Raw genomic sequence first — 56,812 nt, forward strand, 5'->3', positions numbered from 1 at the left:
ACACCGGAGATCGTGGTGGCACCCTCGTCCAGGGTCAGCGGCATCAGCACTTCCATGGCGCGGGGACGTTTGGGGTCACGCCGCAGGTAGCCGAGCTTTTCCAGCTGCGAGAGCTGGTGGGTGACGCTGGACAGGCTGGCCAGCCCGACGGTGTCGCCGATCTCGCGCATGGAGGGCGGGTAGCCGTTGTCTGTCACGGAACGCTGGATGGTCTCCAGGATCTTCTTCTGACGGACGGTAAGGCTCTTCGGCGCCCGGCCGGTCTGGGGGCTCCGCTGAGCGGCCCTCCCGCCGGCGGCTTGTGCTGCCATGTTCGCCATGCCTTTCCATTCCGCCCGGCTGCCGTGGCTGCCGGGACCGTTCGGTCCGAACAATGTCAGACCCCGCTGATCAACTGTTGCTGACCAACCCAAGTGGTTGTCCTGTGATTCAAAAGTAGGGCAGCCGCCAGGGTTTTTCAAACATTTGTTCTAGCGAGTCTCGACAATGTTCGTTCATAAGTGCTAAAACAGAAGCAGCGAAGTTCGAATATGTGTTCGAAGTTTCGAAGCCTTGCTGGCTCTTAGGGTTCGGCGGTGTGTTCGAAGTTTGGTGTTCGAGGGTTCGCGATCGAAGGTAATGCGTTCGATGGTTCGGCCGGTTGGCGGCAGGTACGTGGAGTACGCCGGGCGGCACAGATAAGTCCAGGAGGGCTCAGCTCATGTCAGCAGTAAGCGCTATTTCCGGTTCGTCCGTTTCCGCTCCCGCTCAGGAGGCGGCGCCCGCTGCTGCCTCCCGGCAGGCTCCGCTGAGGCTGACTCGCCGCGGACGCTTCGTCTTCTTCGGCCTGCCGCTGATCCTGCTGGCCGCCCTGGTCCTCTCCCTGGCCGGGTTCCTGAACGCCCCGGCCAAGGCCGCCGACTCGGCCGCGGAGCTCTCGCTCACACCGACCGTCACGGTGACGGTCCAGCCGGGGGAGTCGCTCTGGGCCATCGCCGGTGAGGTCGCCCCGGAGCGGGACCCCCGCGACGTTGTTGCCGACATCGTGCAGCTGAACAACCTCGAAGCCGCGCGGGTCATCCCCGGCCAGCAGCTCTACGTACCCGCCAAATAGACCACCCCGCCAAGGCCGCCGTCGGCCGCCCCGGCGGGCCCCGGGCGGTCACAGTTTCGGGGCCGGGGCCGGTCTCACTTAAACTGGGCAGGTGACTGACCAGCTAGAGCGCCTCAACCGACTGCCCCTCCGGACCAATCTGCGCGGACTGCGCCCCTACGGTGCGCCCCAGTTGGATGTCCCCATCCTGCTGAACGTCAACGAGAACACCCATGGCGTCCCGGCCGACGTCCGCGCGGCCATCGCCGAGGCCGTGACGGAGGCCGCCGCCGGACTGAACCGATACCCGGACCGCGAGTTCACCGAACTGCGCGAAGCCCTCGCCGAATACCTCGGCCACGGCCTGGACGCCGGCAACATCTGGGCAGCCAACGGCTCGAACGAAGTCCTGCAGCAAATCCTCCAGGCCTTCGGCGGCCCGGGCCGCACCGCGCTCGGCTTCCCTCCCACGTACTCGATGTACCCCCTGCTCGCCGCCGGTACGGACACCGAATACATCGTCGGGGTCCGCGCCGAGGACTACGGGCTCAGCGCCGAATCGGCAGCCCGCCAGGTCCGGGAGCTGAAGCCCAACGTCGTTTTCCTCTGCTCACCGAACAACCCCACCGGCACCGGCCTGGGTCTCGACGTCGTCGAGGCCGTCTACGAAGCCGGCGAAGCCAGCCAGACAATCGTGATCGTCGACGAGGCGTACCACGAGTTCGCCCACGATGGCACGCCCAGCGCCCTGACCCTGCTGCCGGGCCGCGAGCGGCTCATCGTCTCGCGCACCATGAGCAAGGCCTTCGCCTTGGCCGGGGCCCGGCTCGGCTACATGGCGGCGGCCCCGGAGGTCACCGACGCGCTGCGCCTGGTCCGGCTGCCGTACCACCTCTCCGCAATCACCCAGGCGACGGCGCTGGCCGCCCTGCGCCACCGGGTGGCGCTGATGGCCGACGTCGAGGACATCAAGCGCCAGCGCGACCGGATCGTGACGGAGCTGACCCGGATGGGCCTCAAGCCCGCCGCCTCCGATTCGAACTACGTCTTCTTTGGCGGCCTCGAGAACCCGCACGAGACCTGGCAAGGGCTGTTGGACGCCGGCGTGCTCATCCGCGACGTCGGCATCCCCGGCCACCTGCGCGTGACCGCCGGAACTGAGACGGAAACCACAGCGTTTCTGGAAGCCCTCGAACGGATCCTGGCCGGCCACGAAGTGCAGTCCGCCTAGACTTAAGCCAGGACCCACGCACACCGTCCCGTTCGCCGGGCGCCCGCCTCATCCAAAGGACATCCCACATGAGCAACACCGGATCAGCCGCTGCCCGGACCGCACGCCTGGAGCGGACCACCAGTGAATCCTCCGTCCTGGTCGAGATCAACCTGGACGGCACCGGCGTCTCGGACATCAGCACCTCCGTGCCGTTCTACGACCACATGCTGACCGCGCTGAGCAAGCACTCCCTGATCGACATGACGGTCAAGGCCACCGGCGACATCCACATCGACGTCCACCACACCGTGGAAGACGTCGCGATTACCTTCGGCGAGGTCCTTCGCACGGCGTTGGGCAACAAGGCCGGCATCCGCCGCTTCGGCGAGGCCACGGTGCCGCTCGACGAGGCGCTGGCCCAGGCCGTCGTCGACGTTTCCGGCCGTCCCTACCTGGTGCACACCGGCGAACCGGCCGGTCAGGAGTACCACCTCATCGGCGGTCACTTCACCGGCTCCCTGACCCGGCATGTCTTCGAGGCGATCACCCTGCACGCCGGGATCTGCCTCCACATGAACGTCACTGCCGGCCGGGACCCGCACCACATCGTCGAGGCTCAGTTCAAGGCCTTCGCCCGCGCACTGCGCGCCGCCGTGGAGCCGGACCCGCGGGTCGAGGGCATCCCCTCCACCAAGGGCGCGCTGTGACCGGCAAGGTGCTCCGGGACGGGGCCATCATCAACCCGGACGCCGCCAGGAAGCCGGTCTCGCCCGAGGGCAAGCCCACCGTCACCGTGCTCGACTACGGTTCCGGCAACGTCCGCTCCGCCGTCCGCGCCCTCGAACGCGCCGGGGCCGAGGTCATCCTCAGCTCCAAGCCCGAGGATGTGCTCAACGCGGACGGGCTTGTCGTTCCCGGCGTCGGTGCCTTCGAAACCGTCATGAACGAGCTCAAGGCCGTCGACGCCGTCCGCATGATCGGCCGCCGCGTTGCCGGCGGCCGGCCCGTGCTCGCAATCTGCGTCGGATTGCAGGTCCTGTTCGAAGCCGGCGTGGAACACGGCACCGTGGCCGAGGGTATGGGGGAGTGGCCGGGCAAGGTCGAGCTCCTGCCGGCCGAGGTCGTGCCGCACATGGGCTGGAACACGGTCACCGTGCCGGAGGGCTCCCGGCTCTTCGCCGGCGTCGAAAACGAACGCTTCTACTTCGTGCACTCCTACGGCGTCCAGCACTGGGACTTCGACGTGGTCCAGCCGCGGATGGCCGCCCCGCTCGTAACCTGGTCCGAGCACGGCGCCCCGTTCATCGCCGCGGTCGAAAACGGCCCGCTGTGCGCCACCCAGTTCCACCCGGAAAAGTCCGGCGACGCCGGTGCGCGCCTGCTCCGCAACTGGGTGGACAGCCTCCGCGGCGGCGGCAAAGCCGGTACCGACCAGGCCGCCCTACCGGAACAGACCGACTAGATGTGGTCCATAGTGCTGATGGGCCTCGCCGGCCTGCTGGTTGGCGGCGCCCTGTCGTTCCGGCAGCAAAAAAGCCCGCTGTGGGTGCAGGTCGTGTTCTACGTCCTGGCCGGCATGGCCCTGCTGGCCGCCTACCTCTTGACCCTGCCGGGGAACTGACCCTGCCGTGCAACTGACCGCCCGCAAAACGCGCACCCTTTCCCCGACCCGCCGCCCCAACACCGTGAGGACCTTCCGATGACCACCGAAACCCCGCTGCCGGTACTCGAGCTGCTCCCCGCCGTCGACGTCGTCAACGGCCAGGCCGTGCGCCTGGTCCAGGGCGAGGCAGGCAGCGAAACCAGCTACGGCACGCCGCTGGAAGCCGCGCTGAACTGGCAGGAACAGGGTGCCGAATGGGTCCACCTCGTCGACCTCGACGCCGCCTTCGGCCGCGGGTCCAACGCCGAACTGCTGCGCGAGGTCGTCGGCCGGCTGGACATCAAGGTCGAACTCTCCGGCGGGCTGCGCGACGACGATTCCCTGGAAAAGGCCCTGGACCTTGGCGTCGCCCGGGTGAACCTGGGCACCGCGGCGCTGGAGAACCCCGAGTGGACGCACCGGGTGATCGAGCGCTTCGGTGACAAGATCGCCGTCGGCCTCGACGTCCGCGGCACCACCCTCGCCGGCCGCGGCTGGACCAAGGAAGGCGGCGACCTCTGGGACGTCCTGGGCCGCCTCGAGGAAGCCGGCTGCGCCCGCTACGTCGTCACCGACGTCACCAAGGACGGCACGCTGCAGGGCCCGAACGTCGAGCTGCTGCGCCAGATGGTGGAAAAGACCGGCAAGCCCGTCGTGGCCTCCGGCGGCATCTCCAGCCTCGAAGACCTCAAAGTCCTGCGCTCCCTCGTGCCGCTAGGCGTCGAGGGCGCCATCGTCGGCAAGGCCCTCTACAACGGCAACTTCACGCTGCCCGAAGCCCTCGACGTCGCCGGCCGCCGCTAAGCACGTCCCGGCCATGGAACACACCACCGAGCCCGGCGGGCGCCCCCTGCCCGGCCACATCGCTGCCGCCCTCGCCGGCGCCGGCGGCGCGACGGACTCCGCGGGGCAGCCCTGGGCCGGGCGCAGCCTCAGCGGTGAGGACGCCAGAATCCACAACTTCGAGGACGACGACGGCGCGGCCGACGCCGGCTACCTCGCCGCGCTGGCGGGCCTCGCGTCCGGTGAAGCCGACGAGGCAGCCGTGGTCGCGTCGCTGGCGGCCGCACGCGTCTTTGTCCCGATCCTCGCCAGCCTCGCCGAAGAAGGTGACGCGGTGGGAGGCCAGGAAGGCAAGGAACAGCACGGCGGCGAAGTGCACGGCGACAAGCAAGCGGACATGGCCCTGGTGACGCTCAAGGCGCCGGACGGCCGGACGGCGCTGCCGGTCTTCACCTCGGCCGAAGCCCTCGCCGCCTGGCACCCCGGGGCCCGGCCCGTGGCGGTGTACGCCGCCCGGGCGGCCCTGTCTGCCGTCGCCGAGGGCGCCGAGCTGCTGGTGCTGGATCCCGGCTCGGCAACCACCTTCGTGGTGCGCCGTCCCGGCGTCTGGGCGCTGGCCCGGCAGCACGGCTGGATACCCAGCTACAGCGACCCGGCGGTGGCGGAGGCAGTGGGCGCAGCCGCGGCCGGCGTTCCGGCGCTGCGCCGGGTGGAAATCCATCCCGGCGGCGGCGTTGCCTCGGCGCAGGCCGGCGGTCGACAGCTTCCCGGCGGTGGCGCGGGCCCGGAGCTGCGCGTGGTGCTGTACCTTGAAGACGGCCTCGACCCCGCTGCGGTACAGTCCATCGTGGCCGGACTCAACGACGCCTGGGCCCGGGATGTCACGTTTGCCGAACGGGTCGACTCGATCGAAATCAAGTTGCAGCGCGCAGCACAGTAGCCGGGAACCGGCGCGGAGACATTCCGGTGCTGCCGAGGGCAGTACACAAAGGAATGCAGTTTCGTGAACTTCGCGCTTTACCGGGACCTGCTGGCCGTGAGGCCCATTAGGAACCTCCTGCTCGTGGGCATGGTTGCCCGCATCCCGCACTCCGCCGCCGGGGTGCTGCTGACCCTGCACATCGTCCTGACCCTGGGGCAGGGCTACGCCGCCGCAGGGGCGGCCGCCGCGGTCATGACGATCGGCATCGCCGTGGGCGCCCCGTGGCGCGGCCGCCGGGTGGACACGGTCGGCCTGCGCCGGGCGCTGATCCCGTCCGTCGTCTCCGAGACGGTCATCTGGTCGATCGTGCCGCACGTCAGCTACCAGTTGCTCCTGCCGCTGGTCTTCGTTGGCGGCCTGCTCACGCTGCCGATCTTCAGCGTGGTGCGCCAGTCGCTGGGCATCCTCGCCACCGGTGAGCAGCGCCGGACGGCCTTCGCCCTGGACGCGATCAGCACCGAACTGGTCTTTATGATCGGCCCCGCCGCCGGCGCCCTGGTCGCCACCGCAGGCTATTCCGTGCTGGGCCTGACCGTGGTTGGCGTCGCCACCTCGCTCTCCGGCCTGTTCCTGATGTGGATCAACCCGCCCACCCGCAGCGCCGTGTCCGGCCTGGCCCCGGATCCGGCGTTCGAGGCATGCCAGCAGGAGGGCGCGGAGACCGCCCTGGTCGCCGCGGCGCCCGCCCACCTGCAGGAGGCCGCGGCCGAGCTGGCACCGCTGGCGGCCGCGGAGCAGCGGCGGCAGGGCCGCCCCGGCCTGCGGCACAAGGTCCGCCACAACTTCGCCTGGTTCACGGCCGCCGTGGCGGCGGTCTTCGCCGTCGCCGCCGGTGCCGGCATGGTGCTCAGCGGCACCGACGTCGGAATCGTAGCCGCCCTGCAGACGGGTGGCCACCAGGCCGAAATCGGCATCGTCTTCCTGTTCTGGTGCGCGGCGTCGGTGCTGGGCGGCCTGGTCTACGGCGCCATGCACCGGCCCGTATCACCCGTCCTGCTGCTGCTGGGGATGTCCGCGCTGACCCTTCCCATGGCGTTCGCGCAGGACACCTGGACGCTGGCGCTGCTGTCGCTGCTGCCGGGCCTGCTCTGTGCCCCGGTGCTCTCCGCCGCGTCGGAGAAGGTAGCGGAACTGGTGGAGGAGGGCCGCCGCGGCGAGGCCATGGGCTGGTACGGTTCGGCGCTCACCGGCGGCGTCGCCCTCGGCGCCCCGCTGGCCGGGCTCTTCATCGACGGCGTAGGTCCGGGCGCGGGGTTCATTTCCGTGGGGGTGGCCGGCGTTGCGCTGTGCCTTGTCGGCCTGGTCCTGCAGCGCCGCCGCCGGCGCCGGCTCGCCGCAGCCTAGGGGGCGTGGCTTCGCCGGCAGCGCCCCCGCCGGGGATAGGCCTTAACGACGACGGCGGCGGGCGGACCGCTGTGGTCCGGCCGCCGCCGTCGTCATTTGTTGCTGGCGCGCTACCCTGCCGGGCAGGCGGCGGATGGCTAGTTAACCGCCCCGGTGTACTTCTCGCCCGGGCCCTTGCCCGGTGCGTCCGGGATAACGGATTCCTCGCGGAAGGCCAGCTGCAGGGAACGCAGTCCGTCGCGCAACGGCCCGGCGTGCTGGGAGCCGATCTCCGGAGCCGCGGCGGTGACCAGCCCGGCCAGGGCCGTGATCAGTTTGCGCGCCTCGTCCAGGTCCTTGAGTTCTTCGGCGTTGTCCTCGGCGGCCAGGCCGAGCTTCACTGCGGCGGCACTCATCAGGTGCACGGCGGCGGTGGTAATGACTTCGATCGCGGGGACCTCGGAGATGTCGCGGATCTGCTGGGAGACATCGGCCTGGGCGTCGGCCGGCTGGTAAACGTGTGAATTACGCTCTGGAGTGCTCATGCTGGTAAGCTTGTCACAGACCAACTGAATGTCGTTATTTCTGCAGAAGTCCACAAACGGAACAGGGATCCGGCGGCGCCACGTGCGTTGAGCCGGTATCTTTCTGTAGAATCGGTTTTCAGTTTGCAAGCGGAGTTCTCTCCCACCCGCGTCAGCCGCGAGTATTCCCTAGGAATCAAGGTTGCCGGGTACCTGGTCGGGCATTTTCACCGGGCATTACGCCTGGCGGGTATGCATGCAGCCTCCTCGCGAGGACGGCAGTACCGATCTTTGAGGCCTTCGATTGCTCCGGCAATTGGAGGCCTTCTTCATTTGCCGGCGGAGTACCCGTCACGAACACAGGAGCTTTAACATTAGCGAGCCAAGAATCAATGAGCGTATCCGCGTCCCCGAGGTGCGGCTGGTCGGCCCTGCAGGCGAACAGGTAGGAGTCGTCCGTATTGAGGATGCCCTGCGTTTGGCTGCCGAGTCCGACCTTGATCTCGTTGAAGTTGCACCGCAGGCCAAGCCTCCGGTGTGCAAGCTGATGGACTTCGGCAAGTACAAGTACGAAGCCGCCGTCAAGGCGCGCGAGGCCCGGAAGAACCAGACCAACACGGTCCTGAAGGAAATCCGCTTCCGCCTGAAGATCGACACCCACGACTACGAGACGAAGCGCGGCCACGCGCTCCGCTTCCTCGGCGCCGGTGACAAGGTCAAGGCCATGATCCAGTTCCGCGGCCGTGAGCAGCAGCGCCCCGAGATGGGCATCCGCCTGCTCCAGCGCTTCGCGGACGACGTCGCCGAAGTGGGCGTTGTCGAGTCCAGCCCGCGCATCGACGGCCGCAACATGGTCATGGTGGTCGGACCGCTGAAGAACAAGGCAGAAGCCAAGGCAGAGGCCCGCCGCGCAACGCAGCGCGCCGAAGCCAAGGCCGAGAACGAAGCCAAGGCAACAGGCGGTGGCCGCGTTGACACGTCCGGCCCCGAGGCGCCCCTGACGCAGTCGCTTGCCGATCTTCTTCCGGAGGGCTACCAGGTCCGGACCGAGGCCCCCGCGACGGAGGCTCCGGCAACGGAGACTCCCGCAACGGAAGCTCCGGCCGAGGCAACGGTAGCTGCCGAGGCCCCGGCTGAGGAGGCCCCGGCTGCGAAGGCTCCCGTCCAGGAAGCGCCGAAGCAGGAGGCTCCCAAGGCTCCCAAGGCCGCTCCGAAGCGTGAAGCCCCCAAGGCTGAGGCTCCCAAGGCCCCGGCCAGGCCGGCCGCAGCCAAGGCGCCCGCAGCGCCCAAGGCCGCTGAGAAGGCCCCGGTTGCCGCCAAGGCGCCCGAGGCTGACAAGGCCGCACCTGCCACGGCACCGAAGCCCGTTGCTGCTCCGAAGCCGGTTCCACGTCCAGCGGCGCCGAAGCCTGCCGCACGGCCGGCGGCTCCCAAGGCCGCCGCCAAGCCGGGCGGCAAGAAGACCAACTAGTTCACGGCTGCCGGACCGCAATGTCCGGCAGCAGGCAACCAGCACGCCGCCCGCAGGGGTGGCTGCACGAAAGACTGCAGACCCGTCTGCGGATACGTAAGGAGATCGGTTCCCATGCCGAAGATGAAGACCCACAGCGGTGCTAAGAAGCGCTTCAAGCTGACCGGCAGCGGCAAGCTGCGCCGCCAGCAGGCCAACCGCCGCCACTACCTCGAGCACAAGTCCTCCAGGCTGACCCGCCGCCTCGCCGGCGACAAGATCGTCTTCAAGGGCGACGCCAAGGTCATCCGGAAGATGCTCGGCATCTAAGTTCCAAGTTCACGGACCGGTAGCCACCTGGCGGCGGTCCACTACCAAAAAGGCTTCTCAGGCCAGCCGGTTTCCCGGCAGTAGACGCTTGGGATCAGAATTTTCGAAGGAGTACGCACGTGGCACGTGTGAAGAGGGCGGTCAACGCCCACAAGAAGCGCAGGGTTATCCTCGAACGCGCAAAGGGCTACCGTGGACAGCGTTCACGCCTGTACCGCAAGGCGAAAGAGCAGCTGCTGCACTCGTTTGTGTACAGCTACGGCGACCGCAAGAAGAAGAAGGGCGACTTCCGCCGCCTCTGGATCCAGCGCATCAACGCTGCATCCCGCGCCAACGGCCTCACCTACAACCGTCTGATCCAGGGCCTCAAGGCCGCTGAGGTCGAGGTTGACCGCCGTATGCTGGCCGAACTGGCCGTCTCCGACGCCAACGCGTTCGCCGCGCTGGTCAAGGTCGCCAAGGACTCGCTGCCCGCCGACACGTCCGCTCCGGCCGTCCAGGTCGAGGCTGCTGCGGCCCCGAAGGCTGCGAAGAAGCCTGCCGCCAAGAAGCCTGCTGCCAAGAAGGCTGACGCCGAGGCCGCAAAGTAGTTCCTCCCGCCGTCGAAAGACAGCGTCGTTCAAGAACTGCTCGCGAGAGCAACTAAGGTTCTTATATGAACGAAACCGGGCGCCCGCAAGACTTTCCACTTTCCAATCCTCGAGCCGATCGAGTGAGGAAGGTGGCACAGCTTGCCGGGCGCCCGGCCCGTTTAAAGCGCAGCGAGTTCCTGGCGGAGGGCCCCCAGGCTGTCCGCGAAGCCCTGGTCCTGCACCAGAAAAGGATTGCAGCGGGGGAGCCCGGCATCGTCTACGAGGTCTACGCCAGCGAGGCTTGCCTCGACCGGCACCCGGACCTGGAGGCACTTGCCGAGGGCACCGCCGCCTACCTCGCTACTGACGAAGTGCTGGCCGCGATGGCGGACACCGTCACCCCGCAGGGCATCCTCGCGGTCTGCGGCTTCCTGGACGTCGGCCTCGACCGGGTCCTCGACGCGGGTCCGCGGCTGATCGCGGTCCTGTGCCAGGTCCGCGACCCCGGCAACGCCGGAACCGTGCTCCGGGCAGCCGACGCAGCCGGCGCGGACGCCGTCGTCCTGACCGCGTCGAGCGTTGATATCTACAACCCCAAGGCCGTGCGGTCCACGGCCGGGTCGCTCTTCCACCTGCCGGTGGTGCTGGGCGCCGACGTCGAGGACCTGGTGGCCCGCTGCAAGGAACGCGGCATTGGAATCCTCGCGGCGGACGGCCAGGGCCAGCTGAACCTGGACCGGCTGCAGGACGAGAATGCGGCCCGCCGGCTGGGGGCGTCCGCCGCCGAATCGGTTTATGCGCTGGAGGGCCCCACGGCCTGGTTGTTCGGCAACGAGGCCCAGGGGCTGTCGGAGGATGAACTCGCCCTGGCGGACCACCGTGTTGCCGTCCCGGTCTACGGAGCGGCCGAGAGCCTTAACCTCGGCACAGCGGCGACGGTCTGCCTGTACGCCAGCGCGCGGTCGCAACAGCGCGGCGCGTAGGCTGCAGCACCTCCCGGACAACCAACGACGGCGGGGGCCCACCATTCGGTGAGCCCCCGCCGTCGTTCTTTCAGCGCTGCGGCACGGCGGCCGGGACGCTGACTTGAGCGAATTAAGTGGTCCGGTTGCGTCCGGTGACGGCACCGTAAATGCCGGCAACGACGAGGCCGCCGACAATGGCCAAAATCCAGGAACCCAGGTTCCAGAATTCCATCTTGCCGCCGCCGAACAGCAGGTCGCCGATCCAGCCGCCGACAATGGCCCCGACGACGCCGAGCACGAGGCTGGTGACCCAGCCGCCGCCGACCTTGCCAGGCATGATTGCCTTAACGATTGCACCTACAATGAGTCCGAGAATGATCCAGCCTAGAAAGCCCATGTCTCCTCCTACATATTCGTCGGCATTCACCTTAGGAATCCCGATTATGGCTTCAAGCTAACACAGGCGTGTTCCCGTGTCAGCAACATCACACTCAATCGTTACGTACCTCCTGCGGCCCTGCCGCGGTGCGGGAGCGGGCCCGAAAAAGGTACGGTGTTCCTTGCGGACACGGGCACCCGGCGGTTTCCGCGTCCACCGAAGAAAAACCTCCAAAGGAGAAGCTCTCTTGGCTGCAAACGGCGGTACCAAGGCGATCGTCGCGGCGTTGGCCGCCAACCTGACGATCGCAGTCCTCAAGTTCATCGCGTTCATATTGACGCTCTCCTCGTCGATGCTCGCGGAGGCCATCCACTCGCTCGCGGATTCAGGGAACCAGCTGCTCCTGCTGGTCGGCGGCAAGCGGGCCAAGAAGGAGGCGAGCCCGGAACACCCCTTCGGCTACGGCCGGGAACGCTACATCTACGCCTTCATCGTCTCGATCGTGCTCTTCTCCGTCGGCGGCCTGTTCGCCCTCTACGAGGCCTGGGGCAAAATCCAGCACCCGCACGGCATTGAAGGGGATTTCTGGTGGGTTCCGCTGGCGGTGCTGGCCGGCGCCATCATCGCGGAGTCCTTCTCCTTCCGGACCGCCATCCGCGAGTCCAACCCGCTGCGCGGCAAGCAGAGCTGGGTCCACTTCATCCGCAACGCCAAGCAGCCCGAGCTGCCCGTCATCCTGCTGGAGGACTTCGGCGCCCTGCTGGGCCTGCTCTTCGCGCTCTTCGGCGTCAGCCTGACGCTGGTCACCGGCAACGGCATCTGGGACGCCCTCGGAACCGCCATGATCGGCCTGCTGCTGGTGGCAATCGCTGCCATCCTGGCGGTGGAAACCAAGTCCCTGCTGCTGGGTGAGTCCGCGACCAAGGCCGACGCCGCGAAAATCCGCGGCGCCATTGAGGCCGACGGCACCAGCATCATCCACATCAAGACCATGCACCTGGGTCCGGAGGAACTGCTGGTGGCAGCCAAGATCAGCGTCGGCGCGGCCGATTCGGGCCGGGACATCGCGGTGGCCATTGACTCCGCCGAGGTCCGTATCCGGGAGGCGGTACCGACCGCGCGCGTCATCTACCTGGAACCGGACGTGCAGCGCGTTAGCGCCCGCTAAAGCGGACGATCCGCCGGAGGCCGCCGGGCCGGTACCGCATGGCGCGGTTACCGGACCAGCGGCCTCCGGCGTTCCACCGCACCGCTCAGGGCCGTGACGCCAAGGCCCAGGAGGGCCAGCACCGCCCCCACCAGGGCAGGTGCCACGTAGCCCCAGCCCCAGGCGATGACAAGGCCGCCGAGGAACGCGCCGAGGGCGTTCGCCACGTTGAGGGCCGCATGGTTCAGCGAGGACGCGAGCGACGGCGCGTCGGGGGAGGCGTCGAGGAGCCGGGTCTGCAGCGCCGGGACCAGCATGGAGCCGGCCGCTCCCACTACAAAGACCATCACGTAGGCCGACCACGGCCAGTGCACGGCCACCGCGTAGACCACCAGCGCCACGGCGACGCCGGGCAGCACCCAGTAAATGGTGCCCATCACGGACCTGTCCGCGATCCGTCCGCCGACGATGTTGCCGACCACCATGCCCACGCCGTACAGGGCGACGACGAGCGGCAGCCACTCCGCGGCGATGCCGGCCACCGAGGTCATGGTGTGCGCAATGTAGGTGTACGTGGCGAAGAACCCGCCGAAGCCGACCACGCCGATCAGTACGGCCAGCCAGACCTGCAGCCGCTTCAGCGCGCCCAGTTCACGGCGGATGCTGGCGTCCGCATGGGGTTTCTGGAACGGCACGAACTTCCAGAGCATCACCATGGTGGCTATCCCGATCAGGCCGACCAGCAGGAAGAGTAGCCGCCACCCGAAGGCCTGGCCCAGCCAGGTCCCGAACGGCACCCCGATGACGTTGGCTACCGTGAGCCCGGCCATCACCATCGAGATGGCCCAGCCGCGTTTGGTCGGCGCGACCAGGGAGGAGGCAATGACCGCGGCAACGCCGAAGAAGGCGCCGTGCGGCAGCCCCGCGGCAAAGCGGGAGACCAGCATGGTGCCGTAGTCGGGGGCGATGAAGGAGCTGAGGTTGGCGAGGCTGAAGAACAGCATGAGTCCGAGTGCGAGGTACTTGCGTGGCAGTTTGGCCCCGACGGCGGCCAGCGCCGGCGCGCCCACCACCACCCCCAGGGCGTAGGCGGAGATCAGGTGCCCGGCCTCCGGGGTGCTGACGCCCAGGCCCCGCTCCACCTCCTTGAGCAGACCCATCATGGTGAATTCCGTGGTGCCGATGCCGAATCCGCCCATGGCCAGGGACACGATGGCGAGGGCAAGGTGGCGGGAGCCGGTTTTCGGCGTCGCGGGGGCGTCTTTGGTGGTTGTCATCTGCTCTGCTTTTCGGAATTGATCCCGGCCGAGCCGGGGGAATGCTGCGTGCTGATTAGGCGGTTGGCCGTTATAGGTCTCCGGGCAGGGAACGCGGGGCGCCTGCCCCGGTATTCCGGCGCCTATCCCAGCGCCGGACGCCGGGTCTATCATCATTGTCCCCCGGCAGCGCGGCACCGGGCGCCCCTAGACTGGTGGACGTGACTGAACTCATCAACGTCGTCGGCGGCGCGGTAGTGGATTCCCTGGCCGCCCCCCGGTCCCTCCTGGTGGCGAGGCGGACGGCGCCGCCGCAGTTTGCCGGCATGTGGGAATTCCCCGGCGGCAAGGTGGATCCCGGCGAGACACCGGAACGCGCCCTGCACCGTGAACTGCTGGAGGAACTCGGGGTGGAGGTCCGGCTGGGGCCCGAACTGCCCGCGGCGGCAGCCTCCGGCTGGACACTCAACGACCGGGCCGCAATGCGGGTCTGGTTCGCCGAGTTGGCAGCCGGCACGCCGCAGCCGCTGGAGGACCATGACGAACTGCGCTGGGTGGCGCTGGCGGACCCGGCGGAAGTCCTGGGGCTGCCGTGGATCCCGGCGGACCTGCCGATCGTTGAAGCGCTCCTGGCGGCTGTCGCGGCGGAACCCTCGCCAAACTGAGCCCGGTGTGGCTACGCTGGGGCCAACCGGGAGGAGCTGGGCGTGCAGGTCGGGGTCAGGCGGGAAGAGCGTGCGGGGGAGCGCCGGGTAGCGGCCACCCCCGAGACAGTGCGGCAGCTGACGGGTCTTGGCCTGTCGCTGCTGGTCGAATCCGGTGCCGGCGCCGAATCCGGCTACGGCGACGCCGACTACGCGGAGGCCGGCGGCCGCCTCGCCCCGGAACTGCCGCTGGACGCCCTGGATGTCCTGCTGCATGTCCGCCCGCTCACGCCGGAGACGGCCGCCGCGCTGCGGCCGGGCACCATCACCATCGGCTTCGCTTCGCCAGCCTCGGAACTGGCCGCGGTAGGAGCCCTCGCCGCCGCGGGCGTGACGTCCTTCGCGCTGGAACTCGTGCCCCGGATCTCCCGCGCCCAGTCCATGGACGCGTTGAGCTCGCAGTCCCTGGTCGCCGGCTACCGCGCCGTGCTGGAGGCGGCCCTGCGCTACCCGAGGTTCTTTCCGCTGTACATGACCGCCGCCGGGACCATCCCGCCGGCCCGGGTGCTGGTTCTGGGCGCCGGCGTCGCGGGACTGCAGGCCATCGGCACCGCGAAACGGCTCGGTGCCCGGGTCTCGGCCAACGACATCCGCGCCGCCTCCGCCGACGAGGTCGCCTCGATGGGCGGCACCTTCATCAACCTGGAACTGGACACCCGGGCTGCGGCCACGTCCGCCGAGGGCAGCGGCGGCTACGCCCGCGAACTTGGCGAGGACCGTGCCGCCTGGCAGCGGGCCCTGCTGGCGCCGCACGTCGCCGCGGCGGACGTGCTCATCACGACCGCGGCGATCCCGGGCCGCGCCGCCCCGCTGCTGGTCACCGCCGAGATGGTGGCCGGGATGCGGGCCGGGTCCGTCGTGGTGGACCTCGCCGCGGAGTCCGGCGGCAACGTCGAGGGCGTCATTGCCGGGCGGGACATCCTGGTACCGGTCCCGGGCGGCGCCGTGACGCTGGTCGGGATGCAGGACGCGGCCTCGGCCCTCGCCTCCGACGCGTCCCGCCTGTACGCGAAGAACGTCGCCAACCTGCTCGCCCTGATGACCACGGACGGCTCGGTGGCCCCGGACTTTGACGACGACGTCGTCGCCGGAGCGTGTCTGACCCACGACGGCGCCGTCCGGCACGCCGGTACAGCGGCAGCTATGGAGGCCCACAGCTAATGGATGCGGTCACGTTACTCACGGTGGTGGTGCTCGCCGTCTTCGTCGGCTTCGAAGTCGTCTCCAAGGTCACCAGCAAACTGCACACCCCGTTGATGTCCGGCGCCAACGCCATCCACGGCATCATCCTGGTCGGCGCGGTCATTGTGGCGGGCCAGGCCGGCGACCCCTGGTTGCTCGCCGTCGCCCTGCTCGCGGTGGTCCTCGCGACCGTCAACCTGGTCGGCGGCTTCGTCGTCACCGACCGGATGCTGGAGATGTTCGGCCCGCGCAAGGCCGCCCCTCCGGGCACCGCGGCGCGGACCCCTGACCGGGCGGGGGAGGAGGAACGATGAGTATCCTCGTCCCGGCCTGGACCGCGTTGCTCTACCTCGTGGCGGCCGTCTGCTTCATCCTCGCGCTGAAGGGCCTCAGCTCGCCCCGGACCGCCCGGCGCGGCAACGCCATCGGCGCCGCCGGGGCCGCGGTGGCGGTGCTGACCGTGTTCCTCTCCGCCCGGTTGGAGAACATACCGCTGATCCTCGCCGCGATCGCCGTCGGCACCGCCCTCGCCGTTCCGGTGGCCCGGCGTGTGCAGATGACCCAGATGCCGCAACTGGTGGCACTGTTCAACGGCGTCGGCGGCGGCGCGGCGGCACTGGTCGCGGTGCTGGAACTGGGGCACAGCGCGGAGCCCTGGGTCCGGCTGGCCGTCGTGTTCACCATGCTGGTCGGCGCGGTGTCTTTTGCCGGGTCGGCCGTCACGGTCGGGAAACTACAGGAGCTGATCAGCACCCGCCCGTTGCTGTTCCCGGGCATGCCGGTGGTGATGGTGCTCGTCCTGGCGGGCGCGCTCACCGCCGGCGGGCTCGTGGTGCTGACGGGTTCACCGGCCTGGGCCGCTGCCCTGCTGGTGCTGGGCCTGGCCGCCGGACTGCTGCTGGTGCTCCCGGTCGGCGGTGCGGACGTGCCGATCGTGATCTCGCTGCTGAACGCGTTCACCGGCCTCGCCGTGGCGGCGTCCGGGATCGTGCTGGGCAACGTGCTGCTGCTCGTCGCCGGGACGCTGGTGGGGGCCAGCGGCACGATCCTGACCAAGGTGATGGCCTCCGCGATGGGCCGCGGCGTGGCCGGCATCATGTTCGGCGCCTTCCGGGGCGGGTCCACCGCCGGTTCAACCACCCTCAGCGACCGGCCGGTGCGCTCCTCCTCGGCCGAGGACGTCGCCGTCCAGCTCGGCTACGCCCAGCGCGTGGTGATCGTGCCCGGCTACGGCCTCGCCGTCGCCCAGGGCCAGCACACCGTGGCCGAACTCGCCACCGCCCTCACCGCCAGGGGAGTCGACGTCGTGTTCGCCATCCACCCGGTCGCCGGCCGGATGCCCGGCCACATGAACGTGCTGCTGGCGGAGGCAAACGTGCCGTACGAATCGCTGCGCGAACTCGAAGAGGTCAACCCGGAATTCGCCAACACGGACATCGCCCTGGTGGTGGGGGCGAACGACGTCGTCAACCCGGCGGCGAAGTCGTCCCCGGGATCGCCGATCTACGGGATGCCGATCCTCGAGGTGGTCCAGGCCCAGCAGGTGGTCTTCCTGAAGCGCTCGATGCGTCCGGGCTTCGCCGGCATCGAGAACGAACTCCTGCACGATCCCAAGACCACCCTGCTCTTTGGCGACGCCAAGGATTCGCTCTCCAAGGTCCTCGGCGCCGTCAAGATTCTCTAGGCTTCGGGAACAGCGACGTTTAGAACAACGTGGGCTGGGCCGCACCGGAACCTGAACCGGCAGCGGCAGCGCGCTGGGCAGCCGGCTCGGGAATGCTGCCCGCCGGGTACTGGGCTTCCTCTTCCCGCGGGTCGTCGTTGAGGTCACGGTGGCTGAAGCCCGAGGAGCCCAGGAAGCCGTGCCGGGACTTGAAATACCGGATCCGGCCCGCCAGCCACGCCCGGTATTCCTTGGAGGCGTAGGATCCGCTGCCGTACAGCCGGCGGTACTTGCCGGCGAGCTGGGGGTGCTCTTTGGCGATCCATTGCATGAACCACTCGCGGGTGCCCGGCTTGAGATAGAGCGCCCCGGCGGTGACACCGGTGGCGCCTGCCGCCGCGAGCGAGCCGAACAGGGAATCCAGGGCTTCGTCGGAGTCGGAGAGCCAGGGAAGGATGGGCATCGCCATCACTCCGCAGGGAAGCCCCGCGTCCCGCAGCCGGGATACCAGTTTGAGCCGGGCCCGCGGGCCGGGGGTACCCGGCTCGACAGCCTCGGAGAGCCGCTCGTCCGTCATGGCCAGGGAGATGCCGACGCCTACCGGGACCTGGGCGGCGGCGTGCTTGAGCAGCGGGATGTCCCGGGCCAGCAGCGTGCCCTTGGTCAGGATGGACAGGGGAGTGCCGGAGTCGGCCAGGGCTCCGAGGATGCCGGGCATCAACTGGTACCGGCCCTCCGCGCGCTGGTACGGGTCCGTGTTGGTGCCCAGGGCGACGTGCTGGCGCTGCCAGGAGGGTTTGGCCAGCTCCTTGCGCAGCACCTCGGCGGCGTTGATCTTGACCACCACCTGGCTGTCAAAGTCCAGTCCGGCGTCGAAGTCCAGGTAGGTGTGGCTTTTGCGGGCAAAACAGTACACGCAGGCGTGGCTGCAGCCGCGGTAGGGATTGACGGTCCAGTCGAACGGCATCCGGGACCCGGCCACCACCTTGTTGAGCACCGATTTGGCGGTGACCTCATGGAAAGTGACGCCGGCAAACTCGGGGGTGGAGACGGACCGCACCAGGCCCGCCAGCGGCAGCAGTGCCGGAGAGGCAGGCCCGGTGGCAGGCGAACCGGCAGGGAGAGTTTCACCGTTTGGCCTCAGTGCTTGCGCGTCCCACCTCATGGCTACATTCGAATATATGTTCGACCTTAAGTCAAGGACCGCCGGTCAGCGACACGGTGCCCGCGCTTATTGCGGCGTTGCTAGGCTGGGCCCATGATTCTCCTGACCGGCTTCGAACCGTTTGGCGGCGAAAGCACCAATCCGTCCTGGACCGCGGCGCGCGGGGCCGCGGCCGTGCTGAAGGCCGAGGGGCACGACGTGGCGGCCGTTGAGCTGCCCTGCGTCTTTGGCGACGCCATCCGGGTCCTGCGTGCGGCGCTGGCAGAGCACCGCCCGGAGCTGGTGGTCTGTGCCGGCCAGGCCGGCGGCAGGAGTGCTGTCTCGCTGGAGCGGATTGCCATCAACTGCGATGACGCGCGGATTCCGGACAATGCCGGCAACGCCCCCGTCGATGAGCCCGTGGTGCCAGGCGCTCCGGCCGCCTATTTCAGCACCCTGCCGGTGAAGGCGGCACTGGCGGGGCTGGGAGCTGCCGGGATCCCCGCCGAAGTGTCCCAGACGGCCGGGACCTACGTGTGCAACCACGTCTTCTACGGCCTGATGCACTCCTTGCGGGACAGTCCCGGGGTGCGGGGCGGCTTTGTCCACGTCCCGTACGGGCCGGACCAGGTTCCGGCGGGAAGCGGGCTCGCCTCGCTGCCGCTGGAACAGATGACGGAAGCGCTCGCCGTCGTCGTTCGGACCGCGCAGGCGACGACGGCGGACCTCAAGCTCGCCGCCGGCGCCACGCACTAGCACCACCCACGACGGACGCCCGGACCAAGGTCGCGAGGCCCCGCGCAGGCAGGGTCAGTCGAGCAGTTCCCAGACCACGTCCACGTCCGCGCTGACGCTGGAGCTGCCCGCCTCGACGGTCAGCGGCTCGGACGCCACGGCGCGCTGCATTCCGGCCAGCGGGATGGGCACGGCTGACCCCGGCCGCCGGGCGACCGAGAGGGCCTTGCCCAGCCGGGCGCCGGCCAGCGAAGCAAAGTGCTCGGCCGCGCCGCGGGCGTCGTTCCATGCCGCCTCACGGGCGGCGGCCTCGACCGCGGCGGGGTCGGCCCAGCCCAGCTCCAGGCCGTTGAGGCGCACATCGTCCCCGCCGGCCGCGGCCGCGGCGGCGATCAGGCCGGAGGACGCGGCCAGGTCGCGGAGCCGGACCCGCAGCGTGCTGGACGCCAGATAACCGGAGACCAGTTGCCCGCGGCCCTCCTGCCAGCTGACCTCCGCCCGGATGTTCAGCCCCGAGGTGGTGATGTCCGCGTTCGCCACACCGTGCCCGCGCAACACCTCCGTGACCGCGGATGAGGCGCGGGCAGCGTCCGCGTAGGCCGCTTCCACGCCCGCGCGCCGGCATTCGACGCCGATGCTGAGGGTCAGCAGGTCCGGCGCCGCTTCCGCGGTGCCGGATCCGGTGACCGCGATCGACCTGGGATGTTCCGTCATGTCATGCCTCGTTCCGGTTGGGGGCTGTGCCGGCTGTGTTCGGTGGGGAGTTCCCGGGAAGGGGCCGGGTAACGGTCTTGGCGCGGGCCGGCGGGTAGCCCCCGGCCTGGAGCCCGGCGTGGCGTTCAAAGGGATTGGCCGATCCGGGGTTGCCCGTGCGCCACTGGGACCAGCCGGCCGCCAGGAAGTACAGCGGCAGGAACGGCACGCCCAGGCACCAGGCGTACTGGGTGCTGTGGCGCTCCTCGTGCCCCACCAGTACCGGGTTGCCCAGGGCTTCCGCGGGACCGGCGCGGAACAGCACCACATTGCCTACGGTGAATGCCGCCGCCCACGGCAGGCGCCAGCGATAGCCGGTGGCGAGGATCAGGCCCCGGGGGCCGCGTCGGATCCTGGCCCGGGCACACACAGCCAACAGCAACCCCAGCGGGGTTGAGGCATTCACTACGTTGGCGAGCTGCCGCAGCCGCTGTCCGGACGTCATGAGGCCATGCTAGCGGGGAGCCGTGCCACCAGGCACCGGCCCCGCCCGGCACCGGCCCCGCCCGTCACGTTCGGGCGGCCGGACGGGTTCAACTAGACTGGACGGGAGTGCCCGCCGGAGCCATTTTGGCGAGCCCTGCCCTTTGCCAACGCACCGGTCCCTGCACCCGTTGAAGGCCCTGCGTGCGTTGGCATCACCCGACTCGTAGCTAAGAACAGTAGATGACTGAAACTTTGCCGGGCGCCGCCGTCCCGAACCCTCTGGATGAAGCCGCCATCACCGCCGCCGTAGACCAGGCCGTCGCCGCCATTGCCGCCGCGTCGACGCTCGATGAACTCAAGGCCGTGCGCCTGGCCCACACCGGGGAGAAATCCGCGCTCAGCCTGGCCAACCGTGAAATCGGTGCGCTGCCCAAGGACCAGAAGGCCGCCGCCGGAAAGCTCATGGGCGCCTCCCGCGGCCGGGTCAACAAGGCGCTCGCGGACCGCGCCGCCGAGCTCGAAGCGGAGAACGACGCGCGCATCCTGGTCGAGGAGACCGTCGACGTCACTGCCGCCCCGCGCCGCCGTCGTGCCGGTGCCCGCCACCCGCTGTCCACGCTGCAGGACCGCGTCGCGGATATCTTCGTCGGCATGGGCTGGGAAATCGCCGAGGGTCCCGAGGTCGAGTCGGAGTGGTTCAACTTCGATGCGCTGAACTTCAAGCCGGACCACCCGGCCCGTGAAATGCAGGACACCTTCTTCGTGGAGCCGCCCGAGGCCCACCTGCTGATGCGCACCCACACCTCGCCGGTCCAGGTCCGCTCCATGCTGGAACGCGAGGTGCCGATCTACGTGCTGTGCCCGGGCAAGGTGTTCCGCACCGACGAGCTGGACGCCACGCACACCCCGGTCTTCCACCAGTTCGAGGGCCTCGCCATCGACAAGGGCCTGTCCATGGCCGACCTGCGCGGCACCCTGGAGCACTTCGCCCGCCAGATGTTCGGCGAAGAGGCCCGGATCCGGTTGCGCCCGAACTACTTCCCGTTCACCGAGCCGTCCGCGGAGCTGGACATCTGGCACCCGGGAGCCAAGGGCGGCCCAAGCTGGATCGAGTGGGGAGGCTGCGGCATGGTCAACCCCAACGTGCTCCGCGCCGCCGGCATCGATCCGGACGTCTATTCAGGTTTTGCCTTCGGCATGGGCATCGAACGCACTCTCATGTTCCGCAATGAGGTCGGCGACATGCGCGACATGATCGAAGGCGATGTACGTTTCAGCGAGCACTTCGGGATGGAGATCTAACAGTGCGTATCCCACTTTCCTGGCTGCGTGAATTCGCAGCGGTACCGGCCGGAGCAACGGCCGAAGACGTGATGGCCGAACTGGTCAAGGTCGGCCTCGAAGAGGAAGCGGTCCACCGCCCCACGGACGCGCTCCAGGGCCCGATCGTGGTGGGCCAGGTCCTGAGCCTGGTCAAGGAACCGCAGTCCAACGGCAAGACCATCAACTGGTGCCAGGTCCGCGTGGTCCCCGAAGGCCAGCAACAGACCCTCGCCGGCGACGGCATCGACCCCTCCGGTGTGCAGGGCATCATCTGCGGCGCGCACAACTTCGTGGAAGGCGACAAGGTGGTGGTCACGCTTCCGGGCGCCGTGCTGCCGGGCGACTTCCGGATCTCCGCCCGCAAGACCTACGGCCACCTGTCCGCCGGCATGATCGCCTCCGTCCGCGAACTTGGCATCGGCGAGGACCACGATGGCATCCTGGTGCTGTCCCGGATCGGCCTCGACCCGGAAATCGGCACCGACGCCATGGAACTGCTCGGCCTCTACGACCAGGCCGCGGAAATCAACGTCACCCCGGACCGCAGCTACTGCTTCTCGATCCGCGGCGTGGCCCGCGAATACGCGCACGCCACCGGCACCGAGTTCACCGACCCGGCGTCCAGGGTCCAGGCCCCCGATGCGCTGGCCGGCGGCTACCCGGTCAAGCTCAACGACGACGCGCCGATCTACGGCAAGCCCGGCTGCGACCGTTTCGTGGCCCGCACCGTGCACGGCGTGGACGCCACCCGCCCCACCCCGCCGTGGATGGCCGCCCGGCTCCGGCTCGCCGGCATCCGCTCGATCTCGCTGCCGGTGGACATCTCCAACTACGTCATGCTGGAACTCGGCCAGCCGCTGCACTTCTACGACCAGGACAAGCTCACCGGCGGGATCGTGGTGCGCCGCGCCGTCGCCGGCGAAAAGCTCAAGACCCTGGACGGGAAGGAGCGCACGCTCGACGCCGAGGACCTCCTGATCACCGACGGCTCCGGCCCGATCGGCGTCGCCGGCGTGATGGGCGGCGCCGCCACCGAGGTCAGCGACGCGACGTCGACCATCCTGATCGAGGCCGCGCACTTCGAGGAAGTCTCGATTGCCCGTTCGCGCCGCCGCCACAAGCTGCCCTCCGAGGCGTCCAAGCGCTTCGAGCGCGGCGTGGACTGGCACGTCGCCCACGTGGCCGCCCAGCGTGCCGTCGATCTCCTCGTGGAACTTGCCGGCGGCACCCCCGCCGCCGAGGGCACCGACGTCGGGACCGCGCCCGCGCCGGTGACCGTCCAGCTGCCCGCCGCATTCGCCGCCGAGCGGATCGGCATCGACTTCACCGAGGAACAGATCCTGACCTCGCTTCAGGACCTCGGCGCAGCCGTCGAAAAGACCGGCGCCGGCTACAGTGTCACGGCCCCGAGTTGGCGCAACGACCTGGAAACCAAGGAAGACCTCACCGAGGAAATCGCGCGGCTGGTCGGCTACGACAAGATCCCCGCGACCCTGCCGGTGGCGCCCCCCGGCCGCGGCCTGACCCGCGTCCAGCAGCAGCGCCGCCGGCTCGTCCAGGCCCTGGCCGACGCCGGCCTGACCGAGGTGATGGCGTACCCGTTCGTCTCCAAGGCCGCCAACGACAGCTTCGGGGTCCCCGCGGCCGGCGCGGAACGGACGGCACTCAAGCTGGCCAACCCGATCAGCGAGGAGCAGGGCTACCTGCGGACCTCCATCCTGCCGGGCCTGATCGAGGTCGCCAAGCGCAACCACTCCCGCGGCTTCCGCGACCTCGCGCTCTTCGAGTCCGGGCTGGTCTTCCTGCCCGGCGGCACGCTGGGCACCGCCTCGATTCCGCCGCTGGGCGCCAAGCCCGCCGATGAGGTGCTGGACGGCCTGTACGACGGCGTCCCGGACCAGCCGCTGCACCTCGCCGCGGTGCTGACCGGCCACGATTCCCCGGCAGCACCGGCCCACACGCCGCGCGCCTGGGACTGGGCCGACGCCCTCGACATCGCCCGGCTCGCCGGCGACGTCCTTGGCGTCGAGCTCGTGGTCGGCCAGGGCCAGCACCAGGCCTTCCATCCGGGCCGGGCCGCGCAGCTGGCACTCCGCAGCGGCGAGGTCGTGGGCTACGCCGGCGAACTGCACCCGAAACTGCTCGCGGCGCACGACATGCCGGCCCGCTCGGTGGCGCTGGAACTGAACGCCGATGCGCTCTTCGAGGCAGCCGCCGACGTGATCGTCGCCCGGCACATCTCCAGCTACCCCGTGGCCACCCAGGACGTCGCCCTCGTGGTCGCGTCCGACGTCCCGGCGGACGCGGTGCTGGCTGCGCTGCGCGACGGCGCGGGGGAGCTGCTCGAGGAGGTGTCCTTGTTCGACGTCTATGCCGGCAAGGGCATCGAGGAGGGCAAGAAGTCGCTCGCGTTCAACCTGCGCTTCCGCGCCGATGACCGGACGCTGACCGCGGACGAGGCTTCGGCCGCCCGCGACAGCGCGGTGGCTGCCGCCCACGAGCGTTTCGGCGCCGTGCAGCGCTAAGAACCCGGAGCGCCCGGCGAGCGACACCGGAAGGCCTCGAACGTCAAAGCAGGAGGGCGGGACCATGGCAGCGCAGCTGATTGTGCGGTCGGTCCCGCCCTTTCGCGTCCCCGGCGGACCCGCCGGGGTGCTGGCCGCCGCCGCCCGGGAACAGCTGGACGACGTCGAACTCGGGCGCGCCCGGGGCATGCAACCCGGGCCGCGGGAGGCGTTCCTGGCCGGCCGGCTGGCCCAGCGGCGCCTCGCGGCGGAACTGCTGGGCGTGCCGGCAACGGAGCTCACCGCCGCTTACGACTGTCCGCAGTGCGGTCCCGGCGGCCCGCACGGCCGGCCCGGCTACACGCTGGACGGTGCGCCGGCACCGCTGCTGCTCAGCCTGTCCCGCAGCGCGGGCTGGGTCCTGCTGGCAGCCGTGCGTGATCCTGAACCGGGGCTCCGCCTGGGCGTCGACGTCCAGGACCCGGCGGGTGCCGATTTTGACGGCTTCGATGAGGTGGCGCTGGGCCCGGCGGAGCGATACAGTCTGCGCGGGCTCTCCGGCGGCGCGCTGCTGCGCGGACGGGCCCGGCTCTGGGCGCGCAAGGAGGCCTGGCTCAAGCTCCGCGGTACCGGACTGCGCACCGCGCCGGCCAGCGTGGAGGTGCTGCACCAGGGCGGCATCCGGGACCTGGCACCGGACGAATCCGGACTGCCCGCGCAGTTCGCTGCCGCCGTCGCCCTGGCCGGGCTCCCGGAGGGGGACCAGCGGGGTCTCCGGGGCACCTAGTCAGGCGGTCAGCCGGCCGGCAGCGGCGGCAGTGCCTCTTCGTAGAGCCAGGGGTGCAGCACGGCGTCGGCGTCTATCCCGGTCACCCGGGCCGCTGCCAGGATGAAGTCCTCCGTGGTGACGGAGCCGTGCCGGTGGCTGCCGGTCCAGTCATGCAGGAGCGCGAAGAACGCGAGATCGCCGCAGTGGAGGCGGACGGCGTGCAGGGCCAGGGCGCCGCGTTTGTAGATCCGGTCGTCAAACATCAGTTCCGGACCCGGGTCGCCGACCAGCAGGTCCTGGCCCTCGAGGTTGAGCCGACGCCACGCCGCCAGGGCGCGGTCGGCCACGCTCATGATGCCGGCCTTCTCGGACCAGATCCATTCGGCGTAGCAGGCGAAGCCCTCATGCAGCCAGATGTCCTTCCACGAGGCTGCCGTCAGTGAATTCCCGAACCACTGGTGGGACAGTTCATGCGCGATCAGGCGCTGCGATTCCCAGTCGGGCGCCAGGTGGTTGCGGCCGAAAATGGACAGGGACTGGGCCTCCAGCGGGATCTCCAGGGCGTCCTCCGTCACCACCACGGTGTAGTCGGCGAACGGGTAAGCCCCGAAGCGGCTGGTGAAAACGCGCATCATCTCCGGCTGGCGGGCGAGCCCGGCCCGGGCCTCGGCGGCCAGCTCTGCCGGCACCGCGGCGGTCTGGGCGACGTCGCCGGGCGCCCGGTCCGGATTGAGCTGCAGTAGCTCGTACCGGCCGATCTGGACCGTGGCGAGGTAGCTGGCCATCGGCTCGGCCTGCTCGTAGACCCAGGTTTCGCGGCTGGAACGGGCCTGGTGCGAGACCAGAACACCGTTGCAGACAGCCCGATAGTTGGCGTCCGTGCTGACCGCAATCCGGTAGCTGGCCTTGTCCCGCGGATGGTCGTTGCAGGGGAACCACGATGCCGCACCGTTGGGCTGCCCGGCGACCAGGGCGCCGTCGCTCAGCTCCTCCCAGCCCACCTCGCCCCACAGCCCGCGGCGGGGAGCCGGATTGCCTTCGTAGCGGATGTCCAGGGTGAATTCGTCGCCCGGCAGCAGGGCCGTGTCCGGCACCACCACCAGCCGCTCCGCGCGCTGGTTGAACTTGCGCACTTTCCTCCCGGGCATCAGCACCTTGGTGGCCCGCAGCCCGGTCAGGTCCAGGACAACGGCGGAACTCTGGCGCCGGGCGACCGCGTGCAGCTTCGCGCGGCCGCTCAAGTGGTTGCTGTTGATCCGGTAGTCGAGCTCCAGCTCGTAGCGGGTGACGCGGTAGACGTCGGTGCCGTGGCCGGGCATGTAGGGATCCGGGGCAGCCGCGGGCGCTTCGGCAGGAAGCTCTCCGGCGGCGGATGCGGTGGGAGTCATGGGACGGCCTTCGGTGGTTGCGGTCGGCGCGGGGCGCCTTCCGGACGGTACACGGACGGTGCGGGACTACTTCGGCTTGGGCGCGGGAACATCCGGGCCGCCCCACGGGCTGACCGGATTTCCCATCCAGTACGTCGCGGCGGGCACAGTTTCACCCCTCATCACGAGTGATGCCGGCCCCACCGTGCCCCCGTTGCCGATCCGGGCCCGCGGCAGGATGACCCCGTGCGGGCCCATCGTGGCCCCGTCCTCGAGCGTAACAGTGTCGATGCTCATGACCCGGTCGTGGAACAGATGGGTCTGGACCACGCAGCCGCGGTTGACCGTGGCGCTGCGGCCCAGGGTGACGAGGTCCGCCTCCGGGAGCCAGTAGCTTTCGCACCAGGTTCCGGCCCCGATTCTGGCCCCCAGGGCGCGCAGCCACCAGACGAGGGCCGGGGTGCCGGACGCAGCGCGCGCAAACCAGGGGGCGCTGACCATTTCGATGAAGGTGTCCACCACCTCGTTCCGCCAGATGAAGGAGCTCCAGAGCGGGTGCTCACCCGGGCGGATGCGGCCCACCAGCAGCCACTTGGCGACGACGGCGCTGCCGGCGGCAACCGCCCCGGCCAGCAAGACCACGACGCCGCATGCCAGGGCCGCCACCGCGTAATTGAAGCTGCCTGCCAGCCAGTCGAGCGCCACCAGCACCCCGGCGGCCACGGCCACCGTCAGCACCACCGGCACGAAGCGGCAAAGCTCCCACAGCGCCCGGGCCAGCTTGAGCCGCAGCGGCGGCTGGAAGGTACGGGTGTCATCGGAGGCGATGGCGGTCCGGCGCAGCCGCACCGGCGGGCTGCCCAGCCAGGAGCTGCCGGCTTTCGCCTTCGCGGGGGTCGCGGAGAGCACCGCGACCAGGGAGTTCTTGGGCACGCTGCGGCCCGCGGCGGTCATGCCGGAGTTGCCCAGGAAGGAGCGTTTGCCCACCTTCGCCGGCGCGATCCGCATCCAGCCGCCGCCGAGTTCGTAGGAGGCGATCATGGTGTCGTCGGCCAGGAAGGCGCCCTCGCCCACGGTCGTCATTTTCGGGATCAGCAGCACCGTGGACGCCTCCACGTTCCGGCCGATCCTGGCGCCGAGCAGGCGCAGCCAGACGGGGGTGAAGAGGCTGGCGTAGACCGGGAAAAGCAGGTCCCGGGCCAGGTCGAGGACCCGCTCGGTGGCCCAGACCTGCCAGCCGATCCGGCTGCGCACCCGGTAGTAGCCGGCGCGCAGCCCCAGGCCGAGCAGGCGCGTGGTGCCGAGGATGAGCAGCAGGTTGGTGCCGAACCACGCGAGGGCGGCCAGCGGGAGCGCGGCGGCCAGTTGCGGCAGCGCGTCGAGCAGCGAGTCGCGCCCCTGGATAAAGAGGAACATCACCAGGGCTGCCGCCGCGGCGGACAGGTAGGGGATCAGTGCCAGGACGGCCGAGGCGGAAGCGAAGCCGGCAAACCACAGACGGCCGATCAGGTGGTGTTCCGGCGGGGTGTCCGGCCAGCCGTGTTTGGCCTTGCCCCGCCGTTCGGCGGGGGAGCCGGCCACCAGATGGCCGGCTTTGACCCGTCCGAGCACGGCGGAGCCCGGCTCCACCTGCGCGCCGGCGCCGATGCTGGCCCCGGGCATGAGTGTGCTGCGGGCGCCGACGACGGCCCCCGCGCCGATGTGGACCGCGCCGATGTGGACGGCGTCGCCGTCGATCCACCAGCCGGAGAGATCCACTTCGGGTTCGATGTTGCAGCCGCTGCCGAGCGAGAGCAGCCCGGTGACCGGCGGCAGCGAATGGAGTTGGACGTTGTGGCCGATCCTGGCGCCGAGGGCCCTGGCGTAGTAGGGCACCCAGGGGGCGCTGGCGAGGCTGACGGCACCGGCCAGGTCCTGGATCTGTTCGGCCAGCCACAGCCGCAGATGCACGCGGCCGGAGCGCGGGTAGCTTCCCGGCGCCACGTTGCGCAGCAGGAACCGTGCAGCGGCCACGGAGATCGCCATCCGGCCGGCCGGGCTGACGAACACCAGCCAGGACGCTCCCACCCACCACCAGGACAGGGTCGGTGCCGCGGTAAAACCGGCCAGGGACGCGAGTAAGTTGTTTGCCGCCATCAGGTAGGTCAGCCAGCGCATCCCGACGAGGATGTGCAGCGGGACGCCCAGCAGTGTCTGCGCCCACTGGGCCCGGCGGGAGGTGGGGCGCACGGAGCGCTCGCCGGCCGCGGGGGCCGCGCCGTCCGGCAGCGATTGGCGCGCCGTGTCGAGCAGGGCCCCGATCCGGGGCGTGGCATAGATGTCCGCCACCGTGATCGTGGGGTAGCGGACCCTCAAGGCGGAGACGAGCTGGGCCGCGGCCAGCGAGCCGCCGCCAAAGGCGAAGAAGTCGGCGTCGAGGTCCGCGACGGTCCCGCCGAGCACAGCGCACCACTGTTCCACAATCCAGCGGGCATCATCAGGCAGGTTCAACGGCGCCGCCGCGGCGTCCGCGGCGCCAGCGCCGGCCAGCGGCCACGGCAGGGCATGCCGGTCCACCTTGCCGCTGGTCTTCGTCGGCAGGGCATCCACGACGGTAAGCAGTGGGATCAGCGGGGCGGGCAGGCTCGAAGCGAGCAAGGCCCGCGCGGCCGCCAGGTCCAGGGTCCTGCCGTCGGCCGGCGCGAGGTAGCCGACCAGCACCTGGTTCCCGGCCGCCGTCGTCCGTACCGCGGCCGCCGCCCCGGCGACGTCAGGCAGCGACTGGAGTGCGGCGTCGATTTCGCCGAGTTCGATTCGGCGGCCGCCCAGTTTGACCTGTTCGTCGGCGCGGCCGACAAAAAGCAGGCCGGCCCGCTCGTAGCGGACCAGGTCGCCGGAGCGGTAGGCGCGCGACCAGCCCAGCGCCGGCAGCGGAGCGTACTTTTCCGCGTCCTTGGCCGGATCCAGGTAGCGGGCAAGCCCGACCCCGCCGATGATCAGTTCCCCGATTCCGCCCTCGGCGACCGGCACGCCGTCGGAGCCCACGACGGCGAGGTCCCAGCCGTCCAGCGGCAGTCCGATCCGGACCGGTCCCGGGCCGCCCAGCCGCGCCGCGCAGGCCACGACGGTGGCCTCGGTGGGGCCGTAGGTGTTCCAGACTTCCCGTCCGTCGACGGCGAGGCGTTCGGCCAGTTCGGGCGGGCAGGCCTCGCCGCCGAAAATCAGCAGCCGAACGCTTTCCAGGGACTCGACGGGCCACAGCGCGGCGAGTGTGGGCACCGTGGAGACCACCGTGATGCCGTGGTTGATGAGCCAGGGTCCAAGGTCCATGCCGGTCCGGACCAGGGCGCGGGGCGCCGGGACCAGGCACGCCCCGTGCCGCCAGGCGAGCCACATTTCCTCGCAGGACGCGTCGAAGGCTACCGAGAGTCCGGCCAGCACCCGGTCCTGCGGACCAATCGGCTCGGCCTGGAGGAAGATCCGCGCCTCGGCGTCGACGAAGGCTGCGGCCGAGCTGTGCCGTACCGCGACGCCCTTGGGCGTGCCGGTGGAGCCGGAGGTGAAGATGACCCAGGCGTCGTCGCCGGGGACCGGCGGCCTGGCGGCCGGGAAGGGCCGGGGCCGGCCGGAATCCATGACGATGGTGCCGCCCGCCCGGAGGATTCCGGAAACCCGAGCCTCGCTGAACACCAGCTTGGCCCGTTCATCCGGGTCATCCGCGTCGACCGGCACGTAGGCGGCCCCGACCAGCAGCACGGCCAGGATCGCGATGTACAGTTCGTTGGTTCCCGAAGGGATCCGGACTCCGATTTTGTCCCCGGCTCCCAGCCCGGCCAGGTGCAGCTTCCGGGCGGCGGCACGGACCTCGTCCATCAGCTGGGCGTAGCTGAGCGAACGGCGGCCGTCGTCGAGCGCGGAGGCGTCCGGGAAGCGGGCCGCGGTCTCCTGCAGGACGTCGATCAGTGTCCGCTCCGGCGGCGCGGCGGAGGCGCCGGGCAGCTGCGGCTGGTAGGCGGGGCTGGAGGCGGGGGCGGCCGGGGGACGGGCCGCGGAGCCGAACGGGGCGCTGCCGCCCAAAGAAACGCCGCCGGCCGGCGGTTGCTGCTCAATCACAGGGTGATTCTCCTCGCGGCAGATGAACGGAAGACACCGGTGCCGCTTCCGTGCGGATCAGGGGACCAGGATGACCTTGCCGGTGGTGCGGCGCTGCTCCAGATCGGTGTGGGCCGCGGCGGCGTCGGCGAGGTCGTAGCGGGCCCCGATCCGGACCTTCAGGCTGCCGTCCGCCACGGCGGCGAAGAGCTCGTCGGAGCGCCAGCGGCGTTCCTGTGCGTTCCGGAGGAAGTGGTTGATGGTGGGCCGGGTCAGGTAGAGCGAGCCGCCGGCGTTGAGCCGCTGCGGATCGAACGGCGGCACCGGACCGGACGCGGCACCGAAGAGCACCAGGGTGCCGCGGATCCGGAGCGCGGCCAGCGAATCGTCGAAGGTGTCTTTCCCGACGCCGTCGTAGACGACGTGCGCGCCCGCACCGTCGGTCAGTTCGCGCACCTTCGCGGCGAAGCCGTCGTAGCGCAGCACGTGGTCCGCGCCGGCGCCGCGGGCCAGCGCCTCTTTTTCGTCGGTGGAGACAGTGGTGAGGACGTGCGCGCCCCGGGCCTTGAGCAGCTGGATCAGCAGCAGGCCCACCCCGCCGGCGCCGGCGTGCAGCAGCACGGTCTGGCCCGGCTCCACCTTGAAGGAAGAGTTGATCAGGTAGTGCGCGGTGATGCCCTGCAGGGGGAGCGCAGCCGCGGTGAAGTCGTCGACGCCGCGGGGCACCGGCAGGGCCTTGTCCGCGTCCACGAGGGCGTAGCCGGCGTAGCAGTTGACCCCCTCGGCGGTGGCGACGCGGTCCCCGGTGGAGAACCCGGTCACGCCGTCGCCGAGCTCTTCCACGGTTCCGGAGGCCTCGGAGCCCGGCGTGAACGGGTACTGCACCTTGTAGGCGCCGCTGCGCTTGTAGGTGTCAATGAAGTTCACGCCGACGGCGGCGACCTTGATCAGCAGCTGGCCGGGACCCGGGACCGGACGGTCAACTTCGGCGAGCTCGAGGACCTCGGGTCCGCCGGACTGCCGGGCGAGGATTGCGTGCGTCATGTGTCTCCTTCTGAAAGGTCTCCGCTCCGGGGAGGAGAATTCCTGGCCCGGATTCCCAACCCATCCTAGGCACCCTTGAGCCGGCATCGAAGACCTTGCACTCCATCCGCGCCGCGGGAACTCAGCCGGCGAACCCGCGGACCGCCTGGCCGGCCACCTCGACGTCGGCCCGGAAAAGGGACCCCGCCAGCGGGTCGTCCCCGGGTTGAAGATTCTCGCGGGAGGTCGTGATGTACAGCTGGTTCAGGTCGGGCCCGCCGAACGTGCAGGCGGTCACCTGGCGCGCCCCCACCTGCACGAGGCCGTCGGGACGGCCGTCAGGGGAATATCGCCGGACCTCGCCCGCGCCGTTGACGGCCACCCAGACGCCGCCCTCGGCGTCGACCGTGAGGCCGTCGGGCTGCTCGTCGTCCGGCAGGCGAAGGAAGGTGCGCCGCCCGGTCAGGCCGGCGTCGCGGTCGTAGTCAAAAACGGCGACGGAGTGGGTTGCCGTGTCGTTGTAATAGGCGAGGGAACCGTCCGGGCTCCAGTCCAATCCGTTGGAAATGCTGACGCCGGGCACTACCTGGTGAACTGAGCGGTCCGGGTCGAGCCTGTACAGCGCGGCGGCGCCGGGGCGCTGGTCGTAGGCCATCGAACCGCAGTAGAACCGGCCGTCCGGGTCGCAGGCACCTTCATTCATCCGGACGCCGGCGTCGGTCCACACATCACTCAGCCGGGTGAGCGTCCCGTCCGCCTCTTCAAGGCAAAAACCGCGCTCGACGCCGATCACCGCGCCGCCGCCCTGACGGGGCCGCAAGGCGGCGGCAACCGTGCCGACGTGGCGGCGGGTGACGGACCCGGATGCCGTGAGGGACAGTATGTCGCCGGCGAGCATGTCCACCCAGCGCAGACCGCCCCAGGCAGGGGACCAGACCGGACCTTCGCCGTGGTACGCGACGGGATCGGTGCACTGTTCTGCTTGCATGAAGCCAGCCTCCGGTCCTGTAGAGCCGCTAGTAACGCCGGGTCACGGTGGCCATCGGGCATTCGAAGTGGCGGCCCGCGGCGAGGCCGACGTCGTTGAGGTAGCGCACGATGATGCCGTAGGACTGCAGCAGGGTGGTTTCCGTGTAGGGGACCTGGTGCTTGGCGCAGAATTCGCGGACGATCACGGCGGCCTTGTCCAGCTGGGGCCGGGCCATGTCCGGGAAGAGGTGGTGCTCGGCCTGGCGGTTGAGGCCGCCGAGCAGGATGTCCATAAAGCGGCCGCCGGAAATGTTCCGGGAGGTCAGGACCTGGCGGCTGAAGAAGTCCACCCGGCTGTCCGCCGGCAGGACGGGCATGCCCTTGTGGTTCGGCGCGAACGAGGCGCCCATGTAGAAACCAAAGACGGCGAGCTGGACGCCGATGAACGCCAGCGCCATGCCCCAGGGCAGGAACGTGAAGGCGAGCGCCGGAAGCAGGCTGAGGCGGACCACCAGGATCGGGATCTCCACCCAGCGGTGCGTGACCTTGGCGCGCTGGAAGATGAACTTGACCGAATCGATCTGCAGGCCCAGGCCCACCAGGAACAGCAACGGGAAAAAGAACCAGCCCTGCTTGCGGGTCAGGAAGGAGAACCGCCCCTGCCGCGTGGCGGCGCCGTCGGGGTGGAAGGCGATCGCGCCGGTGGCGATGTCCGGGTCCTTGGAGATGACGTTCGGGTGGTTGTGGTGCGCACCGTGCTTTTGCTCCCACCAGGAGTAGCTGATGCCGGCCACGGAGGTGGCGAGCAGCCGCGCGGCCCAGTCGTTGGCGCGGCGCGAGGCGAAGATCTGGCGGTGTCCGGCCTCGTGGGCGAGGAAGCTCAGCTGCGTGCACAGGATGCCAATGGCGGCCGCGATCAGGAGCTGGAACCAGCTGTCACCGATCAGCGCGAAACCGAACCAGGCGGCGGCCATTAGCAGGACCAGGACGGAGAACACCGTGATGTAGAACCCGGTGCGGCGTTCCAGCAGGCCCGCGGCCTTGACGGCCTTCAGCAGTTCCGAATAGCTCAGGACGACGGCGTTGGGCTGACGGACGCGCGGTTGCGGGCGCGCCGGCGTTTCCGCGGAAAGTGTGGTGGTGGGGGTCATGAAACGCATGCCTCGTAACTGTTACGGGCAACGTTGCAGCTGGCATTTGCAGCGGCACGGTCTGGATCACCCTCTGTCCAGCATACGCTGACGCCTCCGGCAGCATCCGGACACGGCCGCATGCATGCATAAATATCGGGATCTATGCATAGTCTTGCTGTATACTCGGGGCTATGACTATTTCTGTTGCCGTCTCCGGCGCTAGCGGCTACGCCGGCGGCGAGGTGCTGAGGCTCCTGGCCGGTCATCCCGACGTGACGATCGGCGCCATCACCGCCCACAGCAACGCCGGTTCCAGACTAGGCGAATTGCAGCCGCATCTCCATGGCCTGGCCGGACGCATCCTCGAAGACACCACCGTGGAGAACCTCGCCGGGCACGACGTCGTGTTCCTCGCCCTGCCGCACGGCGCATCCGGGGAGATCGCGGCGCAACTGCCCGCCGGGACGGTCGTGATCGACGCCGGCGCGGACCACCGGCTGGAGGACCCGGCGGCCTGGGAGAAATTCTACGGCTCGCCGCATGCCGGCACCTGGCCCTACGGTCTGCCGGAGCTCCCGGGCCAGCGCGAGGCTCTCCGCGGCGCCACCCGGATCGCGGTGCCCGGCTGCTACCCGACGTCGGCCCTGCTGGCCCTCACCCCGGGCTTCAGCAACCACCTGCTCCAGGCCGACGACGTCGTGATCGTCTCCGCTTCCGGTACTTCCGGCGCCGGCAAGGCCGCGAAGGTGAACCTGATCGGCGCCGAAGTGATGGGCTCAATGAGCCCCTACGGCGTCGGCGGCGGACACCGGCACACCCCGGAGATCGAGCAGGGGCTCTCCAAGGCGCTGAACGCACCGGTCACCGTGTCCTTCACCCCCACGCTGGCCCCGATGAGCCGCGGCATCCTCACCACGGCCACCGCGAAGGTGCGGCCCGGCGTCACCGCCGGGGAACTGCGCCGCGCCTGGGCCGAGGCCTACGACGAGGAGCCGTTCGTCCACCTGCTCCCGGAAGGCCAGTGGCCCACCACCAAGTCAGTGCAGGGTTCCAACCACGCCGTCATGCAGCTGGCCCTGGACGGGCACACCGGCCGCGTGATCGTCAGCTGCGCCATCGACAACCTCACCAAGGGGACCGCCGGCGGCGCCGTGCAGTCCATGAACATTGCCCTCGGCCTCGCGGAAACCGCCGGCCTCAACCTGCAGGGAGTCGCACCGTGAGCATCACCGCACCCCGGGGATTCCGCGCCGCCGGCGTCAAGGCCGGTCTCAAGGCCTCCGGAAACCCGGACCTGGCGCTCGTCGTCAACGACGGGCCCAACAAGGCAGCCGCCGCCGTCTTCACCTCCAACCGGGTGGCCGCAGCACCGGTGCACTGGTCCCGCGAGGTCATCAAGGACGGCCGCGTCGACGCCGTGATCCTCAACTCCGGCGGCGCCAACGCCTGCACCGGGCCGCAGGGCTTCCAGAACACCCATACCACCGCGGAGAAGACCGCGGAAGCACTCGGCGTCTCCGCGACGGACATCTTCGTCTGCTCCACCGGGTTGATCGGCGAACAGCTTCCGATGGACAAGCTGGTCCCGGCGATCGGTGCCGCGGCCGCGGCGTTGGACGCCGACGGCGGCCCGGCAGCGGCCACCGCGATCATGACCACCGACTCGGTCTCCAAGCAGGCGGTCTTCACGGGCACCGACGCCGAGGGCAAGGAGTTCACTATCGGCGGAATGGCCAAGGGCGCCGGCATGCTCGCCCCGGGCCTGGCCACCATGCTCGTGGTCCTCACCACGGACGCGCAGGTCCAGCCAGAACTGCTCGACGTCGCACTCCGCGACGCCACCCGCGTCACTTTCGACCGGACCGACTCGGACGGCTGCATGTCCACAAACGACACCGTGGTGCTGCTCGCTTCCGGTGCCTCGGGCGCCGTCCCGTCCGCCGTCGACTTCGGCAAGGGCCTCACCCAGGTCTGCGCGGACCTGGCCCGGAAACTGATCGGCGACGCCGAGGGCGCCAGCCACGACATCGCCATCCGCACCTTCAACGCCGCCAGTGAGAAGGACGCCGAGGTGGTCAGCCGCGCCGTGGCGCGCTCCAACCTCTTCAAGACCGCCATCTTCGGCAAAGACCCCAACTGGGGCCGCGTGCTGTCCGCCGTCGGCACCACCGACGCGGCCTTCGAACCGGACCAGCTGAACGTTGCGATGAACGGCGTGCAGATCTGCCGCAACGGCAGCATCGGCGAGGACCGCGGCCTCGTGGACCTGGAACCGCGCGAGGTCCTGGTCGAGATCGACCTGCAGGCGGGCTCCGCCGAGGCCACGATCTGGACCAACGACCTGACGCACGAGTACGTCCACGAAAACAGCGCCTACTCCAGCTAGGCCGTCTGGTAACGGACGAACAGAAAGACGAACGCCATGAGCACCCAGACCCGCGAGACCACATCCATGGCCGACGCGCAGAGCAAGGCCGGCACGCTGATCGAGGCGCTGCCCTGGATCCAGCGCTTCGCCGGCACCACCATGGTGATCAAGTACGGCGGCAACGCCATGGTCAACGACGAGCTCCGCCGCGCCTTCGCCGAAGACGTCGTCTTCCTGCACCACGTCGGCATCCACCCCGTGGTGGTGCACGGCGGCGGCCCGCAGATCAACGCCATGCTCAGCCGGCTCGGCATCGAATCCGAGTTCAAGGGCGGCCTGCGCGTCACCACCCCCGAGGCCATGGACGTGGTCCGGATGGTCCTCACCGGCCAAGTGGGCCGCGAACTTGTGGGCCTGATCAACTCGCACGGCCCCTACGCCGTCGGGATGTCCGGTGAAGACGGCGGGCTGCTGCGCGCCGTCCGGACCGGCACCGTCGTGGACGGCGAAGAGGTGGACCTGGGCCTCGTCGGCGAAGTCGTCGGGGTGAACCCGGAAGGCATCCTGGACATCGTGGCGGCCGGCCGGATCCCGGTGATCTCCACCGTCGCGCCGGAAATCCACGACGACGGATCCACCACCGGCCAGGTACTCAACGTCAACGCGGACACCGCCGCGGCCGCGGTCGCGTCGGCCCTGGGGGCCTCCAAGCTCGTCATCCTGACCGATGTCGAAGGCCTCTACGCCAACTGGCCGGACAGGTCATCGCTGATTTCCTCGCTCACGGCCTCGGAGCTGCGGGAGATGCTGCCGCGGCTGGAGTCCGGCATGATCCCGAAGATGGCGGCCTGCCTGAAAGCGATAGACGACGGCGTCGAGCGCGCGCACATCGTGGACGGCCGGCTGCCGCACTCGATGCTGCTGGAGACCTTCACGACCGCCGGCATCGGCACCCAGGTCGTCCCGGACGAGGAAGTGAACGCAAAGTGAGCAGCACTGAACTGAACCATTCCGCCGAAGGCCGCAGCAGCGATGGGGGGCCGGGTGTGGTCGGGCACCGCGATGGGCCCACGGCCTCCGGGGTCCCCGTCCGAGCTGGCGAGGACGGGGTGAGGCAGGGGACGGGTGGGGCCCCCATCGCTGCGGAGGCCGCCGCAACCGCGCTCGTTGGTCAAACCACCGGCGCGCAGTGGCTGTCCCGCTACTCGTCCTCGCTGCTGGGCGTCTTCGGCACCCCGCAGCGTGTGCTGGTCCGCGGCGCGGGCTGCCTCGTCTGGGACGCCGACGGGAAGGAATACCTGGATCTGCTCGGCGGGATCGCGGTCAACGCGCTGGGCCATGCCCACCCTTTCGTCACCTCGGTGATCTCCAGCCAGCTGTCCACCCTGGGCCACGTCTCCAACTTCTTCACCAGCCCCACCCAGGTTGCCCTGGCGGAGAAGCTGCTGGAAATTTCCCAGGCGCCGGCCGGGTCCAAGGTGTTTTTCGCCAACTCCGGTACCGAGGCCGTCGAGGCGGCGTTCAAGCTGGCAAGGCGGAATTCCGGTTCGGAGGCGCAGCCGCGGACCAAGATCATCGCCCTCGAAGGCGCCTTCCACGGCCGCACCATGGGCGCCTTGGCGCTGACCTCGAAGGAGGCCTACCGGGCGCCGTTCGCGCCGCTGCCCGGCGGCGTCGTGCACGTCCCCTTCGGTGACATCGACGCGCTCCGCGCCGCGATTGACGAGACCACGGCCGCCGTCTTCCTCGAACCGATCCAGGGCGAGGCGGGCGTCCGGCCGCTGCCCGCCGGCTACCTGCGGGCTGCCCGCGAGGCCACCAGCGCCGCCGGCGCCCTGCTGATCCTGGACGAGGTCCAGACCGGCATCGGCCGCACCGGCAAGTGGCTGGCCAGCGAAGACGCCGGGATCGTGCCCGACGCCGTGACCCTTGCCAAGGGCCTGGGTGGCGGCTTCCCGATCGGCGCCCTGCTCACCTTCGGACCCGAGGTGTCATCGCTGCTGTCCGCCGGCCAGCACGGGACGACCTTTGGCGGCAACCCGGTCGCCACTGCGGCGGCCCTGGCCACCCTGCACGTGCTGGAAAACCAGCAGCTGCTCGCCCACGTCCGGGAAGTGGGGGAGTACCTGCGCGCCGGCCTCGCGGGAATCGACGGCGTCACCGAAGTCCGCGGCGAAGGCCTGCTGATCGGTTTCGACCTCGACGCCGACGTGGCCCCCGCCGTCGTCACCGCGGGACTCGACGCCGGGTTCATCGTCAACAGCCCCGGCCCGCACACCATCCGGCTCGCGCCGCCGCTGATCCTGACCACGGCCCAGGCCGACCGTTTCCTCGCCGCGCTGCCGGCCCTCCTCCAGACCGCAAAGGACGCCCAGTGACCGCCTCCGTGCCCGCATCCGTGCCCATCCGCCACTTCCTCAAGGACACGGACCTCACCCCGGCCGAGCAGGGCGAGGTCCTGGACCTCGCCCTCCGGATGAAGGCAGCCCCGTACAGCGTCCAGCCCTTCGCCGCGGAGGGCAGCGGCCGCAAGACTGTGGCCGTGATCTTCGACAAGACCTCCACCCGCACCCGGGTCTCCTTCGCTACCGGCATCGCCGATATGGGCGGCAACGCCCTGATCATCAACCCGGGTGAGGCCCAGATCGGCCACAAGGAGTCGGTCGAGGACACCGCCAAGGTGCTCGAACGTATGGTCTCCACCATCGTGTGGCGGACCGGCGCGCACGCCGGCCTCGTCGCGATGGCCGAAAACGCCCACGTCCCGGTGATCAACGCCCTGTGCGACGACTACCACCCCTGCCAGCTCCTTGCCGACCTGTTGACCATCAAGGAGCACAAGGGCACGCTGGCGGGGCTCACCATGAGCTACCTCGGCGACTCGGCCAACAACATGGCCAACTCCTACCTGCTGGCCGGCGTCACCGCGGGCATGCACGTGCGCATCTGCGGCCCGGAGGGCTACCTCCCCGCTGCGGAGATCGTTGCCGCCGCGGAAGAGCGCGCCGCGGAAACCGGCGGCTCCGTGCTGGTCACGGTTGACGCCGCCGAGGCGCTCCGCGGAGCCGACGTCGTCGCCACCGACACCTGGGTGTCGATGGGCCAGGAGGACGAAAAGGAAGCCCGGCTGCAGCTGTTCCGCGACTACTCCGTGGACGAGGACGCGATGAAACTCGCCGCGCCGGACGCCGTCGTGCTGCACTGCCTCCCGGCCTACCGCGGCTACGAAATTGCCGCCGGCGTGATCGACGGCCCGCAATCCGTGGTCTGGGACGAGGCCGAGAACCGGCTGCACGCGCAGAAGGCCCTGATGGCCTGGCTCATGCACCGCTCCGGCCTGGCTGTGGTTGACGGGCTGGCGCCGGTGGACGGGCTGGACTGATGTCCGTCCAGCCCGCCGCCCAGGGGGCCAGCCCGGCCACCAAAACGGCCCGGCAGGCGCGGATCACCGCGATCCTCACCGGTGAATCCGTCCGCTCGCAGGCCGAGCTGGCGGCGCTGCTCGCGGACGACGGCGTCCAGGTCACCCAGGCCACGCTGTCCCGCGACCTCGTGGAGCTCGGCGCGGTCCGGGTCCGCGGCAAGGAAGGCGTGCTGGTGTACGCGGTGCCGGGGGAGGGCGGGGAACGCGCGGCCAAGAGCGGCGTGACCCAGGAAATCCTCGACGCGCGGCTTGCGCGGCTCTGCGGCGAACTGCTGGTCACGGCCGAGGCCTCCGCGAACCTCGTGGTGCTCCGTACCCCGCCGGGCGCCGCGAACTTCCTGGCCCTCGCGATCGACCATTCGGTGATGCCCTCGATCCTCGGCACCATCGCCGGGGACGACACCGTCCTGCTGGTCACCCGCGACCCGGCCGGCGGCGCCGCCGTCGCCGCCCGCTTCCTGCAGCTGGCCGAAGAAGCCGGCCAGTAGGACTTACCCGTGAACTTTCACCAGAGACCCCAAGAACCCAACAACTAAGGAGCATTTGAAGTGACTGAGCGTATTGTGCTGGCCTACTCCGGTGGCCTGGATACTTCCGTAGCCATCGGCTGGATCGGTGAAGCGACCGGCGCCGAGGTTATTGCCGTGGCGGTCGACGTCGGACAGGGCGGCGAGTCGCTGGAGACCATCCGCCAGCGTGCCCTGGGCTGCGGCGCCGTCGAAGCCTACGTGGCCGACGCGTCGGATGAGTTCGCGAACGAATACTGCATGCCCACGCTGAAGGCGAACGCCCTCTACCAGGGCCACTACCCGCTGGTCTCCGCGATCTCCCGCCCGGTGATCGTCAAGCACCTGGTCAAGGCCGCCCGCGAATTCGGCGCCACCACGGTGGCCCACGGCTGCACCGGCAAGGGCAACGACCAGGTCCGCTTCGAGGTCGGCATCCAGACCCTCGGCCCGGACCTGAAGTGCATCGCCCCGGTCCGCGACCTCGCCCTGACCCGCGACAAGGCCATCGCCTTCGCCGAGGAAAAGGGACTGCCGATCGAGACCACCAAGAAGAACCCGTACTCGATCGACCAGAACGTCTGGGGCCGCGCCGTCGAGACCGGTTACCTCGAGGACATCTGGAACGCCCCCACCAAGGACATCTACGACTACACCGCCACCCCGGAATTCCCGCCGGCCCCGGATGAAGTCACCATCTCCTTCGAAGCCGGCGTGCCGGTCGCGATCGACGGCGTCAAGGTCACCCCGCTGCAGGCCATCAAGGAACTGAACCGCCGCGCCGGCGCCCAGGGCGTCGGCCGGATCGACGTCGTCGAGGACCGCCTGGTCGGCATCAAGTCCCGCGAAATCTACGAGGCCCCCGGCGCGATGGCGCTGATCACCGCGCACAAGCACCTCGAGGACATCACGATCGAGCGCGAGCAGGCCCGCTTCAAGGCAACCGTCGGCCAGCGCTGGTCCGAACTGGTCTACGACGGCCAGTGGTTCTCCCCGCTCAAGCGCTCCCTGGACGCCTTCATCGAAGACACCCAGCGCTACGTCTCCGGCGACATCCGCATGGTGCTGCACGGCGGCCAGGCGATCGTCAACGGACGCCGCTCCGAGACCTCGCTCTACGACTTCGACCTCGCCACCTACGACACCGGCGACACCTTCGACCAGTCGATGGCGCGCGGCTTCATCGAGCTGTGGGGCATGTCCGCCAAGGTCGCCTCCGGCCGCGACATCCGCGTCGCAGGAAAGTAGCCCGCGTGGCTGAGTCGGAAACCACCAAGTCCGGGGCGACTAATACTGGGGCCCTGTGGGGCGGCCGGTTCGCCGGCGGCCCCGCCGACGCCCTCGCCGCGCTGAGCAAGTCCACGCACTTTGACTGGCGCCTGGCCCGCTACGACATTGCCGGGTCCCAGGCGCACGCCCGAGTGCTGCACAAGGCCGGGCTGCTGGACGACGCCGAGCTGGAAGACATGCTCGACGCCCTGGGCCGGCTGGACGCGGACGTCGCCTCCGGTGCGTACACCCCGGCCGAATCGGATGAGGATGTGCACGGTTCGCTGGAGCGCGGCCTGATCGAGCGTGCCGGCACCCAGCTGGGCGGCAAGCTCCGCGCCGGCCGGTCCCGCAACGACCAGGTGGCCACGCTGGGACGGATGTTCCTGCGCGACCACGCACGGATCATCGCCCGCGGCGTGCTCGCCACGATCGATGCGCTGGTCGGCCAGGCCAAGGAGCACCGCGGGGTGGCCATGCCCGGCCGCACGCACCTCCAGCACGCCCAGCCGGTGCTGCTCAGCCACCACCTGCTGGCCCATGCCTGGGCGCTGCTGCGTGATGTTCAGCGGCTGGCCGACTGGGACAAGCGCGCCGGCGTCTCGCCCTACGGATCCGGCGCCCTCGCCGGATCCTCGCTGGGCCTCGACCCGGAGGCCGTCGCGGCGGACCTCGGCTTCAACTCGGCCACGCACAACTCGATCGACGGCACCGCCTCCCGCGACGTCTTTGCCGAGTTCGCCTGGGTGTCGGCCATGATCGGCGTGGACCTGTCCCGGGTGTCGGAGGAAGTGATCCTGTGGGCCACCAAGGAGTTCTCCTTCGTGACCCTGCACGATTCCTACTCCACCGGCTCCTCGATCATGCCGCAGAAGAAGAACCCGGACGTGGCCGAACTCGCCCGCGGCAAGGCCGGCCGGCTGATCGGCGACCTGACCGGGCTGCTCGCCACGCTCAAGGGCCTGCCGCTCGCGTACAACCGCGACCTGCAGGAGGACAAGGAACCGGTCTTCGACGCCGCCGACACCCTGGAGCTGCTGCTTCCGGCCGTCTCCGGCATGATCGCGACCCTGAAGTTCAACACCGAGCGAATGGAATCCCTGGCACCCCAGGGCTTTGCGCTGGCCACCGACATCGCCGAATGGCTGGTCCGGCAGGGCGTTCCGTTCCGCGAGGCGCATGAACTGTCCGGCGCCGCGGTGAAGCAGGCCGAAAGCCGCGACGTCGAACTCTGGGACCTGACGGACGAGGAATACGCCGCCATCTCGGAGCACCTGACGCCGGAAGTCCGCACCGTGCTGTCCACCGAAGGCTCGCTCAACAGCCGGAACTCGCAGGGCGGCACCGCGCCGGCCGCCGTCGAGCGCCAGCTGCTGGCGCTCGAGGCGGAGCTTGAGGGCGTGCGCGCCTACGCCGGCTAGGTACCCGACGCTCCCTCACCTCTGGCAACGTTTCCGCCGACGCTCCTGCACCTACTGCCGGAGCGCCGCCCGGATCCGCGCCAGAGGTGAGGGAGCGTTTGTGCGTCCGGTTAGCATGGGCGCATGAGCGAATCGTTCCGCCAATTCCTGCGTGCGCTGCCTGACTTCCCCGACGCGCTCCCGGACTTCGACCCGGAGCAGGCGCCCGCGGACCCCGCCGAGCTGTTCCGGCAGTGGCTCGCCGAAGCCTTGGCGGCCGGCGTTCCGCAGCCGAATGCCTGCAGCTTGGCTACGGCCGACGCGCTCGGCCGGCCGTCCTCGCGGATGCTGATTCTCAAGGACATCGACGACGACGGCTGGCACTTCGCGACGTCCCGCCGGTCGCGCAAAGGCCGGGAACTGGCGGAGAACCCGCACGCCGCGCTGAACTTCTTCTGGCAACAGCAGGGTCGCCAGGTCCGCGTGGCAGGCGACGTCGTGGAGCTCTCCGCGGAAGCTTCCGCCGTCGACTGGAACGATCGGCCCGGCGCCGACGGCAGCGCGAACCCCCGCTGGCAGCTCTACTCGCTCCGGCCCCGCGAACTCGAATTCTGGCAGGCACGGCACGACCGGCGGCACATCCGGCACCGCTACGGTCCCGGCCAGGACGGCCGGCCCAGTTAGCCGCGATTAATCCGGTCGCTCCGTTAGGATGGGCGCCATGACCTCAATCACCCCTGAAACCCTGCTGGAGGAACTCCGCCGCGCCGCCGACGTCGTGACCGGAATCGCCGTCAAACTCAACGACCAGGATGTCCAGGCCCCGTCCGAACTCCCGGGCTGGACCCGCGGACACGTGCTGGCCCACCTCGCCGGAATCGGCAACGCGATGGCCCGTCAGGCCGAATACGCCGCCCGCGGCGAAAGCATCGAACTCTACGACGGCGGCTTCGAGGGACGCACCCGCGCCATCGAACTGGCGGCCGGCCACAGCGCCCAGGAGCACCGGACGGCCGTGGCCGCCGCCTTCGAGCGCGCACTCACGGCGTTCGGGGCACTTGATGCGGCAGGTTGGCAGGAACCCATCAGCTACCGCGGCGGCGTGGTGTTCGACGGCGGACTGGCGCTCTGGCGCGAACTCACCATTCACGCCACCGACCTCGGCACCGGCCGCGGCCCCGAAACTTGGAGCAGGCCGTTCTGCGAACACCTCTTCGACTTCCTGGCTGCCCGGGTGCCCGAGGGGGAGCGGTTCGTGCTGCAGCCGCTGGGACTGCCCTCCGTCACGATCGGTGCCGCGGGCGGACGCTCGACCGCCATTAACGGCATGCTCACCGATATCGCGGCGTGGCTGGCAGGCCGCACCCCCACCCTGGGAAGCCTGCGTGCCACCGCAGCGGCCGACGGCGCCGAACTGCCCTCACTGCTGCCCTGGCCCGCGGGTGTGCCGGTGACACAGTAGGCCGGTGAGGAACCAGCCGTAGTACTAGGCCTGCACCGCGAGGGCCAGCTGACGCTCGCGGTCCAGCAGGCTTTCCTTGATGGCGAGCCCCCAGCGGAACCCGCCCAGACTCCCGTCGGTGCGGATCACCCGGTGACAGGGCACGAACAAGGCGGCCGCGTTGAAGGCGCAGGCGCTGGCCGCCGCGCGGACGGCTTTGGCGTTGCCGGAGAGCTCCGCGTATTCGGTGTAGGTCACGGGACTGCCTGCGGCCACAGTCCGGAGCATGTCCCAGGCATGGCTGCGGAAGGGGCCGGATTTCTGCAGCACCGGGACCTCCATCACGGCTCGCGGGTTGCCGGCATAAAAGTGCTCGACGGCGTCCGAGATGCTGCCCAGGTCCGGGACCGGCTCGTAGCCCTCGGGCAGCAGGTCGGCGTGGATCTGGCCGGTGAGTTCGCCGGGCACCGCGGTCCAGCCCGAGGCCAGGACGGCGCCGTCGCGGGCAATGATGGTGAACGGGCCATCCGGGGTGGACAGGGTGAGGAGCTGCGCTTTCATTGCGTCACTTTCTTCAGGGCTGTTGTCTTGCTGCCGGCTGATGTCGTCCGGCCTGGCTGTGTCCGGGCTGATTTTGTCCGCGCCGCGGGCCGGGCTGCTGCGGCCGCGCGCCAAAGGTGCATGGTGGCGTAGGAGCGCCACGGGCTGACCTCCCGAAAATCGGGGGAGAGCGAAGCCGGGGCAAGTGGAGCGTGGGAGTACCTGCCGGGGACAGGGATAGCGGCAGCCGGGCCGGCGCCGTCGGTACTGTCCGGGTTCTGCGCCAGCGAGCGGATACCGTTGCGGACCGCGGCGTCGTTGGCCAGGAACACGTCCGGAGCGCCGATCACCCGCATCGCGAGGTACCCCACGGTCCAGGGTCCGACGCCGGCCAACGGCAGGAGCTTGGCCTGCAGTCCGGCCAGGTCGTCGCCGTAGCCGAAGTCCAGATCGCCTGCGGCCATCGCCGCGGCGGCTCCGCGAATCGAATCGATGCGGCGCTGTGGTCCGCGGAGCAACTGGAATCCGGTGTCCGCAATCTCGGCCGGTGTAGGGAAAATCCGGTGCAGGCCATCTGCCGGAACCACACTCTCGCTGCCGCATGCCGACAGCTGGACCAGTGCCGTCCGCGCCGCCGCCACGGTGATTTGCTGGCCGACCATGGCGCGGATCAACAGTTCCTGCGGGTCCACGGCCCCGGGCATCCGCATCCCAGGGGCGGCCGCAACACTGGCCGCCAGCCGCGGATCGGCGGCGAGGGACGTGTCAATAGCGACCGGGTCGGCGTCGAGATCCAGCAGCCGCCGGACCCGGCTGAGCAGCGAGGCCAGGTCCCGCAGGTCCACGGCACCGATGCTTAGCTTCAACGGGCGTCCCGGCGAGTCGACGTCGTAGTCCACCCGGAAGCGCGCGTCCCCGTGGGACAGCCGCATTGTCCGGGCATAGGACGTAGCCGTTCCCTCCTCGATCCCCGGGATGGCGCGCACGGCCAGGAAGCCGAACACCCCCGGGTCAAACGGGTCGCGGTAAGGCAGGTTCAGGGCCAGGGCCGTGGAGGCCACCGCGGTACGGGCCGGCGCCTGCGGGTGCCGCGCAGTGGCCCGCAGCGCCGACGGCGTCATGGCGAAGACCTCGGCAATGGTCTCGTTGAACTGGCGGACGCTGCTGAAGCCCGCGGCGAAGGCGATATCGGCGGCCTTCATCGAGGTGGAGACCAGCAGCGTCCGGGCGGTCTGGGCCCGGCTGGCCCGTGCCAGCGACAGCGGACCGGCGCCCAGTTCATGGCTGAGAATCCGGTTGAGCTGCCGCGAGGAGTAGCCCAGCCGCGCGGCGAGCCCCTCCACGCCGTCGCGGTTAATCACACCGTCGTTGATCAGCCGCATGGCCCGGCCGGCGATGTCGGAGCGGACATTCCACGCCGGGGTACCCGGCACCGCCTCGGGCAGGCAGCGCTTGCACGCCCGGTAGCCCGCGTCATGCGCGGCGGCGGACGTCTCGTAGAAGGTGACGTTGCCGGCCTTGGGGGTCCGTGCCGGGCAGGACGGCCGGCAGTAGATGCCGGTGGTGCGGACAGCGGTGTAGAACTGCCCGTCGAAACGGGGGTCCCGGGCATCGATTGCCCGGTAGCGCTGCCAAAAGTCCATGGCTCCATCCTGCCAGCCCGCGTCCGCCCCCGCTAGCGGAAATCGGACACCGCCGTGGAGGGCCGCTACTCCGGGGATGGAGGGGTTTGTTAAAGTCGGGGGATGGATTCCAGCGTCACGCCCGAGGCCCTGCGCGGGCTGCTGTCCGCCGATGCGCGCACCGTGGCGCCGCTGCTGCTTGGCGCGGTGCTGACGCACAGCAGCCACGGCGGGCCGGTGGCGGTGCGGATCACCGAGGTCGAGGCGTACCTGGGGCCGGAGGATTCGCTGCACCCGGATCCCGGCTCGCACACGTTCCGCGGCCAGACCCGGCGGAACGCCCCGATGTTCGGCCCCGCCGGGTCTCTCTACGTGTACTTCACTTACGGCATGCACCACTGCGCCAACATTGTCTGCGGCCCCGAGGGGGTTGCCTCCGCCCTGTTGCTGCGTGCCGGGGAGGTGGTCGCCGGGGAGGAACTGGCCCTGGCGCGGCGGCCGACGTCGAAAGCCCCCAAGGACCTGGCCAGCGGGCCCGCCCGCTTCGCGACGGCGCTGGGACTGACGACGGCGGACAGCGGCCGGGACGCGCTCAGCGCCCCGTTCCGGCTTGAGCTGCCGGACGAACCGGCGTCGGCAATCAGCTCCGGGCCACGGGTGGGCGTCTCCGGCGCCGGCGGCAGCGACGACTACCCGTGGCGGTTCTGGCTCACTGGCGACCCGACCGTCTCACGCTACAAGGCGGCGAAGGTGCGGACGGCGTAGCCGGCCATCATGGGCGAAGGCAAGCGCGGGAAGCCGGGCAGTGAGCTTGAACGGCTGGAAATTTTCCAGGAGCTGGCCACCGAGTACTTTTCGATGGTGGCCCTTTGTGCGCCCGACGGGGAGCCGCCGGTGCACTCGGCCGAGGCGGAGCGCAGGCGCTGGCTTGAGCTCTTCAGGGCCGCGCTGCTGCGCAAATTCATCGTCCGCGATGAACACGTCTCGCTCAAGCTGGTGGTGCGGGCACTGCGCCTCTGCAACTACTCGGCGGACCGCCACCTCGCGGACGTGGCCGACGGCGTCGTCGCTTTGTTCACCCCCGAGATGGTCCAGGGCCGTCAGCACGTGCTGCCAGGGCCCGGCCAGGGCGAAGGTCCGGCACCGGACGAAGGGCCGGACCGTTTCGAGGACGTCCTTTACGGACGGCTTTTGCACGGCGACGCCGACCGCTTCCACCGCTCCGCCTGGGCCAACGACACCCTCCGTCTGAGTGCCGCGGCGGCCAGCCGGTTCGACGCGGAGCACGCGCTTTCAGAAGCGCTGGAGCTGGTGCGGTACGGATTGGCCAATAACCTCTTGAAGTCCCCGCGCACGGCAGGCGGGGAAGGCGGGCCACCGGAGCCGGCCGGCGGTCAAGACCGGCCGTTTGGTACCAGCCAGTAAGATTGATGGGTGAAACAAAGCGAGCAGGCCCAGCCCCAAACCAGCAACGCAATTCCGGTGCAGGAGCTGATCACCAGCCTATGTGCCACCGTCCCGGACTACCCCAAGCCGGGCATCGTCTTCAAGGACCTGACCCCCGTCTTCGCCGACGGCGTTGCGCTCAAGGCCATGGTGGATGCGCTGGTGGAACCCTTCCGCGGCCAGTTCGACGCCGTCGCCGGGGTCGAAGCCCGTGGCTTCCTGCTGGCCGCGGCCGCCGCCTACGCCACGGACACCGGAGTCGTGACCGTCCGCAAGGCGGGCAAACTGCCCCGCGAGGTGGTCTCCGAGGATTACTCCCTGGAATACGGCACCGCCACCCTTGAACTACACAGCTCGGACCTGGTGCCGGGCACCCGGGTGCTCATCCTCGACGACGTCCTCGCCACCGGCGGCACCCTGGGCGCAGCCGCCCGGCTGTTCGAACGCTGCGGCGTGGAGGTGGCCGGCGTCGGCGTCGTGATGGAGCTTGGCGAGCTGAAGGGGCGGGACGCCCTGGCGGAACACCGGGTGCACTCCCTGCTGAGCCTGTAGGCGCGGCGGGCCGGACGGCGGGATCCTCTGACTGGACGGTGGCGGCCGCGTCGGTAGAATGCCTGAAAAAGTGCGGCCGGAAGAAAACCGACATATTTCGGGAGCGGGAGCCGAAATCGCTGTAGAATGGTTGGTCTGTCTTTTTCGATAGGGGAACGCTCGATGCACGACGCTGATTTGGCCCATGAACGCGACTATGTGGCCGGACTTTACGCCCGGCTGGACGAGCTGCGGGCGGAAAAGCGCGCCCAGCTCGCCCAGGTCCGCCGTGCAGGTGCCGTGGGCACCATGCAGAACGTCTCCGAGCGGGACGCGTTCGCCGCTCTCTACGAGGACCGCCTCGCCCAGCTCGACGCCGTCGACGATCGCCTCGTGTTCGGCCGCCTCGACCTCGATTCCGGCGAGGCCCAGTACATCGGCCGCATCGGCCTGACCACCGAGGACCTGCAGCGGTTGATGGTGGACTGGCGGGCGCCCGAAGCCGGCCACTTCTACCAGGCCACCGCCTTCGACCGGCAGGGCGTACGCCGCCGCCGGCACCTGATCCTGCAGGGCCGCCAGGTGAAGGCGATCGAGGATGACGTGCTCGACGCCGACCTGCTGGCGGACAACGACTCCCTGCAGGGCGAGGGCGCGCTGCTCGCCGCCCTGAATTCCAAGCGCACCGGCCGGATGTCGGACATCGTCGGCACCATCCAGTCCGAGCAGGACCGGATCATCCGCTCCTCCATCTCCGGAGCCCTCGTGGTCCAGGGCGGACCCGGCACCGGCAAGACCGCTGTGGCCCTGCACCGGGCCGCCTACCTGCTCTACACGCACCGCGACCGGCTCAAGACCGCCGGTGTGCTGCTGGTCGGACCGTCGTCGTCGTTCATGAACTACATCGAGCGGGTGCTGCCGTCCCTCGGCGAAACCGGCGTTGTGATGGCCAGCCTGGGCCGTCTGATGCCCGGCATCCACGCCGTCGCCGAAGACGATTCCGACGTCGCGGCCATCAAGGGCCGGCTCGACATGGCCGAGGTGGTGGCGAACGCCGTCGCCAACCGGCAGCGGGTCCCGGCCGAGAACCGCATCCTCGAAGTGGACGGCCGCAAGCTCGTGCTGACCCCGCGGCAGGTCCGCCGGGCGCGGGAGAAGGCACGCGCCACCGGGAAGCCGCACAACGAGGCACGGGTCTCCTTCGTCAAGATCCTGCTGCGCGAACTGACCGAGCAGATGACCGAACTGGTGGAGGCCGGCAGCATCGGCAACAACGCCGACCGTTCCTACCTCGCCGAGGACGTCCGTTCGGCGCGTGACGTCCGGGTGGCCCTGAACCTGTGCTGGATGCCGATGACTCCGGAAAAACTGGTGGGGGAGCTGCTGAGCAAGCCCGCCATCCTGGAGGCGTGCACCCCGCACCTCAGTGACGCCGAACGCGCCCTGCTGCTCCGGCCGGCCGGATCGCCGTGGACCGAGGCCGACGTGCCGTTGCTGGACGAGGCCGCTGAACTGCTCGGCGAACTGGATCCGGCTGCCGGCCGGGGACTGGCCCAGCAGGAGCACGACCGCGCCCGCGACTTGGCCAACGCCAAACAAACCCTCGTCAACATGGAAACGGCCGGTGTGGATGTCCTCATCTCGGCCGAAGAGCTGGTGGACCAGAACCAGGAACGCGAGGCGCGGCTGACCGCAGCCGAGCGCGCCACCAGCGACCGCACTTGGGCCTTCGGGCACATTGTGGTGGACGAGGCGCAGGAACTCTCGCCCATGCAATGGCGGCTGCTGGTCCGGCGCTGCCCGCTGAAGTCCTTCACGATCGTCGGTGACATCGCCCAGACCAGCTCGGTCGCCGGGGCTAAGTCCTGGCAGAGCGCCCTGGCCCCGATGTTCGGCGACCGCTGGCAGCTGGAAGAACTCACCGTCAACTACCGCACCCCGTCGCAGATCGCCGAGGCGGCAGCGCGGATGGCCAACGCGGCCGGGCTCGTCGTCTCCGCGCCCAAGGCCGTGAGGGAGGGCCGTTGGTCGCCGGTGATCGACCGGGTCGAGTCCGGCGCGATCGTCGGCCGGCTCCTCGAGGTGCTCCCGGAGGAACTGGACGCGCTCGACGGCGGCCTGCTGGCCGTGATTGCCGACGGCGGGCTCCTGCCGGAGGCCACCTCCGCGCTGCGCGCCGCGTACGGCCGCCGCGTCGGCACCGGGGCCGGCAGCTACGAGCAGGATATTGTGGTGATCAGCCCCCGCGAGGCCAAGGGGCTGGAGTTCGACGGCGTCGTGGTGCTGGAACCGTCCGCCATGCTTAACCACGAGCACGGCCGGGTGGGCGACCTGTACGTAGCGATGACCCGCCCCACCCAGCGGCTGCGCCTCATCGCAGCCGCGCCCGTGCCCGCCGGCATCGAAGAGTAGGGCGGCTGCCCGCCGCTGTGTCGCGCCGTTACGTCAGGACGCGGCGGCGGGTGACGTTCCGTCACGAGCTGCAGCGGGGCGGTCCGGCCCCGGCGATCCTGCTAACTTAGATTCCGTGTCCCAGCTAAATGATCTTCAGTCCCAGCAGAACGACCCCGGCTTCGCCAACATCTGGCAGGAGCTGAAATGGCGCGGCCTTGTCCACGTCTCCACGGACGAGGCGGAGCTGGAGAAACTGCTTGCCGGCGCTCCCGCGACGTACTACTGCGGCTTTGATCCCACCGCGCCCAGCCTGCACCTGGGCAACCTCGTGCAGCTGCTGCTGATGCGCCGGCTCCAGCTGGCCGGGCACAAACCCCTCGGCCTGGTGGGCGGGTCCACCGGACTGATCGGTGACCCCCGGCAGACCGCCGAACGGGTGCTCAACACCCCGGAAACCGTGGCGGAATGGGTGGGCCGGCTGCAGGGCCAGGTCCAGCGCTTCCTCAGCTTCGAAGGGGACAACGCGGCCCGGATGGTGAACAACCTCGACTGGACCGCCCCGCTGAGCGCCATCGACTTCCTGCGCGGCATCGGCAAACACTTCCGCGTTGGCACCATGATCAAGAAGGACATCGTCGCCACCCGACTGAACTCGGATGAGGGGATCAGCTACACCGAGTTCAGCTACCAGATCCTGCAGGGCATGGACTACCTGCAGCTGTTCCGCGACTACGGCTGCGTGCTGCAGACCGGCGGTTCGGACCAGTGGGGCAACCTCACCAGCGGCACCGACCTGATCCGCAAGGTGGAGGGCAAGCACGTGCACGCCTTGGGCACGCCGCTGATCACCAACTCGGACGGCACCAAGTTCGGCAAGAGCGAGGGCAACGCGATCTGGCTGGACGCAGAAATGTGCAGCCCGTACGCCTTCTACCAGTTCTGGCTCAACACCGCCGACGCCGACGTCGCCGCCCGGCTCAAGGTCTTCACCTTCCTCAGCCGTGCCGAGATCGAAGCACTCGAAGCCTCGGTCGCGGAGCGGCCGTTCGCCCGTGAAGGCCAGCGGAAGCTTGCCTACGAGGTGACCTCACTGGTGCACGGTGTCGAGGCCACCGAAAAAGTCATCGCCGCGTCCGCTGCCGTGTTCGGCGGCGGGGACCTGGCCGCCTTGGACGCAGAGAGCCTCCGGGCCGCCACGGCGGAACTGCCCTCTGCGACCGTGGACGGCTCCGGACTCGGGATCATCGATCTTCTGGTGGCTACCGGGCTGTCCGAAAGCAAGTCTGCGGCCCGGCGCACCGTGGGGGAGGGCGGGGCCTACGTGAACAACACCAAGATCTCCGATCCTGATGCAGTTATCGCTCCCGCGGAGCTTTTGCACGGCCGCTACCTGCTGCTGCGCCGCGGCAAGAAGAACCTGGCCACCGTGGAGGTTTCGGGAGCCTAGCCGCCACGCTTTCGAGCTGGCTGCGGGCAATCTCCGGGGCCCCTGCACGCTCCTCTCCGTCCGATTTGCACGGCCGGAGGGGAGCGTGTATTGTTTTCTGAGTCGCCGCCGCTGAGTGGCGACAAACCCCCAACAAAGAGAAGCAATTCTTCCTGCACACGATGTGGGAAATCGAAATTGCTTCGCATTTTGCTGGGTGGATTCGCTTCTGCGGAGTGAATTCCGGAAGAACTTCCGGGTTTGCAAAGTAGAAAATAATGAAATAAGCTGAAAACATCGCAGCGAAGAAAAGCGAAATGAATAAATTCACTGAGTGAATTGTTTCGACAAGTATCCGAATGTGTCTGTTGTTTGAGAACTCAATAGTGTGCCAAGTTTGTTGATACCAATTTATTGTATTGAATTGGTTGATTGTGCCGGATCTGCCACCCCGTGGTGGGTCTGGTGTTTTTAGCTGGTTTCAAATTTTGTGCAGCCTGGTTCCGCGTTTTCCCGTGGTTCTTTGGTTGTGTCTGTTTTTCTTCAACGGAGAGTTTGATCCTGGCTCAGGATGAACGCTGGCGGCGTGCTTAACACATGCAAGTCGAACGATGATCCCAGCTTGCTGGGGGATTAGTGGCGAACGGGTGAGTAACACGTGAGTAACCTGCCCTTAACTCTGGGATAAGCCTGGGAAACTGGGTCTAATACCGGATATGACTCCTCATCGCATGGTGGGGGGTGGAAAGCTTTATTGTGGTTTTGGATGGACTCGCGGCCTATCAGCTTGTTGGTGAGGTAATGGCTCACCAAGGCGACGACGGGTAGCCGGCCTGAGAGGGTGACCGGCCACACTGGGACTGAGACACGGCCCAGACTCCTACGGGAGGCAGCAGTGGGGAATATTGCACAATGGGCGCAAGCCTGATGCAGCGACGCCGCGTGAGGGATGACGGCCTTCGGGTTGTAAACCTCTTTCAGTAGGGAAGAAGCGAAAGTGACGGTACCTGCAGAAGAAGCGCCGGCTAACTACGTGCCAGCAGCCGCGGTAATACGTAGGGCGCAAGCGTTATCCGGAATTATTGGGCGTAAAGAGCTCGTAGGCGGTTTGTCGCGTCTGCCGTGAAAGTCCGGGGCTCAACTCCGGATCTGCGGTGGGTACGGGCAGACTAGAGTGATGTAGGGGAGACTGGAATTCCTGGTGTAGCGGTGAAATGCGCAGATATCAGGAGGAACACCGATGGCGAAGGCAGGTCTCTGGGCATTAACTGACGCTGAGGAGCGAAAGCATGGGGAGCGAACAGGATTAGATACCCTGGTAGTCCATGCCGTAAACGTTGGGCACTAGGTGTGGGGGACATTCCACGTTTTCCGCGCCGTAGCTAACGCATTAAGTGCCCCGCCTGGGGAGTACGGCCGCAAGGCTAAAACTCAAAGGAATTGACGGGGGCCCGCACAAGCGGCGGAGCATGCGGATTAATTCGATGCAACGCGAAGAACCTTACCAAGGCTTGACATGGACCGGACCGGGCTGGAAACAGTCCTTCCCCTTTGGGGCCGGTTCACAGGTGGTGCATGGTTGTCGTCAGCTCGTGTCGTGAGATGTTGGGTTAAGTCCCGCAACGAGCGCAACCCTCGTTCCATGTTGCCAGCGCGTAATGGCGGGGACTCATGGGAGACTGCCGGGGTCAACTCGGAGGAAGGTGGGGACGACGTCAAATCATCATGCCCCTTATGTCTTGGGCTTCACGCATGCTACAATGGCCGGTACAAAGGGTTGCGATACTGTGAGGTGGAGCTAATCCCAAAAAGCCGGTCTCAGTTCGGATTGGGGTCTGCAACTCGACCCCATGAAGTCGGAGTCGCTAGTAATCGCAGATCAGCAACGCTGCGGTGAATACGTTCCCGGGCCTTGTACACACCGCCCGTCAAGTCACGAAAGTTGGTAACACCCGAAGCCGGTGGCCTAACCCCTTGTGGGAGGGAGCTGTCGAAGGTGGGACTGGCGATTGGGACTAAGTCGTAACAAGGTAGCCGTACCGGAAGGTGCGGCTGGATCACCTCCTTTCTAAGGAGCACCTACAACAACCCCGCCGGGCGTTATGCCCGTGTGGTGGTGTTGTCAGGAGTACGCCCGTTGCGCAGACGATTGTTCTGCGGCGGGTGCTCACGGGTGGAATATCAACAAATAGCGGCCGCATGGTTTTGTCCTTGCCCAGTACGGATGTGCTGCTCTCTTGTGGAGCAGGGTGTCCTGGAACGGCGGGGGCGGGACGCAGGCGGTTTAGTGTTTGGCACACTGTTGGGTCCTGAGACAACAGGACCATGGCCTGCGCGTTCTTCTCCTTTCGGGGGGTTTGGGGGTGCGGGGTGTGGGACTTGTGTTTCTGGTTTCCCGGCTGCGACGTTTCATGCACTGTTCGGTCCCTTTTGTGGGGGTCTGGTGTGTGGGGTGTGTGGTACGGGGTTGTTGTTTGAGAACTACATAGTGGACGCGAGCATCTTTTATAAGAAGCAATTTCCAAGAATATGAACCTGGATCTGGCTGCGCGTGATGGTGTCACCCTTTTGGGGTGGTGTTGTTGGGTGTGGTTGGTTTCTGTGGTTCTCTCGAAATTACTCCTTGATCTTTTGTGGTCAAGTTTTTAAGAGCACACGGTGGATGCCTTGGCATTAGGAGCCGAAGAAGGACGTAGGAATCTGCGATAAGCCTGGGGGAGTCGATAACCGGACTGTGATCCCAGGGTGTCCGAATGGGGAAACCCCGCCAGGGACGCGAGTTGCCTGGTGACCCGCATCTGAACACATAGGGTGCGTGGAGGGAACGCGGGGAAGTGAAACATCTCAGTACCCGCAGGAAGAGAAAACAATAGTGATTCCGTTAGTAGTGGCGAGCGAACGCGGATCAGGCTAAACCGTTCCATGTGTGATAGCCGGCGGGCGTTGCATGGTCGGGGTTGTGGGACTTTCCGTTCTGTCTCTGCCGGGACAGTGGGGTGAGAGCATGTGCATAGGTGAACGGTCTTGAAAGGCCGGCCAGAGAGGGTGTGAGCCCCGTAACCGAAATGTAGTGTGCCGCCTGGGAAGTATCCCAAGTAGCACGGGGCCCGAGAAATCCCGTGCGAATCTGTCAGGACCACCTGATAAGCCTAAATACTCCCTAATGACCGATAGCGGACCAGTACCGTGAGGGAAAGGTGAAAAGTACCCCGGGAGGGGAGTGAAACAGTACCTGAAACCGTGTGCTTACAATCCGTCGGAGCCTCCGCAGCTTGCTGTGTTGGGGTGACGGCGTGCCTTTTGAAGAATGAGCCTGCGAGTTAGTGTTACGTCGCGAGGTTAACCCGTGTGGGGAAGCCGTAGCGAAAGCGAGTCTGAACAGGGCGTTGCAGTGGCGTGATCTAGACCCGAAGCGAAGTGATCTACCCATGGCCAGGTTGAAGCGACGGTAAGACGTCGTGGAGGACCGAACCCACTTCAGTTGAAAATGGAGGGGATGAGCTGTGGGTAGGGGTGAAAGGCCAATCAAACTTCGTGATAGCTGGTTCTCCCCGAAATGCATTTAGGTGCAGCGTTGCGTGTTTCTTACCGGAGGTAGAGCTACTGGATGGCTAATGGGCCCTACAAGGTTACTGACGTCAGCCAAACTCCGAATGCCGGTAAGTGAGAGCGCAGCAGTGAGACTGTGGGGGATAAGCTTCATAGTCGAGAGGGAAACAGCCCAGACCACCAACTAAGGCCCCTAAGCGTGTGCTAAGTGGGAAAGGATGTGGAGTTGCGAAGACAACCAGGAGGTTGGCTTAGAAGCAGCCATCCTTAAAAGAGTGCGTAATAGCTCACTGGTCAAGTGATTCCGCGCCGACAATGTAGCGGGGCTCAAGTACACCGCCGAAGTTGTGGCATTCAGATATTAGCTAAGCCCTTGTGGTTCAGGCGTCTGGATGGGTAGGGGAGCGTCGTGTGGGCAGTGAAGTCGCGGTGTAAACCAGCGGTGGAGCCTACACGAGTGAGAATGCAGGCATGAGTAGCGAAAGACGGGTGAGAAACCCGTCCGCCGAATGATCAAGGGTTCCAGGGTCAAGCTAATCTGCCCTGGGTAAGTCGGGACCTAAGGCGAGGCCGACAGGCGTAGTCGATGGACAACGGGTTGATATTCCCGTACCGGCGAAAAACCGCCCATGCTGAACAGGGGATACTAACCGCCCGAGACCTGCCCGATCACCCTTGTGGTGTGAGGGTTTTGGTGGAGCGCGGGACCGAAACCTGGGAGGCAAGCGTATTAACAGGTGTGACGCAGGAAGGTAGCCGAGCCGGGCGATGGTTGTCCCGGTCTAAGGATGTAGGGCGAACGGTAGGCAAATCCGCCGTTCATGATGCCTGAGACCCGACGGGACCCCCGTATGGGGGGATTCGGTGATCCTATGCTGCCTAGAAAAGCATCGACGCGAGGTTTTAGCCGCCCGTACCCCAAACCGACACAGGTGATCAGGTAGAGAATACTAAGGCGATCGAGAGAATTATGGTTAAGGAACTCGGCAAAATGCCCCCGTAACTTCGGGAGAAGGGGGGCCCCCATCGTGATGGACACTAGCTGTCCGGAGCGTGCAGGGGCCGCAGAGACCAGGGGGAAGCGACTGTTTACTAAAAACACAGGTCCGTGCGAAGTCGCAAGACGATGTATACGGACTGACTCCTGCCCGGTGCTGGAAGGTTAAGAGGACCGGTTAGCCGCAAGGCGAAGCTGAGAATTTAAGCCCCAGTAAACGGCGGTGGTAACTATAACCATCCTAAGGTAGCGAAATTCCTTGTCGGGTAAGTTCCGACCTGCACGAATGGAGTAACGACTTCCCCGCTGTCTCAACCATAAACTCGGCGAAATTGCAGTACGAGTAAAGATGCTCGTTACGCGCAGCAGGACGGAAAGACCCCGAGACCTTTACTATAGTTTGGTATTGGTGTTCGGAGTGGCTTGTGTAGGATAGGTGGGAGACGTTGAAGCCCGGACGCCAGTTCGGGTGGAGTCATCGTTGAAATACCACTC

50 protein-coding genes and 2 rRNA genes (2 of these 52 running past the window's edge) are annotated in these 56,812 nt (G+C 68.5%); 38 read left to right on the forward strand and 14 right to left on the reverse strand.

Translation table 11 applies throughout. The features are described from left to right. A protein-coding gene (lexA, locus tag AC1MBE_RS15820) for a transcriptional repressor LexA (protein ID WP_346959772.1) crosses the window boundary here: on the reverse strand, positions 1-311 show its 5' portion. It extends 439 nt beyond the left edge of the window; the window shows 311 of its 750 coding nt (coding positions 1-311); its start codon is at positions 309-311; the stop codon falls past the left edge of the window. Positions 312-700: 389 nt separating this feature from the next. On the opposite strand from lexA, the gene AC1MBE_RS15825 reads away from it, so the two are divergent. The 8 genes from AC1MBE_RS15825 to AC1MBE_RS15860 all read left to right on the forward strand — a co-directional run bounded on the left by AC1MBE_RS15825 (position 701) and on the right by AC1MBE_RS15860 (position 7,036). Then, a complete protein-coding gene (locus AC1MBE_RS15825; RefSeq protein ID WP_346959771.1) occupies positions 701-1,093 on the forward strand; it encodes a LysM peptidoglycan-binding domain-containing protein in 393 nt (130 codons plus the stop codon). Positions 1,094-1,184: 91 nt separating this feature from the next. Next, positions 1,185-2,303: a histidinol-phosphate transaminase gene (locus AC1MBE_RS15830; protein ID WP_479779544.1), complete on the forward strand. Its 1,119-nt coding sequence runs from the start codon at positions 1,185-1,187 to the stop codon at positions 2,301-2,303. Between the two features lie 68 nt (positions 2,304-2,371). Further along, the gene (gene hisB, locus AC1MBE_RS15835) at positions 2,372-2,992 is read left to right on the forward strand and encodes an imidazoleglycerol-phosphate dehydratase HisB (RefSeq protein ID WP_479779546.1); all 621 of its coding nucleotides are present in this window, start codon (positions 2,372-2,374) and stop codon (positions 2,990-2,992) included. Continuing rightward, positions 2,989-3,747, forward strand: coding sequence for an imidazole glycerol phosphate synthase subunit HisH (gene hisH / locus AC1MBE_RS15840; protein ID WP_479779548.1), 759 nt, complete (start codon positions 2,989-2,991; stop codon positions 3,745-3,747). The genes hisB and hisH overlap by 4 nt, the downstream gene beginning before the upstream one ends. Beyond that, positions 3,748-3,906 carry a hypothetical protein gene (locus AC1MBE_RS15845; protein WP_479779549.1) on the forward strand — a complete coding sequence of 53 codons (159 nt, stop codon included), beginning with the start codon at positions 3,748-3,750 and terminating at the stop codon, positions 3,904-3,906. A 78-nt stretch (positions 3,907-3,984) separates the two neighbouring features. Next, positions 3,985-4,731, forward strand: coding sequence for a bifunctional 1-(5-phosphoribosyl)-5-((5-phosphoribosylamino)methylideneamino)imidazole-4-carboxamide isomerase/phosphoribosylanthranilate isomerase PriA (priA, locus tag AC1MBE_RS15850; protein WP_479779551.1), 747 nt, complete (start codon positions 3,985-3,987; stop codon positions 4,729-4,731). Between the two features lie 13 nt (positions 4,732-4,744). Next, on the forward strand, positions 4,745-5,650 hold the full coding sequence (locus AC1MBE_RS15855) for an SseB family protein (RefSeq protein WP_479779553.1): 906 nt from the start codon (positions 4,745-4,747) through the stop codon (positions 5,648-5,650). A gap of 63 nt (positions 5,651-5,713) precedes the next feature. Then, a complete protein-coding gene (locus tag AC1MBE_RS15860; protein WP_479779555.1) occupies positions 5,714-7,036 on the forward strand; it encodes an MFS transporter in 1,323 nt (440 codons plus the stop codon). A gap of 137 nt (positions 7,037-7,173) precedes the next feature. On the opposite strand, the gene AC1MBE_RS15865 is transcribed toward AC1MBE_RS15860, so the two are convergent. After that, a complete protein-coding gene (locus AC1MBE_RS15865) occupies positions 7,174-7,560 on the reverse strand; it encodes a DUF1844 domain-containing protein (RefSeq protein ID WP_479779556.1) in 387 nt (128 codons plus the stop codon). A 394-nt stretch (positions 7,561-7,954) separates the two neighbouring features. On the opposite strand from AC1MBE_RS15865, the gene infC reads away from it, so the two are divergent. From infC to AC1MBE_RS15885, 4 genes are all read left to right on the forward strand, one after another. Then, positions 7,955-9,010 (forward strand): translation initiation factor IF-3, encoded by a 1,056-nt coding sequence (gene infC, locus AC1MBE_RS15870; protein ID WP_479779558.1) that lies wholly within the window; start codon positions 7,955-7,957, stop codon positions 9,008-9,010. A 114-nt stretch (positions 9,011-9,124) separates the two neighbouring features. Continuing rightward, complete coding sequence (gene rpmI, locus AC1MBE_RS15875; protein WP_009358635.1) at positions 9,125-9,319, forward strand: 50S ribosomal protein L35; 195 nt, start codon at positions 9,125-9,127, stop codon at positions 9,317-9,319. 119 nt (positions 9,320-9,438) lie between these two features. Continuing rightward, positions 9,439-9,909 carry a 50S ribosomal protein L20 gene (gene rplT, locus AC1MBE_RS15880; RefSeq protein WP_175323251.1) on the forward strand — a complete coding sequence of 157 codons (471 nt, stop codon included), beginning with the start codon at positions 9,439-9,441 and terminating at the stop codon, positions 9,907-9,909. A 65-nt stretch (positions 9,910-9,974) separates the two neighbouring features. Next, the gene (locus tag AC1MBE_RS15885; RefSeq protein WP_479779559.1) at positions 9,975-10,874 is read left to right on the forward strand and encodes a TrmH family RNA methyltransferase; all 900 of its coding nucleotides are present in this window, start codon (positions 9,975-9,977) and stop codon (positions 10,872-10,874) included. A 112-nt stretch (positions 10,875-10,986) separates the two neighbouring features. Here the strand turns inward: AC1MBE_RS15885 and AC1MBE_RS15890 are convergent, their stop codons facing one another. Further along, positions 10,987-11,253, reverse strand: a complete 267-nt coding sequence (locus tag AC1MBE_RS15890) for a GlsB/YeaQ/YmgE family stress response membrane protein (protein WP_479782660.1) — start codon at positions 11,251-11,253, stop codon at positions 10,987-10,989. Positions 11,254-11,482: 229 nt separating this feature from the next. Between AC1MBE_RS15890 and AC1MBE_RS15895 the strand changes: the two genes are divergently transcribed. Then, positions 11,483-12,403, forward strand: a complete 921-nt coding sequence (locus AC1MBE_RS15895; protein WP_479779561.1) for a cation diffusion facilitator family transporter — start codon at positions 11,483-11,485, stop codon at positions 12,401-12,403. Between the two features lie 47 nt (positions 12,404-12,450). Here the strand turns inward: AC1MBE_RS15895 and AC1MBE_RS15900 are convergent, their stop codons facing one another. Then, entirely contained in the window at positions 12,451-13,659 is a 1,209-nt protein-coding gene (locus AC1MBE_RS15900; protein WP_479779563.1) for an MFS transporter, read from the reverse strand. 200 nt (positions 13,660-13,859) lie between these two features. Here AC1MBE_RS15900 and AC1MBE_RS15905 point away from each other — a divergent pair, with 200 nt between their 5' ends. The 4 genes from AC1MBE_RS15905 to AC1MBE_RS15920 are packed head-to-tail and all read left to right on the forward strand — an operon-like array spanning position 13,860 to position 17,208. After that, positions 13,860-14,303 (forward strand): (deoxy)nucleoside triphosphate pyrophosphohydrolase, encoded by a 444-nt coding sequence (locus tag AC1MBE_RS15905; RefSeq protein WP_479779565.1) that lies wholly within the window; start codon positions 13,860-13,862, stop codon positions 14,301-14,303. 42 nt (positions 14,304-14,345) lie between these two features. Continuing rightward, positions 14,346-15,503: an NAD(P) transhydrogenase subunit alpha gene (locus AC1MBE_RS15910; protein WP_479779566.1), complete on the forward strand. Its 1,158-nt coding sequence runs from the start codon at positions 14,346-14,348 to the stop codon at positions 15,501-15,503. Then, complete coding sequence (locus AC1MBE_RS15915; protein WP_346959756.1) at positions 15,503-15,838, forward strand: NAD(P) transhydrogenase subunit alpha part 2; 336 nt, start codon at positions 15,503-15,505, stop codon at positions 15,836-15,838. The genes AC1MBE_RS15910 and AC1MBE_RS15915 overlap by 1 nt, the downstream gene beginning before the upstream one ends. Beyond that, entirely contained in the window at positions 15,835-17,208 is a 1,374-nt protein-coding gene (locus tag AC1MBE_RS15920) for an NAD(P)(+) transhydrogenase (Re/Si-specific) subunit beta (RefSeq protein WP_479779568.1), read from the forward strand. Before AC1MBE_RS15915 ends, AC1MBE_RS15920 begins: the two co-directional genes overlap by 4 nt. Before the next feature lie 19 nt (positions 17,209-17,227). Here AC1MBE_RS15920 and AC1MBE_RS15925 read toward each other — a convergent pair whose 3' ends face one another. Continuing rightward, complete coding sequence (locus AC1MBE_RS15925; protein ID WP_479779570.1) at positions 17,228-18,352, reverse strand: Rv2578c family radical SAM protein; 1,125 nt, start codon at positions 18,350-18,352, stop codon at positions 17,228-17,230. A 93-nt stretch (positions 18,353-18,445) separates the two neighbouring features. Between AC1MBE_RS15925 and pcp the strand changes: the two genes are divergently transcribed. Continuing rightward, positions 18,446-19,087, forward strand: coding sequence for a pyroglutamyl-peptidase I (gene pcp / locus AC1MBE_RS15930; protein ID WP_479779572.1), 642 nt, complete (start codon positions 18,446-18,448; stop codon positions 19,085-19,087). A 54-nt stretch (positions 19,088-19,141) separates the two neighbouring features. On the opposite strand, the gene AC1MBE_RS15935 is transcribed toward pcp, so the two are convergent. Together AC1MBE_RS15935 and AC1MBE_RS15940 are read right to left on the reverse strand one after the other, a co-directional pair. After that, entirely contained in the window at positions 19,142-19,780 is a 639-nt protein-coding gene (locus AC1MBE_RS15935) for an SIMPL domain-containing protein (RefSeq protein WP_479779574.1), read from the reverse strand. 1 nt (position 19,781) lies between these two features. Continuing rightward, a complete protein-coding gene (locus tag AC1MBE_RS15940; protein ID WP_479779576.1) occupies positions 19,782-20,264 on the reverse strand; it encodes a hypothetical protein in 483 nt (160 codons plus the stop codon). A 221-nt stretch (positions 20,265-20,485) separates the two neighbouring features. On the opposite strand from AC1MBE_RS15940, the gene pheS reads away from it, so the two are divergent. From pheS to AC1MBE_RS15955, 3 genes are all read left to right on the forward strand, one after another. Continuing rightward, positions 20,486-21,547: a phenylalanine--tRNA ligase subunit alpha gene (gene pheS, locus AC1MBE_RS15945; protein ID WP_479779577.1), complete on the forward strand. Its 1,062-nt coding sequence runs from the start codon at positions 20,486-20,488 to the stop codon at positions 21,545-21,547. A gap of 2 nt (positions 21,548-21,549) precedes the next feature. Further along, positions 21,550-24,093, forward strand: a complete 2,544-nt coding sequence (pheT, locus tag AC1MBE_RS15950) for a phenylalanine--tRNA ligase subunit beta (RefSeq protein WP_479779579.1) — start codon at positions 21,550-21,552, stop codon at positions 24,091-24,093. Positions 24,094-24,157: 64 nt separating this feature from the next. Beyond that, a complete protein-coding gene (locus AC1MBE_RS15955) occupies positions 24,158-24,859 on the forward strand; it encodes a 4'-phosphopantetheinyl transferase family protein (protein WP_479779581.1) in 702 nt (233 codons plus the stop codon). Positions 24,860-24,867: 8 nt separating this feature from the next. Here the strand turns inward: AC1MBE_RS15955 and AC1MBE_RS15960 are convergent, their stop codons facing one another. From AC1MBE_RS15960 to AC1MBE_RS15980, 5 genes are all read right to left on the reverse strand, one after another. Next, positions 24,868-26,229, reverse strand: a complete 1,362-nt coding sequence (locus tag AC1MBE_RS15960; RefSeq protein WP_479779583.1) for a M1 family metallopeptidase — start codon at positions 26,227-26,229, stop codon at positions 24,868-24,870. A 66-nt stretch (positions 26,230-26,295) separates the two neighbouring features. After that, the gene (locus tag AC1MBE_RS15965; RefSeq protein WP_479782662.1) at positions 26,296-30,186 is read right to left on the reverse strand and encodes a Pls/PosA family non-ribosomal peptide synthetase; all 3,891 of its coding nucleotides are present in this window, start codon (positions 30,184-30,186) and stop codon (positions 26,296-26,298) included. Between the two features lie 171 nt (positions 30,187-30,357). Continuing rightward, entirely contained in the window at positions 30,358-31,323 is a 966-nt protein-coding gene (locus AC1MBE_RS15970; RefSeq protein ID WP_479779585.1) for a quinone oxidoreductase family protein, read from the reverse strand. Between the two features lie 121 nt (positions 31,324-31,444). Then, positions 31,445-32,290 carry an SMP-30/gluconolactonase/LRE family protein gene (locus tag AC1MBE_RS15975; protein WP_479779587.1) on the reverse strand — a complete coding sequence of 282 codons (846 nt, stop codon included), beginning with the start codon at positions 32,288-32,290 and terminating at the stop codon, positions 31,445-31,447. Between the two features lie 28 nt (positions 32,291-32,318). Continuing rightward, complete coding sequence (locus AC1MBE_RS15980; RefSeq protein WP_479782664.1) at positions 32,319-33,422, reverse strand: fatty acid desaturase family protein; 1,104 nt, start codon at positions 33,420-33,422, stop codon at positions 32,319-32,321. Positions 33,423-33,595: 173 nt separating this feature from the next. Here AC1MBE_RS15980 and argC point away from each other — a divergent pair, with 173 nt between their 5' ends. The 10 genes from argC (at position 33,596) to AC1MBE_RS16030 (ending at position 43,833) form a co-directional block, all read left to right on the forward strand. Next, a complete protein-coding gene (gene argC / locus AC1MBE_RS15985; RefSeq protein ID WP_479779589.1) occupies positions 33,596-34,627 on the forward strand; it encodes an N-acetyl-gamma-glutamyl-phosphate reductase in 1,032 nt (343 codons plus the stop codon). Continuing rightward, complete coding sequence (gene argJ / locus AC1MBE_RS15990; RefSeq protein WP_479779591.1) at positions 34,624-35,790, forward strand: bifunctional glutamate N-acetyltransferase/amino-acid acetyltransferase ArgJ; 1,167 nt, start codon at positions 34,624-34,626, stop codon at positions 35,788-35,790. The genes argC and argJ overlap by 4 nt, the downstream gene beginning before the upstream one ends. A gap of 36 nt (positions 35,791-35,826) precedes the next feature. Next, positions 35,827-36,762, forward strand: coding sequence for an acetylglutamate kinase (gene argB, locus AC1MBE_RS15995; protein ID WP_479779593.1), 936 nt, complete (start codon positions 35,827-35,829; stop codon positions 36,760-36,762). Positions 36,763-36,908: 146 nt separating this feature from the next. Further along, positions 36,909-38,150 (forward strand): acetylornithine transaminase, encoded by a 1,242-nt coding sequence (locus AC1MBE_RS16000; protein ID WP_479782666.1) that lies wholly within the window; start codon positions 36,909-36,911, stop codon positions 38,148-38,150. Next, on the forward strand, positions 38,147-39,154 hold the full coding sequence (argF, locus tag AC1MBE_RS16005; RefSeq protein WP_479779595.1) for an ornithine carbamoyltransferase: 1,008 nt from the start codon (positions 38,147-38,149) through the stop codon (positions 39,152-39,154). The genes AC1MBE_RS16000 and argF overlap by 4 nt, the downstream gene beginning before the upstream one ends. Continuing rightward, positions 39,154-39,684 (forward strand): arginine repressor, encoded by a 531-nt coding sequence (locus AC1MBE_RS16010; protein WP_175323272.1) that lies wholly within the window; start codon positions 39,154-39,156, stop codon positions 39,682-39,684. Before argF ends, AC1MBE_RS16010 begins: the two co-directional genes overlap by 1 nt. 60 nt (positions 39,685-39,744) lie before the next feature. After that, the gene (locus tag AC1MBE_RS16015) at positions 39,745-40,950 is read left to right on the forward strand and encodes an argininosuccinate synthase (RefSeq protein WP_175323273.1); all 1,206 of its coding nucleotides are present in this window, start codon (positions 39,745-39,747) and stop codon (positions 40,948-40,950) included. 5 nt (positions 40,951-40,955) lie between these two features. After that, positions 40,956-42,392 (forward strand): argininosuccinate lyase, encoded by a 1,437-nt coding sequence (gene argH / locus AC1MBE_RS16020; protein ID WP_479779597.1) that lies wholly within the window; start codon positions 40,956-40,958, stop codon positions 42,390-42,392. A gap of 123 nt (positions 42,393-42,515) precedes the next feature. Then, a complete protein-coding gene (locus tag AC1MBE_RS16025; RefSeq protein ID WP_479779599.1) occupies positions 42,516-43,055 on the forward strand; it encodes a pyridoxine/pyridoxamine 5'-phosphate oxidase in 540 nt (179 codons plus the stop codon). 37 nt (positions 43,056-43,092) lie between these two features. Then, entirely contained in the window at positions 43,093-43,833 is a 741-nt protein-coding gene (locus tag AC1MBE_RS16030; protein ID WP_479779601.1) for a maleylpyruvate isomerase family mycothiol-dependent enzyme, read from the forward strand. A gap of 24 nt (positions 43,834-43,857) precedes the next feature. On the opposite strand, the gene AC1MBE_RS16035 is transcribed toward AC1MBE_RS16030, so the two are convergent. Then, positions 43,858-44,373 (reverse strand): methylated-DNA--[protein]-cysteine S-methyltransferase, encoded by a 516-nt coding sequence (locus tag AC1MBE_RS16035; RefSeq protein WP_479779603.1) that lies wholly within the window; start codon positions 44,371-44,373, stop codon positions 43,858-43,860. After that, a complete protein-coding gene (locus AC1MBE_RS16040) occupies positions 44,370-45,995 on the reverse strand; it encodes a DNA-3-methyladenine glycosylase 2 family protein (RefSeq protein WP_479779605.1) in 1,626 nt (541 codons plus the stop codon). Before AC1MBE_RS16040 ends, AC1MBE_RS16035 begins: the two co-directional genes overlap by 4 nt. A gap of 102 nt (positions 45,996-46,097) precedes the next feature. Here AC1MBE_RS16040 and AC1MBE_RS16045 point away from each other — a divergent pair, with 102 nt between their 5' ends. The 7 genes from AC1MBE_RS16045 to AC1MBE_RS16075 form a co-directional block, all read left to right on the forward strand. Then, complete coding sequence (locus AC1MBE_RS16045; RefSeq protein WP_479779606.1) at positions 46,098-46,739, forward strand: DNA-3-methyladenine glycosylase; 642 nt, start codon at positions 46,098-46,100, stop codon at positions 46,737-46,739. 9 nt (positions 46,740-46,748) lie between these two features. Further along, positions 46,749-47,399: a hypothetical protein gene (locus AC1MBE_RS16050; protein ID WP_479779608.1), complete on the forward strand. Its 651-nt coding sequence runs from the start codon at positions 46,749-46,751 to the stop codon at positions 47,397-47,399. 9 nt (positions 47,400-47,408) lie between these two features. Beyond that, on the forward strand, positions 47,409-47,972 hold the full coding sequence (locus AC1MBE_RS16055) for an adenine phosphoribosyltransferase (protein ID WP_479779609.1): 564 nt from the start codon (positions 47,409-47,411) through the stop codon (positions 47,970-47,972). Between the two features lie 162 nt (positions 47,973-48,134). After that, entirely contained in the window at positions 48,135-50,363 is a 2,229-nt protein-coding gene (locus AC1MBE_RS16060; RefSeq protein ID WP_479779611.1) for a HelD family protein, read from the forward strand. 115 nt (positions 50,364-50,478) lie between these two features. Next, positions 50,479-51,792, forward strand: a complete 1,314-nt coding sequence (gene tyrS / locus AC1MBE_RS16065; protein WP_479779613.1) for a tyrosine--tRNA ligase — start codon at positions 50,479-50,481, stop codon at positions 51,790-51,792. 522 nt (positions 51,793-52,314) lie between these two features. Beyond that, positions 52,315-53,839 (forward strand): 16S ribosomal RNA (locus tag AC1MBE_RS16070). A gap of 567 nt (positions 53,840-54,406) precedes the next feature. Further along, positions 54,407-56,812, forward strand: a 23S ribosomal RNA gene (locus AC1MBE_RS16075) (it continues 728 nt past the right edge of the window). The 16S and 23S rRNA genes sit together here, the layout of an rRNA operon.

The organism is Arthrobacter sp. BG5 (assembly GCF_056680155.1).

Bases quoted from the DNA above. Each gene is read 5' to 3' on its own strand.
- AC1MBE_RS15935 (WP_479779574.1), bottom strand. From the start codon at position 19,780: ATGACGGAACATCCCAGGTCGATCGCGGTCACCGGATCCGGCACCGCG.
- AC1MBE_RS16035 (WP_479779603.1), bottom strand. From the start codon at position 44,373: ATGAAAGCGCAGCTCCTCACCCTGTCCACCCCGGATGGCCCGTTCACC.
- argC (WP_479779589.1), top strand. From the start codon at position 33,596: ATGACTATTTCTGTTGCCGTCTCCGGCGCTAGCGGCTACGCCGGCGGC.
- AC1MBE_RS15855 (WP_479779553.1), top strand. From the start codon at position 4,745: ATGGAACACACCACCGAGCCCGGCGGGCGCCCCCTGCCCGGCCACATC.
- AC1MBE_RS15940 (WP_479779576.1), bottom strand. From the start codon at position 20,264: ATGACGTCCGGACAGCGGCTGCGGCAGCTCGCCAACGTAGTGAATGCC.
- AC1MBE_RS16010 (WP_175323272.1), top strand. From the start codon at position 39,154: ATGTCCGTCCAGCCCGCCGCCCAGGGGGCCAGCCCGGCCACCAAAACG.
- AC1MBE_RS15885 (WP_479779559.1), top strand. From the start codon at position 9,975: ATGAACGAAACCGGGCGCCCGCAAGACTTTCCACTTTCCAATCCTCGA.
- AC1MBE_RS16045 (WP_479779606.1), top strand. From the start codon at position 46,098: ATGGATTCCAGCGTCACGCCCGAGGCCCTGCGCGGGCTGCTGTCCGCC.
- AC1MBE_RS16025 (WP_479779599.1), top strand. From the start codon at position 42,516: ATGAGCGAATCGTTCCGCCAATTCCTGCGTGCGCTGCCTGACTTCCCC.
- AC1MBE_RS15845 (WP_479779549.1), top strand. From the start codon at position 3,748: ATGTGGTCCATAGTGCTGATGGGCCTCGCCGGCCTGCTGGTTGGCGGC.
- AC1MBE_RS16040 (WP_479779605.1), bottom strand. From the start codon at position 45,995: ATGGACTTTTGGCAGCGCTACCGGGCAATCGATGCCCGGGACCCCCGT.
- pcp (WP_479779572.1), top strand. From the start codon at position 18,446: ATGATTCTCCTGACCGGCTTCGAACCGTTTGGCGGCGAAAGCACCAAT.
- AC1MBE_RS15970 (WP_479779585.1), bottom strand. From the start codon at position 31,323: ATGACGCACGCAATCCTCGCCCGGCAGTCCGGCGGACCCGAGGTCCTC.
- AC1MBE_RS15900 (WP_479779563.1), bottom strand. From the start codon at position 13,659: ATGACAACCACCAAAGACGCCCCCGCGACGCCGAAAACCGGCTCCCGC.
- AC1MBE_RS15915 (WP_346959756.1), top strand. From the start codon at position 15,503: ATGGATGCGGTCACGTTACTCACGGTGGTGGTGCTCGCCGTCTTCGTC.
- priA (WP_479779551.1), top strand. From the start codon at position 3,985: ATGACCACCGAAACCCCGCTGCCGGTACTCGAGCTGCTCCCCGCCGTC.
- AC1MBE_RS15980 (WP_479782664.1), bottom strand. From the start codon at position 33,422: ATGACCCCCACCACCACACTTTCCGCGGAAACGCCGGCGCGCCCGCAA.
- hisB (WP_479779546.1), top strand. From the start codon at position 2,372: ATGAGCAACACCGGATCAGCCGCTGCCCGGACCGCACGCCTGGAGCGG.
- AC1MBE_RS15920 (WP_479779568.1), top strand. From the start codon at position 15,835: ATGAGTATCCTCGTCCCGGCCTGGACCGCGTTGCTCTACCTCGTGGCG.
- AC1MBE_RS16060 (WP_479779611.1), top strand. From the start codon at position 48,135: ATGCACGACGCTGATTTGGCCCATGAACGCGACTATGTGGCCGGACTT.
- AC1MBE_RS15865 (WP_479779556.1), bottom strand. From the start codon at position 7,560: ATGAGCACTCCAGAGCGTAATTCACACGTTTACCAGCCGGCCGACGCC.
- AC1MBE_RS15955 (WP_479779581.1), top strand. From the start codon at position 24,158: ATGGCAGCGCAGCTGATTGTGCGGTCGGTCCCGCCCTTTCGCGTCCCC.
- argB (WP_479779593.1), top strand. From the start codon at position 35,827: ATGAGCACCCAGACCCGCGAGACCACATCCATGGCCGACGCGCAGAGC.
- pheS (WP_479779577.1), top strand. From the start codon at position 20,486: ATGACTGAAACTTTGCCGGGCGCCGCCGTCCCGAACCCTCTGGATGAA.
- AC1MBE_RS16050 (WP_479779608.1), top strand. From the start codon at position 46,749: ATGGGCGAAGGCAAGCGCGGGAAGCCGGGCAGTGAGCTTGAACGGCTG.
- AC1MBE_RS15925 (WP_479779570.1), bottom strand. From the start codon at position 18,352: ATGAGGTGGGACGCGCAAGCACTGAGGCCAAACGGTGAAACTCTCCCT.
- rpmI (WP_009358635.1), top strand. From the start codon at position 9,125: ATGCCGAAGATGAAGACCCACAGCGGTGCTAAGAAGCGCTTCAAGCTG.
- AC1MBE_RS16030 (WP_479779601.1), top strand. From the start codon at position 43,093: ATGACCTCAATCACCCCTGAAACCCTGCTGGAGGAACTCCGCCGCGCC.
- AC1MBE_RS15975 (WP_479779587.1), bottom strand. From the start codon at position 32,290: ATGCAAGCAGAACAGTGCACCGATCCCGTCGCGTACCACGGCGAAGGT.
- AC1MBE_RS15825 (WP_346959771.1), top strand. From the start codon at position 701: ATGTCAGCAGTAAGCGCTATTTCCGGTTCGTCCGTTTCCGCTCCCGCT.
- AC1MBE_RS15960 (WP_479779583.1), bottom strand. From the start codon at position 26,229: ATGACTCCCACCGCATCCGCCGCCGGAGAGCTTCCTGCCGAAGCGCCC.
- AC1MBE_RS15890 (WP_479782660.1), bottom strand. From the start codon at position 11,253: ATGGGCTTTCTAGGCTGGATCATTCTCGGACTCATTGTAGGTGCAATC.